The organism is Pseudomonadota bacterium, assembly GCA_026388255.1.
In the GTDB taxonomy this organism is placed as follows: Bacteria; Desulfobacterota; Syntrophorhabdia; order Syntrophorhabdales; family Syntrophorhabdaceae; genus JAPLKB01.
On sequence record JAPLKC010000036.1, the window covers coordinates 66,716 to 113,354 of the forward strand.

Annotated in this window: 48 protein-coding genes and 2 pseudogenes; 19 read left to right on the forward strand and 31 right to left on the reverse strand. The window is 43.1% G+C overall.

All coding sequences use genetic code 11. From position 1 onward, the window contains the following. From NT178_04200 to nth, 3 genes are all read right to left on the reverse strand, one after another. On the reverse strand, positions 1–1,227 hold a 1,227-nt coding region (locus NT178_04200; GenBank protein ID MCX5811731.1), incomplete at its 3' end, for an IMP cyclohydrolase. Between the two features lie 98 nt (positions 1,228–1,325). Then, positions 1,326–3,218 carry a transketolase gene (locus NT178_04205; GenBank protein MCX5811732.1) on the reverse strand — a complete coding sequence of 631 codons (1,893 nt, stop codon included), beginning with the start codon at positions 3,216–3,218 and terminating at the stop codon, positions 1,326–1,328. A 125-nt stretch (positions 3,219–3,343) separates the two neighbouring features. Further along, positions 3,344–3,964, reverse strand: coding sequence for an endonuclease III (nth, locus tag NT178_04210; protein ID MCX5811733.1), 621 nt, complete (start codon positions 3,962–3,964; stop codon positions 3,344–3,346). A 416-nt stretch (positions 3,965–4,380) separates the two neighbouring features. Between nth and NT178_04215 the strand changes: the two genes are divergently transcribed. The 5 genes from NT178_04215 to NT178_04235 all read left to right on the forward strand — a co-directional run bounded on the left by NT178_04215 (position 4,381) and on the right by NT178_04235 (position 9,976). Further along, on the forward strand, positions 4,381–4,977 hold the full coding sequence (locus tag NT178_04215; GenBank protein MCX5811734.1) for an HD domain-containing protein: 597 nt from the start codon (positions 4,381–4,383) through the stop codon (positions 4,975–4,977). An 80-nt stretch (positions 4,978–5,057) separates the two neighbouring features. Further along, positions 5,058–5,738, forward strand: a complete 681-nt coding sequence (locus NT178_04220; protein ID MCX5811735.1) for a response regulator transcription factor — start codon at positions 5,058–5,060, stop codon at positions 5,736–5,738. Next, positions 5,725–7,134, forward strand: a complete 1,410-nt coding sequence (locus NT178_04225; protein ID MCX5811736.1) for an ATP-binding protein — start codon at positions 5,725–5,727, stop codon at positions 7,132–7,134. The genes NT178_04220 and NT178_04225 overlap by 14 nt, the downstream gene beginning before the upstream one ends. 13 nt (positions 7,135–7,147) lie before the next feature. Further along, positions 7,148–8,611 carry a DegQ family serine endoprotease gene (locus NT178_04230; protein ID MCX5811737.1) on the forward strand — a complete coding sequence of 488 codons (1,464 nt, stop codon included), beginning with the start codon at positions 7,148–7,150 and terminating at the stop codon, positions 8,609–8,611. Positions 8,612–8,767: 156 nt separating this feature from the next. Next, positions 8,768–9,976 (forward strand): type II secretion system F family protein, encoded by a 1,209-nt coding sequence (locus NT178_04235; GenBank protein ID MCX5811738.1) that lies wholly within the window; start codon positions 8,768–8,770, stop codon positions 9,974–9,976. A 34-nt stretch (positions 9,977–10,010) separates the two neighbouring features. Here NT178_04235 and trmFO read toward each other — a convergent pair whose 3' ends face one another. From trmFO to thiL, 9 genes are all read right to left on the reverse strand, one after another. Continuing rightward, positions 10,011–11,402: a methylenetetrahydrofolate--tRNA-(uracil(54)-C(5))-methyltransferase (FADH(2)-oxidizing) TrmFO gene (gene trmFO, locus NT178_04240; GenBank protein MCX5811739.1), complete on the reverse strand. Its 1,392-nt coding sequence runs from the start codon at positions 11,400–11,402 to the stop codon at positions 10,011–10,013. Beyond that, a complete protein-coding gene (gene topA / locus NT178_04245) occupies positions 11,393–13,597 on the reverse strand; it encodes a type I DNA topoisomerase (GenBank protein MCX5811740.1) in 2,205 nt (734 codons plus the stop codon). Before topA ends, trmFO begins: the two co-directional genes overlap by 10 nt. A 114-nt stretch (positions 13,598–13,711) precedes the next feature. Continuing rightward, a complete protein-coding gene (gene dprA, locus NT178_04250) occupies positions 13,712–14,764 on the reverse strand; it encodes a DNA-processing protein DprA (GenBank protein ID MCX5811741.1) in 1,053 nt (350 codons plus the stop codon). Then, entirely contained in the window at positions 14,752–16,650 is a 1,899-nt protein-coding gene (locus NT178_04255) for an aldehyde ferredoxin oxidoreductase family protein (GenBank protein ID MCX5811742.1), read from the reverse strand. Before NT178_04255 ends, dprA begins: the two co-directional genes overlap by 13 nt. Continuing rightward, positions 16,631–16,876, reverse strand: coding sequence for a 4Fe-4S dicluster domain-containing protein (locus tag NT178_04260; GenBank protein ID MCX5811743.1), 246 nt, complete (start codon positions 16,874–16,876; stop codon positions 16,631–16,633). The genes NT178_04255 and NT178_04260 overlap by 20 nt, the downstream gene beginning before the upstream one ends. Next, positions 16,845–17,495 (reverse strand): hypothetical protein, encoded by a 651-nt coding sequence (locus tag NT178_04265; protein ID MCX5811744.1) that lies wholly within the window; start codon positions 17,493–17,495, stop codon positions 16,845–16,847. Before NT178_04265 ends, NT178_04260 begins: the two co-directional genes overlap by 32 nt. Positions 17,496–17,507: 12 nt before the next feature. Next, positions 17,508–18,251, reverse strand: a complete 744-nt coding sequence (locus NT178_04270; protein ID MCX5811745.1) for an RsmE family RNA methyltransferase — start codon at positions 18,249–18,251, stop codon at positions 17,508–17,510. A gap of 3 nt (positions 18,252–18,254) precedes the next feature. Next, positions 18,255–19,214, reverse strand: a complete 960-nt coding sequence (locus NT178_04275) for an HD domain-containing protein (protein MCX5811746.1) — start codon at positions 19,212–19,214, stop codon at positions 18,255–18,257. Next, positions 19,211–20,176 carry a thiamine-phosphate kinase gene (thiL, locus tag NT178_04280; GenBank protein ID MCX5811747.1) on the reverse strand — a complete coding sequence of 322 codons (966 nt, stop codon included), beginning with the start codon at positions 20,174–20,176 and terminating at the stop codon, positions 19,211–19,213. The genes NT178_04275 and thiL overlap by 4 nt, the downstream gene beginning before the upstream one ends. Positions 20,177–20,609: 433 nt before the next feature. On the opposite strand from thiL, the gene NT178_04285 reads away from it, so the two are divergent. The 6 genes from NT178_04285 (at position 20,610) to NT178_04310 (ending at position 24,811) form a co-directional block, all read left to right on the forward strand. Continuing rightward, a complete protein-coding gene (locus NT178_04285) occupies positions 20,610–21,287 on the forward strand; it encodes a DUF1847 domain-containing protein (protein MCX5811748.1) in 678 nt (225 codons plus the stop codon). A gap of 125 nt (positions 21,288–21,412) precedes the next feature. Then, positions 21,413–21,709, forward strand: a complete 297-nt coding sequence (locus NT178_04290; protein MCX5811749.1) for a DUF134 domain-containing protein — start codon at positions 21,413–21,415, stop codon at positions 21,707–21,709. A 2-nt stretch (positions 21,710–21,711) separates the two neighbouring features. Continuing rightward, a complete protein-coding gene (locus NT178_04295; protein MCX5811750.1) occupies positions 21,712–22,086 on the forward strand; it encodes a diguanylate cyclase in 375 nt (124 codons plus the stop codon). 12 nt (positions 22,087–22,098) lie between these two features. Further along, positions 22,099–22,329, forward strand: coding sequence for a zinc ribbon domain-containing protein (locus NT178_04300; GenBank protein MCX5811751.1), 231 nt, complete (start codon positions 22,099–22,101; stop codon positions 22,327–22,329). A 209-nt stretch (positions 22,330–22,538) separates the two neighbouring features. Then, a complete protein-coding gene (locus tag NT178_04305) occupies positions 22,539–24,206 on the forward strand; it encodes a hypothetical protein (protein ID MCX5811752.1) in 1,668 nt (555 codons plus the stop codon). Beyond that, positions 24,203–24,811: a cytochrome b/b6 domain-containing protein gene (locus tag NT178_04310; GenBank protein ID MCX5811753.1), complete on the forward strand. Its 609-nt coding sequence runs from the start codon at positions 24,203–24,205 to the stop codon at positions 24,809–24,811. Before NT178_04305 ends, NT178_04310 begins: the two co-directional genes overlap by 4 nt. 73 nt (positions 24,812–24,884) lie before the next feature. Here the strand turns inward: NT178_04310 and NT178_04315 are convergent, their stop codons facing one another. The 16 genes and pseudogenes from NT178_04315 to NT178_04390 form a co-directional block, all read right to left on the reverse strand. Beyond that, complete coding sequence (locus tag NT178_04315; protein ID MCX5811754.1) at positions 24,885–25,655, reverse strand: undecaprenyl-diphosphate phosphatase; 771 nt, start codon at positions 25,653–25,655, stop codon at positions 24,885–24,887. 264 nt (positions 25,656–25,919) lie between these two features. After that, entirely contained in the window at positions 25,920–27,371 is a 1,452-nt protein-coding gene (locus NT178_04320; GenBank protein ID MCX5811755.1) for a catalase, read from the reverse strand. A gap of 22 nt (positions 27,372–27,393) precedes the next feature. After that, positions 27,394–27,741, reverse strand: coding sequence for a Fur family transcriptional regulator (locus NT178_04325; GenBank protein MCX5811756.1), 348 nt, complete (start codon positions 27,739–27,741; stop codon positions 27,394–27,396). A 387-nt stretch (positions 27,742–28,128) separates the two neighbouring features. Then, positions 28,129–28,263, reverse strand: a pseudogene (locus tag NT178_04330) (peroxiredoxin). Positions 28,264–28,532: 269 nt separating this feature from the next. Continuing rightward, positions 28,533–29,024: pseudogene (locus NT178_04335) on the reverse strand (radical SAM protein). A 22-nt stretch (positions 29,025–29,046) separates the two neighbouring features. Beyond that, the gene (locus NT178_04340; GenBank protein ID MCX5811757.1) at positions 29,047–29,226 is read right to left on the reverse strand and encodes a hypothetical protein; all 180 of its coding nucleotides are present in this window, start codon (positions 29,224–29,226) and stop codon (positions 29,047–29,049) included. 178 nt (positions 29,227–29,404) lie between these two features. Next, a complete protein-coding gene (locus NT178_04345; GenBank protein ID MCX5811758.1) occupies positions 29,405–29,977 on the reverse strand; it encodes a DnaJ domain-containing protein in 573 nt (190 codons plus the stop codon). A gap of 131 nt (positions 29,978–30,108) precedes the next feature. Continuing rightward, complete coding sequence (locus NT178_04350; protein ID MCX5811759.1) at positions 30,109–30,393, reverse strand: hypothetical protein; 285 nt, start codon at positions 30,391–30,393, stop codon at positions 30,109–30,111. Positions 30,394–30,457: 64 nt separating this feature from the next. Then, positions 30,458–30,988, reverse strand: a complete 531-nt coding sequence (locus tag NT178_04355) for a gamma carbonic anhydrase family protein (GenBank protein ID MCX5811760.1) — start codon at positions 30,986–30,988, stop codon at positions 30,458–30,460. Position 30,989: 1 nt separating this feature from the next. Next, the gene (locus NT178_04360; protein ID MCX5811761.1) at positions 30,990–31,370 is read right to left on the reverse strand and encodes an iron-sulfur cluster assembly scaffold protein; all 381 of its coding nucleotides are present in this window, start codon (positions 31,368–31,370) and stop codon (positions 30,990–30,992) included. Then, positions 31,367–31,597: a hypothetical protein gene (locus tag NT178_04365; protein MCX5811762.1), complete on the reverse strand. Its 231-nt coding sequence runs from the start codon at positions 31,595–31,597 to the stop codon at positions 31,367–31,369. The genes NT178_04360 and NT178_04365 overlap by 4 nt, the downstream gene beginning before the upstream one ends. Positions 31,598–31,627: 30 nt before the next feature. Continuing rightward, positions 31,628–32,896, reverse strand: coding sequence for an iron-sulfur cluster carrier protein MrpORP (locus NT178_04370; GenBank protein ID MCX5811763.1), 1,269 nt, complete (start codon positions 32,894–32,896; stop codon positions 31,628–31,630). Then, positions 32,863–33,777, reverse strand: a complete 915-nt coding sequence (locus NT178_04375; GenBank protein MCX5811764.1) for an ATP-binding protein — start codon at positions 33,775–33,777, stop codon at positions 32,863–32,865. Before NT178_04375 ends, NT178_04370 begins: the two co-directional genes overlap by 34 nt. 4 nt (positions 33,778–33,781) lie before the next feature. After that, positions 33,782–34,645: an ATP-binding protein gene (locus NT178_04380; GenBank protein ID MCX5811765.1), complete on the reverse strand. Its 864-nt coding sequence runs from the start codon at positions 34,643–34,645 to the stop codon at positions 33,782–33,784. 18 nt (positions 34,646–34,663) lie between these two features. Continuing rightward, a complete protein-coding gene (locus NT178_04385) occupies positions 34,664–34,894 on the reverse strand; it encodes a hypothetical protein (GenBank protein ID MCX5811766.1) in 231 nt (76 codons plus the stop codon). 18 nt (positions 34,895–34,912) lie between these two features. Beyond that, complete coding sequence (locus NT178_04390) at positions 34,913–35,671, reverse strand: DUF134 domain-containing protein (GenBank protein MCX5811767.1); 759 nt, start codon at positions 35,669–35,671, stop codon at positions 34,913–34,915. A 70-nt stretch (positions 35,672–35,741) separates the two neighbouring features. Here NT178_04390 and NT178_04395 point away from each other — a divergent pair, with 70 nt between their 5' ends. The 8 genes from NT178_04395 to NT178_04430 all read left to right on the forward strand — a co-directional run bounded on the left by NT178_04395 (position 35,742) and on the right by NT178_04430 (position 42,378). Further along, on the forward strand, positions 35,742–35,933 hold the full coding sequence (locus NT178_04395; protein ID MCX5811768.1) for a hypothetical protein: 192 nt from the start codon (positions 35,742–35,744) through the stop codon (positions 35,931–35,933). Between the two features lie 113 nt (positions 35,934–36,046). Beyond that, positions 36,047–36,577 carry a YeeE/YedE thiosulfate transporter family protein gene (locus tag NT178_04400; protein MCX5811769.1) on the forward strand — a complete coding sequence of 177 codons (531 nt, stop codon included), beginning with the start codon at positions 36,047–36,049 and terminating at the stop codon, positions 36,575–36,577. Then, a complete protein-coding gene (locus NT178_04405) occupies positions 36,570–37,097 on the forward strand; it encodes a YeeE/YedE thiosulfate transporter family protein (protein ID MCX5811770.1) in 528 nt (175 codons plus the stop codon). Before NT178_04400 ends, NT178_04405 begins: the two co-directional genes overlap by 8 nt. Before the next feature lie 74 nt (positions 37,098–37,171). Further along, on the forward strand, positions 37,172–38,695 hold the full coding sequence (locus NT178_04410) for an Eco57I restriction-modification methylase domain-containing protein (GenBank protein ID MCX5811771.1): 1,524 nt from the start codon (positions 37,172–37,174) through the stop codon (positions 38,693–38,695). Continuing rightward, the gene (locus NT178_04415; GenBank protein MCX5811772.1) at positions 38,685–39,653 is read left to right on the forward strand and encodes a BsuBI/PstI family type II restriction endonuclease; all 969 of its coding nucleotides are present in this window, start codon (positions 38,685–38,687) and stop codon (positions 39,651–39,653) included. The genes NT178_04410 and NT178_04415 overlap by 11 nt, the downstream gene beginning before the upstream one ends. A gap of 117 nt (positions 39,654–39,770) precedes the next feature. Then, on the forward strand, positions 39,771–41,120 hold the full coding sequence (locus NT178_04420; protein MCX5811773.1) for an MATE family efflux transporter: 1,350 nt from the start codon (positions 39,771–39,773) through the stop codon (positions 41,118–41,120). Between the two features lie 9 nt (positions 41,121–41,129). Further along, positions 41,130–41,417: a hypothetical protein gene (locus NT178_04425; protein ID MCX5811774.1), complete on the forward strand. Its 288-nt coding sequence runs from the start codon at positions 41,130–41,132 to the stop codon at positions 41,415–41,417. Then, positions 41,386–42,378, forward strand: coding sequence for an endonuclease Q family protein (locus NT178_04430; GenBank protein MCX5811775.1), 993 nt, complete (start codon positions 41,386–41,388; stop codon positions 42,376–42,378). Before NT178_04425 ends, NT178_04430 begins: the two co-directional genes overlap by 32 nt. A 137-nt stretch (positions 42,379–42,515) precedes the next feature. On the opposite strand, the gene NT178_04435 is transcribed toward NT178_04430, so the two are convergent. The 3 genes from NT178_04435 to NT178_04445 all read right to left on the reverse strand — a co-directional run bounded on the left by NT178_04435 (position 42,516) and on the right by NT178_04445 (position 46,028). Further along, positions 42,516–44,378, reverse strand: coding sequence for a methyl-accepting chemotaxis protein (locus NT178_04435; protein ID MCX5811776.1), 1,863 nt, complete (start codon positions 44,376–44,378; stop codon positions 42,516–42,518). A 287-nt stretch (positions 44,379–44,665) separates the two neighbouring features. Continuing rightward, positions 44,666–45,316, reverse strand: a complete 651-nt coding sequence (locus tag NT178_04440) for a lactate utilization protein (protein MCX5811777.1) — start codon at positions 45,314–45,316, stop codon at positions 44,666–44,668. Positions 45,317–45,437: 121 nt separating this feature from the next. Further along, complete coding sequence (locus NT178_04445; GenBank protein MCX5811778.1) at positions 45,438–46,028, reverse strand: HD domain-containing protein; 591 nt, start codon at positions 46,026–46,028, stop codon at positions 45,438–45,440. Positions 46,029–46,639: the final 611 nt, after the last annotated feature.

Here is a 46,639-nt window from a genome sequence, read left to right on the forward strand (position 1 = left end):
CTCGATCACTTCAAAATCACGTTCAGACCCGCCCGGCTGGACAACCCCGGTAGAACCCTGATTTATTGCAGCATCAACACCGTCCCTGAAGGGGAAAAATCCATCGGATACAACAACGGAACCGATAAGCCCTGCCTTAGCTTCTCTCGTATGCTTCTCTATCTCTATCAGGTCTTCCATTCTCCTCAGACCCTTTTCAGCCTCAAGTTTAAAAACCGCATATGGAACCCCGTACTTCTTAAATACCTCCTTGTCCATAAACTTTGTGTATGCCTTGAAGACGGCAATTTCCACAACGCCTACCCTGTCCTGCTCTCCTGTGCCTATTGCTGCCGTTGCCTCATCTTTTACAAAAAGCGCAGAGTTCGAACTAACCCCCGATTCTACATACCAACCGAAAAGCATATCCTCATATTCCTTTTCAGTCGGCGCCCTTTTGATCTTATAGGTTTCGCCTTTATATACAGCCTCGGCCGGTTTAAGGTCGTTTTTGTCTTTGATTTTAAAAGGCTGTGATTCCTGGACGATAATCCCTCCATCCATCAATGACTTGATATCTATGTGCCTCTTGAACTTATATTCATGGAGTCTGTCAATATCCTTAATCTGGAGTATCCGCAGATTTTTCCACTTCTTTAATATATCAATGGCGCTCCCTTCAAAATCAGGTGCGCAAATCACTTCGAAATAGTAGGGCACCATTGCCTTCGCTGTCTCAATATCAATTGTCTTTGTAGTTACCACGGCGCCGCCGAAAGCAGCAATCCTGTCGCACCAGAATGCCTTCTCGAATGCCTCTGCCGCTGTTGATCCGTAGGCAGCCCCACAGGGGTTATTGTGCTTCATGATTGCGCAGGCGGGTTTTTTATCGAGGAATTTTAAAATATTCAAGCCGTTGTCAACATCGGTAAGGTTGATTTTCCCTGGATGTTTGCCGACCTGAAGCATATCCTGTTCCATGACCTTGCTCGTAAGTCCGCCCAGATAATCAAAGAACCTCACATCTCCGAGCATGATATTACCGTTTGCAAGTTCATACATGGCCGAGGGCTGGTCAGGGTTGTCGCCATATCTCAAACCACGTTCCACGTCGCATTTCTCATCAGCATCATAGATACTCCATATCTTTTTCTTATATGTAAGCACCTGGCCGCCCATATCAATCTTTATCGTATCAGGAAATGCATCCTTTACAACCTTTTTATACATCCCTTTAATGTCTTCCATGAAGCACCTCCCCTTTTTTAATTAAGCATAAAGCATAGAAAATGCAGAATTTTTAAATCATTAATGCTAAATGTTTCATTCTTCAGCAATAAAGTGCCTTATTGCATGATTTTTAACAGCGCCTTAGCCATAGACTCCACATCCAGCCCCTCTATGGCATATGCCTCTTCAGTATCGCCGGATGCCCCATAATGCCTGACCCCAAAGGATTCAAACTTCCCTTTGTATCCGTTCCTTAAAAGATATCCTGTAATTACCGGTGCAATGCCGGTGAATACATTATGGTCTTCATAGGTAAAGATATAGGGCTGTGCAAGTGTTTCTCTCATGGCATTGCTGTCTATCTCATGCACACAGGACATGTTGATCACTTTCAGAACAATACCCTTTTTGGCAAACTCTTCCCTGATCTTTATTGCTTTGACAACCATACCGCCATATGTAATGATTGCACCGTCATGGCCATCCCGTATCGTGTCCATGCTGCCGTAGTTAAAGGTATATTTGTCACCGAAACTTAACTTTCCGTCATCGCCGGAAATTACCGGCCACCTGTTTCTCCCTGTTGCAACAAGAAAGTTGCCCTTTGTTCCGGCAACATACCTGATTACCCTGTCCACCTGATTCGGATCACAGGGGACTATTGTTTTGAAATTGAAAAGGCTCCGTGAAAGGCCCACATAATCAACGCACTGATGCGTCTTGCCGTCTGGTCCCACATCAAGACCGACATGGGTCAGGATAAGCTTAAGGTTCGTATTATTTATATCGTTCAACCTCTCCTGGTTATATGTCTCGTCGATCCCGAAGACGCCGAAATCGGCAAAAAATGTGAGTATTCCTGTAGTCGATAATGCTCCGGCAATAGTTGCAGTATTATGCTCCTGTATACCCCCCTGGAAGAAATAATCGGGGTAGGCACTGTTAAAATCGCCTGTCTTTACCGAACCTGCAAGATCGCAGTCAAATGTGCATATCGTACACCCCTTGCCGATATTCCTGTCGCCGAGGTCTTTTAATGTCTTTCCGAAGGCGGTTCTGTTGTCGATCTTATCCTCTTCGTTGTAGGTAAAGGGACTACCTGTATCAACATCGGGTATCTGAACATCAACGTAAGGCTTCCAGGTCCATTGACCTTTTCTTTTTTCCCGGTAAAATTCGAAATTATCCTCCATTTGCAGTGCCTCAAGGGCGTCTTTATATTCTTTTTCATTCAGAGGATTCCCATGGTATTTTTCTTTATTTTCCATAAAGGGGATGCCGTTGCCCATCACTGTATGTGCCAGTATACATATAGGATTTTCAGAGCTTCTTGCCTTCTTGAGCGCCGTGTATATTTCGTCATAGTCATGTCCGTTTATCTCAACAATATCCCATCCGTCGGACAGATAATTCTCAATGATGTTCTGCGGCATAACATGGTCAATGCTCCCACTTATCTGAAGACGGTTATAATCTATCAGGGCCGTAATATTGGATAACCCGTATTTACTTGCAAATCTCCTTGCCTCACTCAATTGTCCCTTCTGCTGCTCTCCGTCACCCATAAAGACGTACACATGGGTATCTTCCTTTTTTATCTTTGAGGCAATGGCAAAGCCGCACCCGGCAGACAGACCCTGACCAAGATTACCCGTTGACCAGTCAATAAAGGGGATACCCCTCACCACATGTCCCTCAAAAGGGCTCCCGCCTTTCCTGAAAAATGCCGTTACTTCATCTGCAGGCATATGCCCGAGCCTTGCAAGTGCAGCATAAACCCCGGGGGATGTATGGCCGTGGCTTATTACCACCCTGTCTCTGGGTTCCTCGCTCAGTTTTGCATATGAAAAAAGCACAAGGTATGCATCAAGGGAAGAGATGGATCCGCCGGGGTGCCCTGTGCCTGAGAGTCTTGTCATGGTCAGGATATCACCTTTTGCAAGGCGTGATAATGCTTTCAGCTTGATCAATTCTTCATTCGTCAATTTTTCTCTTTCAAACGGCATCATTACTCCTTTATATTGTATTATAATTAAATATCAGTTTTAAGCGGCCAGTCTTAAATCCGCAATGCCTGCCTTTCCCTGTTTTACCTGCAGGCGGGAGGAAGACAGGTACAATCCGGAATCGAAAATTACAGATTATAGTGATCACATTCCTTTTGCAAGAGGCACCTGTCACATTCAGGTTTCTGTGCCCGGCACAGGTATCTCCCGTGTAGTATCAAAAGAAGGGAAAGGTCTATCCATAAGCATTCCGGAGTTGCCTTCTTCAGGTCTTTTTCTATCTTCTCGGGATCGCTGCTGCCTGTAATTCCGATCCGCCCCGATACCCTGACAACATGAGTGTCTACAATAACTGCCGGTGTCTTGTAGGCAAGGCCTACAATCATATTTGCAGATTTTCTGCCGATACCTTTTATTGTGGCAAAGGCATCAATATCCTCAGGTATGTGTCCCTTAAACCTCTCGGATATTTCACGGGCAATGTTTTTCAGGTTCTTTGCCTTGTTTTTATAAAAGCCTGTCGGTCTTATATCTTCTTCGAGTATCTCAAGGGGGGCGTCTATATAATCCTGGAGGGACCTGTATTTTTTAAAAAGGGATACGGTAACCCTGTTAACCCTTTCATCGGTGCATTGTGCGGAAAGCACCGTAGCAACAGCAAGCTCCAGGGCGTTTCCGTATGTCAGTTCACATCTGGGCTCGCCATGCATATCCCTCAACTTACTTAATATTAATTCGATATTTTTCATTGTAAAACTGCTGAATGTATCATTTATATACCACTTATACGATAGTGTATTCAACGGGAAAAAAGGGATAGGCAGGTATCCGGTTGCGTATTACATATCGATGTCATAATAAAAGCGATAAGGCAGGCAAGACAATATATGACTATATATCGAGCATTTCCCGTAATGTCTGAAGCAGTTTGCCTGGCGATAAAGGCTTGGAGATAAAGTGAAATTCTTTATCCCTGAGGCCTTTATTTAGAACAATATCTCTGAGCACGGTGATGATAATTATTTAACCTCATTATAGCCCACTCTCTTTGTTGATAAATCGGACATGTATCACCTAATCGAATTCTTTTAAAAAATTTCCATCATTTTCATGTAACAGATTCTACTTATTTTGTGAGAAAAATGATAGTATCTCGGGGATTGACATGATACGTAAAAATCCCGAAACACCTCGCCTGAACAGCACCGAATCATCTATCTTCCGGTTAGCCAAGCCCTATCTGCAGGCAAGAAACAACGAACTTCATGCGCGGAATGCGATAGAGTTCGCTTTCAGGTTGCTCACAATCTACAAAGCTGACAGGTATGTGATCATCCCGGCCATGATTCTGCACGATGTAGGGTGGAGTGTGGTACCCGAAGAGATTATTAAGAAGACATGCCGCCCTCATCCGGACAAAAACCTACTCAGGATTCATGAAGGAGAAAGTTTGAAGATTGCTCGTGATATCCTGAAGAAGGTTGGCTATGATACGGCCAGAACGGCTGAGATACTTGAGATTATAGATGGCCATGACTCAAGGCGTGGAGCCCTCTCAATCAATGATCAGATCGTGCAGGATTCGGACAAGCTGACCCGTTATGCAGGGAACTTCCTGTTTTTGGTCCGGCAGTTACCTATGACAACTGTGGAATTTGCCATATCGCTTGAACAGCTTATCGACCAATGGTTCTTCCTCCCGGATTCCAAAGAAATGGCGAGAGCAGAACTTGTCCAGCGTCGTATAGAAATAGATAGTTAGTATTGCTCAAAAAAACATTTTAAAACAATCCATTACCAAATTGTTTTAAAAAATGATTTTTTTACTATATAATAAATAGTATGAATATACTCTTGGTAGAGGACGAAGAAAAGGTAGCAAGCTTTATAAGCAAAGGCTTGGAGGAAGAGGGATACAACGTAGAAATTGCTTACAACGGCAGAACAGGACTGGAATTTTTAAGAGATTGCAGCTACGATATTGTTCTTCTTGACCTCATGATACCGGAAATAGACGGGCTTGAACTTCTAAGCAATATAAGGGCATGGGGTATCGATACCCCTGTACTGATAATTACAGCAAAAACCTCAAAAGAAGACGTTATAAAAGGGCTTGATGCTGGCAGCGATGATTATCTCACAAAACCCTTTTCCTTTGAAGAACTCCTTGCAAGGATAAGGGCGTTATTGAGAAGAAGCAAAAAGGCAGATGCCCATATCCTTGAGTATAAAGACCTGGTTTTAAACCCCTATAACAGAAAAATGAATATAGCATCGAAAGAGGCAGAGTTGACTGAAAAAGAGTATTTGATATTGGAATTTATGTTGAAAAACAAGGAAAAACCCTTAAACAGAAAAGAAATTGCAGAATACGCATGGCAAAATGCAAACGATTCAACTAATATCGTGGATGTTTATGTCAACTTTCTCAGAAAAAAAATGGAATCTTTATCTTCGAAGAAATATATTCACACCGTTAGAGGCACTGGTTATATACTGAAAGAAGAAAATGAAAAAGATTAATTTACCTATAAAATGGAGGCTCACATTATGGTATGGGTTGATCCTTACCTTGATCCTTTTAGTTTTTTCAAGCGGAGTATATATATATTTCAGAAACAGCCTCCAAAAAAGTATAGACGCAAAGATTAAATCTATCGGCGAAATATTGTCGTCCTCCATGACGGGAAGCCATAACACAAGCATATTCGGAAACTTTGAAAGATACCTTGAAAATGTCCTTGGTAAAAAGCCAAAAGGTAAATTTATTCAGATAATGGATACCTCAGGAAAAATCGGGGCAAAGATGAACGATATTGAAACCGAAATCCTGCCGTCGAACTTTAAAACACTTGAAAAGGTGCTCAACGGAGAAGTTGTCTATGAAACAATAGAACGGGTAAATCTGAGGTTGAGGATGGTTACAATCCCCATAATAGAGAATAAAGAAAACAAGAAGGTAACAAGTATCGTCCAGGTAGGCACATCCTTAGAAGATTTCGACGAAACCATGAAAAAACTTCTTATCATTATGATAATCAGTATCCCCACATCTATAGGCGTTAGCATAGTAGGCGGCTATTTTTTAGCAAAGAAGGCGTTTCGACCTGTCGATCAGATAAGAAAGGCTGCTGTGAAGATTACATTGAGTAACCTCGGCGAGAAAATTGATATTGGAGGCAGAAGGGATGAGCTTGGCAGGCTTGCACGTACCTTCAATGAAATGATCAGCAGGTTGCGGGACTCATTCCTGAGGATAAATCAGTTTAGTATTGATGTTTCGCACGAACTTAAAACCCCTCTAACAATATTAAAGGGACAGACGGAGGTTGCATTAAGAAAAGACAGGGACAATGATGATTATATAAGCATACTAAAGAGTAACCTTGAAGAGATTAACAGAATGGCAGAGATCATAGACGACCTGCTGCTGCTTTCTAAGGCTGACACAAAAGAGGTAAGGCTGAGCGTTGAAGATGTTTCGCTTAGAGACCTTATTGCCGATGTTTGTATGAATGTTAAAATTTTTGCGGACAACAAAGGAATAGGGTTAATGATTAAAGAGTTGGAAGATATTAAAATAAAGGGTGATGAGCTGAAACTCAGGAGGATGTTCCTGAATATTGTAGAAAATGGTATTAAATATACCCCACCGGGAGGAGAGGTGGAGATATCCTCCTTTATCAATAATGGCTATGTTCAGATTGATATAAAAGATAACGGCGTGGGCATAGCGGACGATGATATCAAGTTTGTCTTTGACAGATTCTACAGAGGAGACAAATCAAGAAAACGCGAGAGCGGCAGCGGTCTTGGGCTGTCAATAAGCAAATGGATTGCCGAAGTGCATAAAGGTACAATAGAAGTAAAGAGCCGGTTGTCAGAAGGCAGCTTGTTCTCGATAAAATTACCTGTATAAATGAGGAGTTTATATGAGAAACAGAAGATGGTATTCGGTTATTATTTTACTGGTCATAGTGTTGTCAGGATTGGTGTATGTAAGGAGTAAGGTCTTTACCAGGGAATCCTGGTTTGATGCAACAAATGTGAATGTAAAGAAGGTAAACTTTGATAAAGGTCTGCCGAGTTTAAGCGAGCTTGTAAAGAATGTAAAGCCTTCTGTGGTGAATATCAGCACAACAACCGTTTTCAAAGGACCTGATGTGCAGGAGCGGTTTTTCGGCCAGCAAAATCCGTTCAAGGATTTTTTTGGAAACGATTTTTTTGAGAAATTTTTTGGTGATGCACCAAGAAGGGAATTTAAGCACAGAAGCCTTGGTTCAGGCTTTATAATCGACAGAGATGGGTATATTCTGACCAACAACCATGTTGTGGAAAAGGCTGTAAGCATAAAAGTAAAACTTTCCGATGAGAAGGAGTATGATGCCAAAGTGATAGGGAAAGATGCCAAGACCGATATTGCTTTGATCAAGATAGATACAAAACACAATCTTCCTGTTGCTGCCTTCGGTGACTCCGAAAAGCTGGAGGTTGGCGATTGGGTTATTGCCATAGGCAACCCCTTTGGCCTTGAGCAGACCGTTACTGCAGGCATTGTCAGCGCAAAGGGCAGGGTTATCGGGGCCGGTCCATACGATGATTTTATCCAGACCGATGCATCAATTAATCCGGGTAACAGCGGCGGCCCTCTGTTTAATTTAAAAGGCGAGGTTGTTGGCATAAATACTGCGATTGTTTCGGGAGGACAGGGAATAGGCTTTGCAATCCCGATAAATGTTGCCAAAGAAATGCTTTCTCAATTGAAGTCAAAGGGAAAGGTGACAAGGGGGTGGCTTGGTGTAGTAATACAGAAGATAACCCCCGAGATCGCCAAGGGCTTTGGCTTGAAAGAATCTGAAGGAGCGCTTGTGTCGGATGTAATGGAGCAGAGTCCTGCTGAAAAGGCAGGGATTAAAAGAGGAGACATTATAATATCTTTTAACGGGAAAAAGATAAAGGACATGGACATGCTTCCAAGACTGGTGGGAGGGACAGAAATCGGTAAACAGGCCAAGGTCGGTATTATCAGGGATGGGAAGAATCTTGAAGTAAATGTTGTGATAGATGAATTGAAAGAGGAAAGCGCTCAGGCATCAAAGAAACCCGAAGTAGAAAAGGATTTTGGGCTTGTTGTGCAGAATATTACACCTGAGATTGCAAAGCATCTGAACATAAAAGATAAAAAAGGTGTGATCGTAACGGATGTTCAACCTGGTAGCCCTGCACAGAATGTAGATATACGCTCCGGAGATATCATAAAGGAGATTAACAGAAAGCCTGTACGGCATATCACTGATTTCAAGGATGCCATGAAGAGGGGCAATGTTAAGGAAGGCATAGTGTTGCTGGTAAAGAGAGAAAATATGACGTTCTATATTGTGTTAAGAGAGGAATAATTACGTTTCACAGTTCACTGTTTGTATGAATTGGGGATTAGGCTAATAAAAAGGTTTTAGCTTTTTTCATCTTATATTTCTAATCTGCGGACCGATAACAGTGAACTGTGAACAATTTTCTTTTCATAATATTTTATTTGAGGTAATATAGGGATCATGGCAGTTTACGAATGGCAGGGCAAAACATTAAAAGGGGAGAAAAAATCAGGGGTTACAAGGGCTGATTCCGAGGCTTCCCTCAGAGCTGTTCTGAGAAGAGACGGTATTATTGTCATAAAATCAACTGAAAAAAAAGATGTCGCAAAAAAGGAATCATTTAACCCGAAGAAAAAAATTGACCAGATAAGTGTTGTGATTTTTACAAGACAGCTTTCAACAATGATTTCATCGGGTCTTCCTCTTGTTCAATCCCTTGAAATACTATCCAGCCAGATTGAGGATAAGAACTTACGGGGCATTGTCCGGGAGATAAAAGAGAAGATAGAAGGTGGATCAAGGTTCGCTGATAGCCTTAAGGATTACCCCGGGTGCTTCGATCCTTTGTATGTAAACCTTGTTGTTGCAGGAGAAGAGGGCGGCCTGCTTGATACGGTACTGTCAAGGCTTTCGGTTTATATGGAAAAATCCATGAAACTGAAAAAGAAGGTAAAATCTGCAATGATTTACCCTATCAGCATTATCATTGTTGCAATTGCCGTGGTAATGGTGCTCTTGATCTTTGTAATACCCGTTTTTGAAACTATGTTCAAGGACATGGGGGCTTCCCTTCCGGCCCCAACCCAGATAGTCGTCAATCTGAGTAGATTTGTAAAATCGAGCATACATTTGATGATAGGCGCGCTTGTATTATTTATTTTCCTTTTCAAGAAATACTACAAAACCGAAGGTGGAAAGCGTAAGATAGACGGCCTCGTCCTGAAGCTCCCGATCTTCGGCATCCTTACAATTAAGGCATCGGTTGCGAGGGTAACAAGGACGCTTGCTACACTGTTATCAAGTGGCGTCGCCATCCTTGAAGCCCTTACGATTGTGGCAAAGGTCGCCGGCAATAAGGTTGTTGAAGAGGCGTTGGTTGTTGCACGGGCACGCATCAGTGAAGGCAGGAGTATGTCTGAGCCTCTTGAAGAGAGCGGGGTTTTTCCCCCAATGGTGGTTCAAATGATCCAGGTTGGCGAATCCACGGGCGCATTGGACAGCATGCTGAATAAGATTGCAGATTTTTATGAAGAAGATGTTGATAACCTTGTAACAAACCTGACGGCAATGATGGAGCCCATGATCATGATGTTCCTTGGTGTTATATTGGGCGGCCTGGTTGTTGCCATGTACCTGCCCATATTCAAACTCGGAGAGACGGTAGGATAGCGGTTTCACTTGTAGTTTTTTCTTTCCCCGAAGCTTACGCTAATATTTCATCTATGCTTTTTTTCCACCCGGAAATTGACGACAGTGCCCTCTCGATTATCTTTTCTTTTTCTTTTTTATTGTAACCCTTAACAAGCCCAAAATTAACGTTCATGGGCTGGAAGTATTTTGTGGGCGTAGTAATATAGTTTGCCAGGGCACCTGTACAGGTCTCTTCCGGTGGCAGAACGAATGCTTTGCTCTTAAGGAAAGCAAGCGCAGATATACCGGCAACAATACCCATGGCTGCCGATTCTACATATCCTTCCACCCCTGTTATCTGCCCTGCAAAGAAGACCTGTTCGTTATTTTTTAGGCTGAGATTTTTGTTAAGGACGGCCGGAGAGTTAATGTATGTGTTCCTGTGGATACTCCCATGTCTTAATAATACGGCATGTCTTAGCGCAGGAATAAGCCTGAAGACCCTTTCCTGCTCCGGATATGTGAGTTTAGTCTGAAAACCCACCATATTGTACATGGCACCTGATACGTTTTCCTTCCTCAACTGTATGACTGCGAAAGGTCTCTTATTTGTCCGTTTATCGATAATGCCAACGGGTTTTGCCGGACCATAGAGGAGAGTCTGTTTACCCCTTCCGGCCATCACCTCAACAGGCAGACATCCTTCAAAATAGGGGGTTTTTTCAAATTCACGCAAATCCACCTTCTCTGCCTTAAGGAGTTCCTCATAAAATATATTATATTCTTCCTCGGTAAGGGGGCAATTCAGATAATCTCCTGAATCCTCCATATAGCGTGAACCGAAAAACGCATTTTCCATATCTATTGTTTCTTTGTCTATGATAGGAGATATGGCATCGAAAAAGGACAGATTTTCAATCCCTGTGGTTTCACGGATTTTTTCTGCGAGGACGTTGCTGGTAAGGGGCCCTGTGGCAATAATTACCAGGCCGGGCGGTATGTCCCGTATTTCCTTGCGCACAACCTCTATGAGAGGATGAGTTTCAAGGCTATCTGTAATTATCTTTGAAAACCTTTCCCGGTCAACAACAAGGGCTTTCCCCCCGGGTATCGATGTTTCATCGGCAGCTTGAATAATGAGTGAGTCGAGGCGCCTCAGTTCTTCCTTCAAAAGCCCGTGAGCGTTTGTCAACTCCTTTGATTTTAAAGAATTGCTACATACAAGTTCTGAAAGATTTGCTGTTTTGTGTGCTGGTGTGAAGACGTGGGGCCTCATCTCGAAAAGTGTAACCTTCCGGCCCCTTCGGGCAATCTGGTAAGCTGCCTCCGCACCGGCAAGCCCGCCGCCGACTACTTTTATTGCCCCTCGGGCCTCATGCTCCGAAGCTTGCTTCGAAAAGTTAATCTGTTCAGAATTACTTGTTGATGATACCCCGAAGCTCGCCTCGGGGTGATTCACTTCCATCCGCAATACTTACGGAGGCAAAAAGGTTTTTTTCTATAACTGAATATAGTCGGTGCGGAACAGACCGGACATGTACCGTCTATCGGTTCTGCATTTGTGGCAAATGTGCATTCAGGGTAACGGGAGCAGCTAATGAATCTCTTTTTCATTTTGGAGACCTTCTCTACAAGCTTTCCTGTACACCCTTCCTGTGGGCATAAAAATCCAAGGGTGTATGCCTCTGTATATTTACATTCAGGGTAGTTACTGCATGCCAGAAATCTTCCGAATTTTCCTCGCTTTTCAATAAGATTCCCGACGCATTGCGGGCATTTCCCCTTTATTTCACTTTCAACAATCTTTATCGCACCTGTTTCATCAGCCTGTGCGTTTTTTTTGTTTTTACAAGCCGGCCTTCCGCTGCATACGAGGTATTCGCCGTTTTTACCCCACCGGAGGAGCATCTTTTCCCCGCATTTTTCACAGATAATCTCTGTAACGGTTTCTTCTTTTTTCAGGCTCTTCATGCCTTCCTTAGCTGTGGACAGTTCACCTTCAAAGGAACGGTAAAATATTTCAAGCGATTTAACCCAATTCTTTTTGCCGCCCTCTATAAGATCAAGCCGCTCTTCCATATTTGCTGTAAAGCCGATATCAACAATAGACGGAAAAAACTCCTTTAATAACTTATTTACAGTCCTGCCGAGGGAAGTAGGAAGGAGCCTCCCCTTATCCTTTTTAACGTAGCTTCTATCTTCTATGGTGCTTACAATAGTTGCGTATGTAGACGGTCTGCCAATACCCTTTGCTTCGAGCATCTTTATGAGAGATGCCTCGGAATATCTTGGAGGCGGGCTTGTAAATCGCTGATCCAAAAAGATTTCTATAAGGGATGCACGCTCCCCTTCTTTCATTGCAGGCAGTTTAGAGCCTTTCTCTTCTGCTTCATCCTGCTCCTCGTATATTTTTGTAAATCCGTCAAATAAAACCTCAGAACCCCTTGCAACAAAAACATATTCATCCGAGGAAACCTCTGCAATCTTTGCTTTAAACCTTTCCTGCGCCATCTGCGAGGCAATGAACCGTTTCCATATCAATTCGTACAACAGGAAGAGGTCTTTATCGAGATAGGGTTTTATCTTATCAGGTGTCAGGGAGGGATCGGCAGGCCTTATTGCCTCATGCGCATCCTGGGCAGTCTTTTTATTCTTGAAAAAGTTCGGTATTTTAGGGAGATAAGGCTTTCCATATGTCTCATCAATATATTGTCTTGCCGTAGCTATTGCCTCGGCGGATACCCTGACAGAGTCTGTTCTCATGTAGGTAATAAGCCCTGTAGCCTCTTCTTCTCCGATATCTACACCCTCATAAAGTTTCTGGGCAAGGAGCATCGTTCTTTTCGGCGAAAACCGGAACCTCCGTGATGCCTCCTGCTGAAGCCTGCTCGTGATAAATGCGGGCTGGGGCGATATATGCCTGTCTTTTACCTCTATCTTCGATATATTGAATGCCTTGCCCTTTACCCCGGATTTGATTTTTTGAGCCTCTTCCTTTGAGGTGACCTTAATCTTTTCCTTTCCTTTTCGTTCAAATGTTGCCTTAAATCTTTCTCCCGATGGAAGCTCAAAATCGGCGTCAACAATCCAGTATTCCTCTTTTATAAAGCCATCGATTTCTTCTTCCCTGTCACAGACAATCCTCAAAGCGACCGATTGAACCCTGCCTGCGGAAAGCCCGTAGCTTACCTTTTCCCATAATATCGGGCTGATTTTATACCCTACGAGTCTGTCAAGGATTCTTCTGGCCTTTTGTGCATTGTATTTTGATTCATCGAGTTTTACCGGGTTTTTCAATGCATCAAGCACGCCTTTTTTTGTAATTTCGTGGAATAATACCCTCTCGACCTCTTTTTTGCCGCCTATTACCTCGGCTACGTGAAAGGCGATGGCTTCTCCTTCTCTATCCGGGTCAGAGCCGATATATATCTTTTGGGCATCTTTCCCTGCCTTTCTCAGTTCCTCCACAACCTTAGCTTTACCTTTAAGTATCAGAAAGTGTGGTGCAAAACCCTTCTCAACATCAACACCTATTTTGCTTTTCGGGAGATCTTTAATATGACCGAAAGTTGCCTTTATGGTAAAATCCTTGCCGAGGAATTTTGAAAGCGTTTTCATCTTAGTCGGTGATTCAACTACCAAAAGCGATTTATTACCCATTGTAACTCCTTAAGTTCAAGCTTTCAGATTACTGACTGCAAGAAGACAAAAAAACATACTTCAATCCGACCCCTGTAATTTCCGGAAAAGAAAGAGCGATCTGAAAGCTGCCTTCTATTTTCTGATATAATACCCTCCGGGAAATCCCCGGACTATTTCTTTCATCTCAAGCCTTGTAAGTATCGCCATTACATACTTTGCCTGCATTCCGGTTTTATCTATCAGCCCATCTACGTGTATCCTCTCGTGGCCTATATATGAATACACATAATCTTCGTCTTTGTCCATTTCAATCTTCTGCTGCTTTTTCAAAGTGAGATGAGGAAAGGAGGTTGCAAGGATGTCTTCGATACCGTCAACAAGTTTTGCCCCCTGTTTAATGAGTGCGTTTGCCCCTTTGTGCTCGTCACCGAAGATGCTTCCCGGAATTGCCATGACATCCCGGGCATATTCAAGACCAAGGCGGGCGGTAATCAAAGAGCCGCTCTTTCCGGACGCCTCTATAACGAGTACGCCCTTTGACAGACCGGCTATGATACGATTTCTCTCGGGAAAGTGGTAATTAAGGGGCGGATCCCCGGGGCTGTATTCGGTGAGCAGCAAGCCTTCTTCTCCGATCTTTTCAAAGAGCCGGATGTTTTCCGCCGGATAACAGATATCGATACCGCACCCAAGGACTGCAACCGTTTTACCTGTTTCAGGTAAAGCCCCTTTATGGGCAGCGGCGTCAATACCCCTTGCAAGACCGCTTATAACAGTTATCCCCAGAGATGAGAGGGTATTTGCAATCTTTTCAGCAAGAGCGATGCCTTCGAATGTCGCCTTTCTTGAACCTACTATAGCAAGCGTATTGCTGCCGGTTTTCAAGGAACCTTTTTTATACAGCACAACAGGGGGGTCAGGGATATACCCCAAAAGCTCCGGATATTCTTTATCCCTGATAGTGATTATATCTGTACCTGATTTTGTCAGTTTTTCCGTTGCCTTCTCAATATCCTTCCAATCCTTGAAAGCGCTTATCTGCGCTTTTAGGGATTCATCGTATATCTTTATTTTTCCTTCAAATAAAGCAGCAAGGCTGTCGTTTGTTTCGACAATCTCTTTCTTTTTTATGCGGTCTATGCCCTTTAGTTTCGATAAAGCAATGATTGCTGTCAGTTCATCCATAGCGCAATACCGAGCCTGTTTATGGTCTCTTCCTTTACGTGCCCTGTCTCATCCCACCCCCGAAGCACAAAATATGTTTTCAGCATCTCTTCTATCTTGTTATGATCGAGAGGCAGGCGCTCTCCTTTAGCATAATCTTCCGATTCTTTATAAAATCTCGCCGGATAAAGATATTCCTGGAATGTAAGTCCCCTGTCAAGGTTGAAGAGGTGAGCCATGTTGATAATCCGTTCTGCAGCAAAAAGGAGCTCATTCTCATCCATTTCATATCCGTAGACTGCACGAAAGGCTTCGCTCATAAGGGATGGGCCTATTGTCCGTAAAACAGGTGGCCTTATGCACAAGCCGAAGGAATTAAGCAGTGTAATGTATTCTTCGGAGTATTTGGTCATCGCAGGGATAGCAACTTTTGAGGGGGGTATACCCAGAATACTGTCTTTCAATGCCTGTGGCATGTCAACAAGTTCAAGCTCAGCAGGCGTTAATGCAAGGGGCTCGTATTCGTAACTCCTCTCAAAGTCTTTCAGGTCATCAACAGGAGTTCTGATACGGAGATGATCCCCTCCACGCGTGTTAATAAGTACACCCAGCATCCATGTGTCAAACCTCCCCCTTGGGTCGCGTACCGGCATTTCAAGACCTTTAATCTCGCAGGCAAAGGATTCGGAGCCCTTAAAATGTTCCGCTGCGTACTTTATGCCCTGTCCGAACAGTCTCCCTATGCCTTCTCTTCTGCCTATCATGGAAATCAATTTATAAATGCTTTTGAAATCCCCGAATGCGGGGCTGAATCCTATATCAATCTCTTTCAGGAAACCCTTTTCAAAAAGTTCCGTGATATAGGCAATTGTTGCGCTTGTGGATATGACATCCATACCGAGCCTGTTGCAAAGTTCTACGCATTGGAATATCTCAGGGATATTTTCAAGATCGAGTTTCGCTCCGAATTCAAGAGTAAAGGTTACCTCGAGCCCGCATGTCTCATATCCGGCATGCTCTCCGTCTTTTACTTTTGACCAGTGCAAACAGCCTATCGGGCATGATACGCAGGCAAGCGTCCGTTCCTTATACTTTTCTTCAAAGAATCTTCGGCCCCGTGTTGCTTCCCAGTTGTCAAAAGAACCTTGTCTGAAGTTTCGTCCGGGCAGTATACCCAGCTTGTTGTATACATCGGAGACTACCATTGAGCCATACCGTCTTGTATAGCCGAAGGAGTCCGAGGATAAGATGCGCTCCCTGAATTTCTTTGATACTGCACGGAGGAGCTTTTTATCCCTGATCTGTATTTCCCCCTTGCCGATAAAACAGAGCGCTTTAAGCTTTTTACTGCCCATGATTGCACCAAGGCCTGTACGACCAAAAGAATGGTGGTAATCCCCCTGAATAGAGGCAAACTGTACACCTGCCTCGCCTGCCTGTCCGATGCTTAATACCTCTGCGTCCTTACCTTCCAATTTTTTTAATATATGTACCGTTTCAAAGGTATCGTGTCCCCATATGTTTGATGCATCCTTTAATGTTACGCCTTTTTCGTCAATCAAGGCATAAACAGGGCTTTCCGATTTGCCCTTTATCCAGATGGAGTCGATATTACAGAGTTTTATTGCAAGACCTGCCTTGCCTCCTGAGTTTGAGGTCCCGAAATATCCTGTAGGCGAGAGTGCAGTTGCCTCGCACCGTGATGTGGTAGGTATATTCGTACCTACCAAGGCGCCACTTGTAAAAAACAGGCTGTTTTTTGCATCAAAAGGCGCAATAGTTCTGTCAGTATGTTTGTACAGGAGGGCTGTGTTAAGCCCCACCCCTCCGATATATAAGGGTCTTAAACTCTCGTCTTCCAGATATGCATGTTCCCTTTTCTCAAGGTCAATTACGAGAATTCTCATCTTCCCACCTCAGCGCTTTATAGGCACACACTGTTATGCATTCCCCGCAGGACTTACAATCCTCGCCGACAGATATGGTAAAACTTTGCTTTTCATCATTTTTATCCAGTTTTATGAATGACTTTTCAGGGTTAATAACATTGAAATTAAACAACGAGCAGGCAAGCACACATGACATACAGCCCGAACATTGCTCATGGTTTTTCAATATCTTTTTTTTCGCCATATTTAAACCTCTCAAGGCAGTATGAAATCATATAGGAGAGTTCTTTCAAAAACATATCCCGTGACATCGGCTCTTTCCACCATTTATCTTTTTTAAAATATGACATATTCACAGGTTTAATAAGATATACTACCTGCGCACTGTCTTTTGACAAGCCGTAAAACAGGTGAAATCTCCTTGAGGCATATTCAGGTACAAGAATGATAACCTTTTTTGCCCCGATTTTCGAAAAGGCTTCCTGTATTTTTTTTACTTTTACGCTGCCTTCACCTTCAATTTCAAGCTTTTTTAGTACGCCCTCCTTGATGCCCCGTGTATGCGCTGTTTTGGCAACAATATCCAGGAGGCTTATACCCAGTATTTTATCATCTTCAATCCATATGGTTTTGCCGTTTCCGGCCCAGTATTCTCTGAAGGCCTCTGTATACAACTCTCCGTTTTTATCTTCGAAAAACCTGGGGACAAATATTGCATCCGAAGGAAAGACTTTATCTTCGTATCTAAGCTGACTGCCGATAGTTTTCAATGAGAAGGGATGGATAAGGATTCCCGTAATGATCATGCAAGCGACCAGGATAAATATGAGACAGCCACATCCCGCCTTTCCTTTGTTATTCATTGTTCCCCCTTATTATTTACATTTGTTAAAATATTCATAAAGGATGACTGATAGAATGACAAGAGGCGTTGTTTCAGTTCTGAATATATTTTCACCAAGCGTGCACGATGTGAAGCCGTTTTCCCTCAGCCATTCAATTTCCAGATCGTCTATACCGCCTTCAGGGCCTATAACCACGCATATCTCCCCTTCTTTACGGTTTGACATAACATCATTGAATGAGATCTCCCTTTCTTGCTCGTAAAAGGCCCACCGGTTCGGAATGTCTTCCGTATAGGGGAGTATCCCTCTAAGGGGAGTAGGTTCAACCACCTCAGGTATAGTAAACCTGCCTGACTGACGGGATGCTTCTATGGCAATCCGTTTCCAACGGTCATATTTCCCCTTTTCCTTGTCCTCAAATTTAATTAAAGTCCTCTTGAAAATTGTAGGCAGTATCCTCTCCACACGGAGTTCCGTTGCCTTCTCGACGAGCCAGTCCATTCGCGGCCCTTTTATCGGGCTTACACAAAGAGTTACCTTGGGCCTTTTTTCTTCAGGGTGATGCACGACATCCATTACCCGGAGATACAGCTCTTTACCTTTTATGCTGTTGATTGTACATCTGTAAAGGTAGCCCTTTCCGTCAATCAGGTCTATCCTGTCGCCGATTGTTTTTCTCAGAACATTGATAATGTATTTATACATAGGGCCTGTAAGTAGCGCCATCTCGTTCTTTATCTTCAGCTTGTCTACAAAAACTCTTCTTATTTCCATATATTACCTTTCGGGAAGCTTATAGAATCTTGATCCGTACAGCTTGTGGTATTCTGTCCACTTTTCGTCTGCCATATTTTCTTTCATGTGCTCCTTTACGCCCATAACCTTGGCGTCGAGATCATCGAGATAGTGTATGATGAGGGCTTCTATGGACATAGGTTTTTTAGGAGAACCCCACTCTTCAACACCATGGTGGCTTATAATGATGTGGGCAAGCATATCCGATGTATGCTCCGGAAATCCCTTTACCTCTTTTGCCAGCTCTTCAAACATTAAGGTGCCGAGTGCTATGTGCCCCATGAGCCTTCCTCTGTCCGAATAATTAAAACCGCCTTTCACGCAATACTCTTCAACTTTTCCAATATCGTGCAAAAGACTTCCTGCAATAATGATATCTTTATCCGCACCCGTTATATCGGCCACATACCTGCCCATATATGCCACCGTAAGGGAGTGCTCAAGGAGTCCACCCAGATAGACATGGTGTACCCCTATTGAAGCTGGAAATAAAAAGAATTTTTCCAGGATATCGTTCCTTTTAATAAGGGCAGAGAAGACAGAAGCTACATGGAGTTCCTCAATTTCGTTCAGGAGCTGAAAAAAATTCTTTTTTAAATTGTCAATCCCTGGTTCGGCTTCCGGGAAGAATGTTCTCATGTCTTCCAGACAGACCTCATCGTCGAACTTCCTTATGTCAGTTACAGTCAATTGTGGTTTTCCCTGGTAGAGCCGCATCTTTGCCTTAACAAAAACAAGATCGTTCTTTTCAAAGAACTTATTTATATTATCCACATTTTCCCAGACTTTGCCTTCAATGCTGCCGGTGTTGTCTTTCAGCTCTATACTCATATATTTTGCATTGTTTTTACCTGTAAAAATGTTCTTTTTCGAAACAATAAAGAGGTCGTTTACTTCAATGCCTTCCCTGTTAATATCCTTAATGAATATGCCTTTTCTCACAGGTGGGCTCCAAAGTGCTCGTAGCCCTTGATGATAGGCTTTACGATTTTTCCATCTTTTAAGATTTCTACGCCTTTTCCCTTAGCTACCTCGCCTATTATGGAGACAAGGAATCCCTTCTTTGTGATATCCCCGATTGCCTGAAGCTTCTCCGGGGAGAAGGTAAAGAGCAGTTGGTAGTCTTCACCGCCGCCTAATGCGAGGCGTTCAAGGCCTTTTCTTTTCAAAATAACCGGTACAGGCAGTTTCTCAAGATGTATTTTTGCAGACTTTCTGCTTTCCGTCATCATCCTTTCAAGGTCTATAAACAATCCGTCGCTTATATCCATCATCGCATTAGTTATATCACTTTTTATCAATTCCTTCCACAGGGCATATGGAGGTTTAGGATTTATGTGCCTTTCTATAAACCTGTTTGAGGCTTTTGCTTTTTTACCTTTTTGCAGGAGGCTCAAGCCGTATGCGCTTTCACCAAGCCAGCCGGTTACTCCTATCAGATCACCGTCTTTCGCATTATCTCTTCCAAGGTACCTGCTGGTTACCAATTTTCCTATCATAGAAACATCAATAAAAAAATCGCTCTTAGTCTCTATCGTATCGCCGCCGAGCAGGATTGTGTTGAATTCCTTTGCAGCCCTGCCCATACCAGTATACAGCCTGTTGATCTTTTTGTAAGTTATATGTTCCGGGATGCCGATTGTAACGAGAAAATAGAGGGGGTTAGCCCCCATGGAAAGGATATCGGAGACGTTTACATATATAGCCTTCTTGCCGACATAATAGCTGTCCATAAAGTCAAAATCAAAATGGATATGTTCTGCAAGTCCATCCTGGACAAAAACATAGGAACCCTGCGTCATTTCGACAACTGCCCCGTCATCGCCAATGCCCCTCAATACCTCCCGGGAAGATCTTCCGAACCTTTTAAGCCGCTTTATAAGTTCATTTTCTCTTATTTCCATATTGTTAGCAGAGATGATAACAGGTAATAGTTGTGTTTTGCAAGCATTGCTGTGCGGAAAGAATCATATTGATCCGGGGAGTAGGCCTCTACGCCCTCTTTCTTCTGAGGACTGCCAGAGGAAACCGGGCATTACAACAAAACTGATTTTATCAAGTTGAGTTTTTTGATTCCCGATAAAATATCGGAAAAATATTCGGTAAATTGAATTCACAATCCCCTTTGCTTTATGCCTGTGGACCGGAAGAGCTTTATTCAAATCTTAGCTTCAAGTATGGATTGGTGGCCATCCGTCCTTAAAATATCCCTGCATTTACACCTGCTGCAATACGCCGCAGGTATGCCCGGTGTTTTTATATTGACAGGAGTTTATTGTTATCATACACATAAAGTGTTTTTCGCACGGCATTGCCGCCAGCCAAAAGGAGGATTTTATGGACAAAGAACTTACATCGCAATGCTCAGCCTGTGAGCATCCGGTTCGTGAACGGGCTTGTATGAGCCCCAAGGGCAAGGGGGCAAAAGGGTGCCCGACAATGGGATCTCGCACTATATCGGAAAAAGCCCGTAAGGAATATGATAAAGAAGATATCCGCGAATTTGCCAGGCAAGCATCTATTCAGGAGGGCGAGTGCTACTCCGAAAAAGACAAAAAACCTTTTGTTATGCATCCTGTAAAACCGAGAATACTGGAAATCGTGGAATTTGCCGAAAAGATGGCATATAAAAAGCTCGGTCTTATTTTCTGTATGGGCCTTGCGAAAGAAGCCTCTCTTGTAAACGAGATACTGGAATATCACGGATTTGAGGTTGTGTCAATCGTTTGCAAGGCCGGATGTGTTCCCAAGGAGGAGATCGGCATCAAAGAGCATGAGAAAATCCAGGCCGGCAAGCACGAGACCATGTGCAACCCCATCCTCCAGGCTATGGTGGCAAATGAGGCAAAAACGGACTTCAACATCCTCCTCGGCCTTTGTGTGGGTCATGATTCACTTTTTTTCAAATATGCCGATGCCCCCACAACTGTTTTGGCGGTAAAAGACAGGGTTACCGGTCATAACCCCCTGGCAGCAATCTACACGATGGGCAATTTTTACTCCTGGGTCAAATAAAGCAAGCCATAGCTCAATTCCAGAAATGAGCTATAAAACTCTATTTTATTACATAAAAGCCCTGTAGAGTTTTAAAATAGCAAATAGTCCTTGACAAGTTATTGGCATATGCTTATAATAGTTAAATGTCAAGGCCAAAAAAGAACAGATGTATCAATTATTTTCCCAATTCTTCCTATTTCAAACCCAAGGGTATTCCTCTTTATCAACTTAAGGAGGTTTTGTTAAACCTGGATGAGTTTGAGGCGATCCGTCTTGCCGATTATGAAGGACTCTATCATGAGAAGGCAGCAGAGCAGATGAACATTTCGCGCCCTACATTTGGTCGGATCCTTGACAACGCACGTAATAAAGTTGCCGATATCATCATCAACGGCAAAGCGCTCCAAATAGAAACAGTCAATAAAAAAACGGAGGTTTAGTAATGAAAGTATGTTTCGCAGTTCAGGAAGATCAGGGTATTGAAAGCACGGTGTACAACCATTTTGGTTCTGCCCCGGCGTTTGTTGTTGTTGATACGGAAATTAAGCAGGCTGTTACAATTAACAACAAAGACTTAAACCATGTTCACGGGGCATGTAATCCTGTCATGGCTATCGGGGGACAGAATGTGGATGCAGTGGTTGTCGGCGGCATAGGCGCGGGCGCCATAAGAGGACTTAACGCGGCAGGGATAAAAGTTTATGGTTCTGTAAAAGAAACAGTCAAAGATAATCTCGATTTATTTTTAGAAAATAAGCTTCCGGAACTGAGCGCGTTAAATGCCTGCGGAGGACATCAGGGCGGCTGCGGCCATTAACAGGAGGCAAATATGCCGATATATGAATATAAATGCGGGGATTGTGGTTCAATCAGTGAGTTCATAATATTGGGGAAGGCTGAAGGTCTGCATTGCAAACACTGCAACAGCGAGCATCTTGAGAAACTCTTATCGGCGCATAATACTGCAAATTCAAGCCACAACTCCATGCCGGGCATTCCGGGAGGATGTTGCGGCGCACCTAATTCCTGCGGGAATCCGGGAAGTTGTTGCGGAGGATAAAAGAGTATCCGGCCTAATTGTTCATATTCTTTAGTGGGTTCCGGGGTTTTCGTAAAAAAGTTTCTGAGAAACCCCGGTTTTTCGGAGTAATGTGAATTTGTTTGCATACCTTGCGGCTTTGCTGTGGGGTAATTGACTCAAGTTGTTTATTTTCTAAAGAAGCACTTTCGAAAGCTTAATCGAAAGTGCTTTGAGGATCTGCAACATCGATGAACTTCCTGATATTTATATTCCTTGTCATTTTTCCTATATCCTTGCAAGGTTCAATTTCGACGTTTTACTGCTTCGGCTGCCATGAAAAGCATAAAGAATTCAAGCATGGAAAAACAACCTGTCTCCAATGCCACGACGATATAAGTTCGGCACTCCACGACGATAAGTTAAAAAAACCCTCATGCAGCACCTGCCACAGTCAGACAACCGAAGAATACTCAAAATCTGTTCACGGTAGAAAAAATCTCTCCTGCAAGGGTTGTCATAACGTTCATTTTTTAAAAGAAGGAAAGCGTAGCTGCCTTGAATGCCACAAGAATGTATCACACGCCTTGCTACCGTCAAAGGAAAAACACCTCAAGGCACTGGACTGTCTTGCCTGTCACGGTAAATCAACAAAAAATGAGGTGCTGGTAAACATAGACATCGGCAGGAAAGGTCTTATAAAGAAAGAATTCATAGACGCTGACTTAAACGGATTTTTAAACCACAGCGAATGGGACAACCTCCAGGCCATACTCCAGAAAGAATATAAAGGCAAACACCATATAAATAAACAGTATTTGATTATAGCGAACCCTCATACTGTCATGAAAAAACCGGTAGCCTGCAATGCCTGTCACGATGAGAAAGGACTTTTCCGGCAAGCAAGTGTGACAATAACAGGAAAAAGATCCTTTGTTTTTTTCGCTGATCCGAAAATATTTATCCCAGAATTGCCCTCTATAAAAGAATACGGGCTTACTGTTCACGGCAAAAAAGGGGTCGAATGTTACAACTGCCACACCTCGCAGGAACACATCAGTGACAGTGTTTGTATGGCCTGTCATGAAAATATATATGGGATTTATAAAGATGCCGCTCATTCTGAAAAGGGTGCTGCCAGATGTACCGATTGCCATAACCCCCATCATGTAAAAGCATATAAGGAGTTGAGTGCCCCTGAAAGGCTTGCCGTATGTTCCCGCTGTCATAAAAATTATATAGATAAGCACCGGTGGCTTCCTAATACTGTTTTGCATTTTAATTATCTCGAATGTTCCACATGTCATAGCCCCGATTCAACAAAAAGTATGGTCTTCAATTTTGCCTTCAGAGAGGGAAACACGGTCATCCCCTTAACATATGGCGATTTCGAAAAAATATACGGTAAGAATATTGAATTGCAAAAAATTATAGACCGCAACAAAGATGATACTGTTTTCTGTAAAGAACTGGCAGATTTTTTTATTGAATTAAAGAAGAGATCTCAAAGAGAAGTTACCATCAACAGCTCGATTGTTATAACAAAGGTCTACCATAACTATTCAGAAAAAAATGTGAAAAGTAAAGTGTGCGCCTCATGTCATTCTGAAAATGCCCCATTCTATGAGTCCATGTTCCTTTCCATCCCTGAGAAAGGAAAAACCGTCCATATCCCAGTCAAAGGGCCTGTGCTTTCAGCTTTCCCGACATCGGTGTTTATTGACATGTGCCTTCTGGGAGAAGGAAAGATACATGCCAACGATTTTTACAACGTCCTGAAATCAAACCGGAAAGACAGGGTTCAGATAATAAAGGAACTTGGCTTCAAACTAATTGATTTTATAGGAATAATTCTTTCTGTGATTATTTTGTCGGGAATTATCATTCATATAATATTAAGGAAAGTGAGAAAAAGATGAGCAAATTATACCTCCATACATTGTCTGTAAGGATATGGCACTGGGTAAACGCCTTTATAGTACTTATTCTTATTATAACAGGCATTCAACTGAGAGCACCTTCAATCCAAATTTTCCATGATTACAGAATTATTGTGCTACTCCATAAATATTTCGGCTTTGCCATGGCAGGGTCATTTCTTTTCTGGTTATTTTACAATCTTTTTACCGGTAATATTAAGAAGCATTACATCATGTCTTTTATGGACATGAAGAATATGCCCGGACAGGCGTTCTATTATCTATTTCATATCTTCAGAGGAAAGGCAAACCCCTTCGAACCATCACCCGAAAGCAAATTCAACCCTCTTCAAAAACTTGCCTATTCTTCGATAATGCTTGTTTTCGTACCGATTATCACTTTCACAGGGATTATGTTCAGCGATATACTTTTCTTTTTCTCCTGGATCAAGGCCATAGGAGGATTGCGTGTTCTCGATGCAATCCATGTTGCCGCTGCTTATGTTTTTGTCCTTTACCTTTTTGTACACATCTACATGTCAACTCTGGGGTCAAAGTTTAATTCTCACATAAAATGCATGGTAACGGGATATGAGGAAAAGTAATTAATCGCATAAAGATGCACAAACGTATAACGCCTCTTCTTTCCCCGATATTCGGGATACCGGAATAGATGATCTATAAAATGAAAAGCCAGAAAGATAATGCGAGGACGATCCGGTAGATACCGAAGCTGATAAAAGTATGATGTTTTATATAATTTAGGAGAAATTTCACGCTCAGCAGGGCAAATACAAAAGAAAGAATAAAACCCACAGACAAAAAGTTGATCTGAGCTATTGAAAACTGACTTGCGTTCTTCAGCAGGTCCAGGGCTGTTGCTGCCAGCATGGTCGGTATTGCCAGGAGAAACGAAAATTCAACGATTGTTTTTCTTCTCAGGTTCATTATCAATCCTCCCACAATTGTAGCAGCCGACCGGGAAACGCCCGGGATCATGGCAATAGACTGGAACAGGCCGATCATAAGAGCCGTACGATAAGGAATGTTACTAATGTCGTCCACAGCGTCATCTTTTTCTTTGTGGAGCATTTCAAAGACGATGAGGCATATCCCTCCGATAAACATTGACCAGAGGACTACCTGATTGCTTTTCATGAGAAACTGTTTGATGATCTTATAAAAGAGAAGGCCCAGCGCTGCCGTGGGAAGAAAAGCAAGTATTACCCTTTTGAGAGCCTCGAAGTTGAGAAGCAATGTCTTCCAGTAGATAACAACAACGGACAGAATGGCTCCAAACTGGATAACAATTTCAAAAGTCTTGAGAAATTCCGTCTGCGAAAGACCCAGCAACTGGGCCGTAAGCATGAGGTGACCTGTCGATGATATGGGCAGAAACTCTGTTATGCCTTCAACAATGCCGAATATAAGAGCTTGTAGTAGATTCACCGGATTATTGAACTATATATATCTTCTCTTGTCAAAGATATTCTAATAGCAATTCGCCTTTAGAGATATAGCTTCGTTAACTCGTCGTCGCTCTCCTCGACGTACTATAAAAGTACGCCTACGTCGGCTCCTCCTTGTTGCCTCGTTCTATCTCTAAATTCGAATTGCTATGAAACATCATTTGAAAAAACAGCAATAAAAAGGCGCCGGAATCATAAACCGGCGCCTTTTTATTGCTTTCATTTATAGGATAATCTATATGCCTTAGGGTACTTCGCTTAGCGGAATGCCGAGGGCGTCCGCAACCCCCTTGCCATAGGCAGGATCAGCTTTCAGGCAGTTCCCTATGTGGCGGGTTTTAACCTCCATCGGAGCATCCCCGATAGCACGGGCTGTGTTTTCAAATAGCACCTTTTGCTGATCGGCGCTCATGAGGCGGAAGAGTTTGCCCGGCTGAGAGTAATAGTCTTCATCTGTACGATGGTTCCAATGATCGGCAGCACCTTCGAGACTGAGGGGCGGTTCGGCAAAATCAGGTTGCTGCTGCCATTCGCCGTAACTGTTGGGCTCATAGCCGAGCGTGCTGCCGTAATTGCCGTCAACCCGCATGGCGCCGTCGCGGTGGTAGCTGTGGAAAGGACAGCGTGAGGCATTGACCGGTATCAGGTGGTGGTTTACACCAAGGCGGTAGCGCTGGGCATCTCCATAGGAGAAGAGCCTTCCCTGGAGCATTTTGTCAGGTGAGAAACCGATGCCGGGCACAACATTGGTAGGGTTGAAAGCTGCCTGTTCGACCTCGGCAAAATAGTTTTCCGGATTGCGGTTCAGTTCGAGGATGCCAACCTCGATAAGAGGATAATCCTTGTGGAACCAGACTTTTGTGAGGTCAAAAGGATTGTACGGGCAGGTTGCAGCTTCTTTCTCAGGCATTATCTGGACGAAGAATGTCCACTTCGGGGAATCGCCCTTTTCAATGCTCTCATAGAGATCACGCTGGTTACTTTCCCGGTCTTTGCCGACGATTGCTTCAGCCTCCTGGTCGGTGATGTTTTTAATACCCTGCTGGGTTTTAAGATGGAATTTAACCCAGTACCGTTCTTTGTTGGCATTAATGAAGCTGAAGGTATGACTGCCAAAGCCGTGCATATGGCGATAGGAGCATGGGATGCCGCGGTCGCTCATGACAATAGTAACCTGGTGCAATGCTTCGGGCAGCGATGTCCAGAAATCCCAGTTGTTCTTGGCACTGCGCATATTGGTGCGGGGGTCCCGTTTGACGGCATGGTTGAGATCGGGGAACTTGAGAGGGTCGCGCAGAAAAAATACCGGCGTGTTGTTCCCCACCAGATCCCAGTTTCCTTCCTCAGTATAGAACTTCATCGCAAAACCACGGATGTCGCGCTCTGCGTCAGCAGCACCGCGCTCCCCGGCTACAGTTGAAAAACGGAGGAAGCACTCGGTCTTTTTTCCTATTTCCGAAAATATTTTTGCTTTAGTATATTTTGTAATATCATGGGTGACGGTAAATGTGCCGTAAGCCCCGGAACCCTTGGCATGCATACGCCGCTCAGGTATGACCTCCCGGTCAAAGCTTGCAAGTTTCTCCAGGAACCAGACATCCTGAAGTAATGCAGGGCCGCGTGGTCCGGCAGTCATAATGTTCTGGTTGTCGGCCACAGGAGCGCCGGCGTTATTGGTCAGTTTCTTCTTCTCCATATTTACCTCCTTTTTTTTTGGATTATTTACCAGTTTTTCTGCTGCACTCTTTACAAAGTCCATAGTACTCGAAACGCATCTTATGCGCTTTAAAGCCCGTTGAAGTCTCTATCGATGACGGAGACATTAATATATCCCCGTCAAAGTTTTCAATTTTTCCACACTCTATACAGATGAGATCGACATGGTCGGTCATGTTGCTTTCGTATCTGTTTTCCTGCTCGTAAAACTCAAGCTCTTTGATCAGCCCTTCCTCTTTGAGCAACTTCAGCGTGTAATAGACTGTTGACATGCTGATATCAGGTATATTTTCTCTGGCTTTCAGAAAAACTGTACGCGCCCCCGGATGACTCCGGTCACCGGAGAGAATATCAATTATTGCAAGACGTTGAGGAGTCAGTTTAACCCCTTTTTTTCTGAGGGCACTCAGGATTCTTGTTTTTATATCCTCTGAATTAATTAAAAACTCCCTTCTCTAATCAGGAATGATTCCTAACTAAGTATACTACAGATAAAATATTTGTCAAGTCTGAAATCAAACTTTAACCATTAAAATAGTAGCCACCTTATATGATTATAAATTTTCTTTACGATAACTTTTTAATCAACATTATCAATGAGGTATCATTAAATTAATTTTTTCAGGGATTAATTCCAATTTGTACATCAAATGTTTCCACGAACTATTTTTTATCCGATCCCCGGAAAGAGGGAACTCAATATTTCCGGAAATTACTTCCCTTTAAAAGGCTATGAACGTTTCCCGGACATGCTGAAAAGCCTTTACCTGTCTTATAAGCTCCGCAATATTTATGCCGACAGGCGGCGTAAGAACCTCCATAGCCTGGATGATACCATCAGGATTATAATGAAACCCCTTTATATTTTACCCCTCCTTCTTAACGTATCGTCATCGCTGATAGGCTGGACAATTTTCTTCCGGCTTTCATAAACGGAAATAGCATTGAGACCGTCAAAAAGGTCTTTTATTTTAGACAACTCCTCCCTCTTGAGCGGTTCAACGCCACATGGCCTCAATGGGGTATTGATTTGTATCTCATCGGGATGAATCTCTTTTGCTATTTTTGCGATACCCTCGGCATATTGAACACTATTCTCCATGAACATAATCTGGAGAGCCAGTTTTCCACGGAATTGTTTTTTAAATTCCTTTATTCCCCCTATAATGGCTTCAAAACGAATCCCCTGAAAAGGCTGATTAACCTTAATAAAGGACTCCTGAGAACAGGCATCAAGCTTGGCAAGGACGAGATCGGCATATAGTAGTTCATTCTGAATATCCTGCCGGTTCATCAGGGATGAGTTAGTGATTACCGCCACAGGCTCCTTGCGTACAGACTTTACGGCGCTGATCACGTTTCCTAAATTATTGGCAAGTGTAGGTTCGCCCCTGCCTGAGATTGTAATATAATCTATGGGTGTCTCGGGAAGTACATCCAGTTCTTTTATTATCTCATCCTCCTGAACATATATTTTTCGATCAGTAGTAAAAATTCCGGTTCTCCCCAATTGACAATAAATACAGTCGTAACTGCATATCTTTTCTTGTTGTGAAAGCAGGTCTACCCCCAGGGAACTTCCAACTCTCCATGAGGGGACAGGGCCATAGATATATTTAAATTTAGGGAGCATTGTAAATCCGTCCTTTGAGATTCTACTGAAAAAGTCCCAACTCGCAACTGGTAACTTTTATCTTCAGTTCGTTCAGCATTTCACCCAGTTCCTTTGTGGGGATATTCTCGTCTTCGGCAATCTTGCGGGCTTGCTTGCAGGCAATCTTGCCGTTTTTCGTATGCGCTTTAATCTTCTCTATAATTGTTTCTTTATTCATCATCCACTCCTTTTATTATGTATTTTTTGTCTTCCTTTTTTATAAGGTTATTGTTTTGGAACTATCTGTTTTACTGCAAAGCAAAGATTCCGGTTCTTCCCAAAATTGTAATAACAATACATTACATCAAGATAAACTGTAACGAAATGATACCTGTCCTTCGAAGCATAGGGCAAATCTCTCACATGCAGTTACTCTGTGCTGATTCTGATATTGTTATCCTGACAAAGATATAACTGTTTTCATCTCCTCCGAGTACTGCCTTGATTTGTGTTCCATGACTTACCCCTCCTGGAATTCGAACTAGGTATCCCTGCCGTTTTCTGCCAACGGTAACCAGAACCCGCCTTTCAGTTCCATACCGGGCTTCCTGAGGAGTAAGAATGAACTCGTAGATCTGTCCAGGATTTACTTTCAAGATCGCACTTCGTGTAAAAAGATTCGATCTTTTACAGCCTCCGTTCCATTTCATGGTATGTTGATATCTGCTGCTCATGTTCTGATCAAAGTGCTCATAAACGTCTGATGTTGTGGAGTAAGGGTTATGCATAAGATCATATTCTTTCCGCTTCTGCTCGTCTCCCAGGACAGAATAGGCTTCACTTATCTTTTTGAATTTTTCTTCGGCATCAGGATCTTCCTGGTGATGATCAGGATGAAATTCAAGTGCTAATTTCCTGTAAGCATTTTTTATTTCAGAGGCTGAAGCATTCCTTGTTAACTTAAGTATGTGGTAATAGTCTTTCCGGATCATTGGATAAAATCCCTTCTAATCGTGATAATATACTCACACGAATAAGCCCGTTATTTTATCACGATTTCTATATATTATTTAACAAACACAGTATATTTATTTGTGATCAACTGATCACAATCGTATCAACCTCACCCGACCCCCATAATATAAATCGTGTCGCTTTCGTTCAGGGATGCGCTCATCCTTTCACCATACGATAGAAAACCTATTTGATTTACAGATACCCGGATTTCCATATCAATTTCTTCTTTATCATCTAAAATGGCTTTTTTTACACCATTTCCGAATTTTTTTATCAACTCGTTTACAAGATCCTGCAAGGTGTTTCCTGGAAATGTAATATCAATATCATTTTTCTTACCCAAAAGCTTATACAGCGGCGCCACCCCTTTTACCGAAAGATGAATTTTCATGTCTCTACCTCTGCAATATATTATTTTATCAGCCATTTTTTCCAATTTGAAAATCCCGCGCATTTTACATGAGATCAATTCTTTCCATACCTATTTTACAGTACTTATGTGCCAGATCCACATAAAGACCTCTTGACCAAGTCCAGAAATCCTTTTCTTTCTGTGACATATCGCGGATTTTCTTTGCCGGGTTGCCTGCTACTATTACCCCTGCGGGGATCTTTTGCTCCCGTTTCACTATAGTGCCTTCTGCTACCGTGGAGCCGTCGGATACTTCGGAACGGATACTTAAAATAGCGCCCATGCCTATCCCGCAATAATCACCGATTCGCTTTGCGTGTATAATCGCCCCGTGCCCGAGAATCACACCCCTGCCTATAGAGCAGACATCATCAGGCGGCGCATGGACGACAACGCCTTCCTCGACCGCTGTCTCGTCGCCTATCTCAATAGTGCCGTAGTCTCCTCTCAGGATAACACCATGCCCTATATAACAATCATTCCCGATTCTGACATCTCCTATAATCAGGGCGGTTTCACTTATATACGTACCGTTCCCGAAAACCGGCTGTTTTCCATCAAATCTGTAGAACATTTTACCTCCTTACATATTTATTAAAATAGTCCATTATCGCCCTTCTAAGCCCTGAAGCACCCAATGCCGAGCAATGAATCTTATGTTCCGGCAATCCGTCCAGGGCATTTACTATGTCGTCTTCGCTTATCATCATTGCATCGTCGAGGTTTTTGCTTGTAGCAATCTCAGTCATCGCACTTGCACAAGCTATTGCAGCAGGGCAACCCCTTATCTGATATTTTACGTCAGTCAACTCATCGTTTGTTACTTTAATAAAAACCCTCAAAAAATCGCCGCACGAAGGGTCTCCGATTTCGCCGACACCGCTTGCATCCTCAATAATACCGACATTTCTTGGATTATGGAAGTGTTCAAGCACCTTTTCGCTGTATTCACTCATATTCCTGCAACCTCCGTAAATACATGGGCGCGTGCTCCCTGAAAATCAGCTTCAATAACCATTTCTTTTCCCATGGCTATCGGGAAATCCCTTCTTCCCGTGTTTCCGATTGCTTCTTCAGAAGATAATATTTTTACAAAAACAGGAACATCTGCCTCAAGCAGGCTATTTTCTTGCACTATTTTGTCAAACCTTTCTCTTGATTGAGACAGCATTGAACCGCCCATCGTATTTTTTATGTCTGCTCCGTCAACCTTCTAATGGTCGCAGGTATTTGCCCCGGTCTGCAACACGCCCTTGAGATATTGCTCCACCGCTTCCCTTGGGTCTTCAGCCTGTGCACCGGTAACCACCTTAACGCCTTGCTGGGCAAAAAGCTGCTGAGCATGGCCTCCCATTCCTCCGGCTATGATACAATTGACGCCCTGCTGCGAAAGCCATGGGGGCAACAGTCCCGGTTCATGAGGGGGCGGGGTAATATAGGTTTCGTTTACGATCTTGCCGTCTCCATCGGTATCGATAATGGCAAAGGCTTCACAGTGGCCGAAATGGGCGCACAGCTTGCCTTGATTTGTAGGAACTGCAAATTTCATAAAAGTCTCCTTATTCTCTTGGGCAATTGCTTCTCCGTTTCCCTTGTTGTCAGAGCAAGTGGAGCAACAAGACTGATTATTTTCAACTTTTTTAGAGAGAAGAATCTTTTCATTATTGCCGAAGGTAACTATCCGCTCAACAATCTCATCGAATTTTTGAGCCGTCTTTGTGTTGGCGTAAAAATGCATATAAGGCTTTTCCTCATCGCCGCTCTTTACGATCTCGGGGTCCAGGGGTATCTTTCCAAGGAAGGGGACTTTGAACCTTTCAGAAAGTCTTTCTCCTCCGCCGGAAGAAAATATGTCCACTTCTTTTTCACAGTGGGGACAGACAAAGCCGCTCATGTTCTCGATAATCCCTGCTATGGGAAGGTTAAGTTGTCTGCAAAAAACAATGCACTTTTCCACGTCAACCGTGGCAACCTGCTGAGGCGTGGTAACAATAATGGCGCTACTTTTTCCTGCCAGCAACTGGGCAATGGACAGAGGCTCGTCGCCGGTACCGGGAGGACAGTCCACAACAAGGCAATCCAGGTCTCCCCAGATCACATGCTGTAGAAATTCCCGTATCATTTTGGCTTTCATAGGTCCTCTCCAGATTACCGGTGTCTCGGTCCCGTCAACCAAAAGCCCCATAGAAACAACCTTCAGTTGATTGTAGGTCTCAATGGGAACAATCTCTTCATTTTTTATGCCCACGCGTTGTCCTGACAAGCCAAGCATTTTCGGTACGCTCGGTCCGTGGATATCCACATCAATTATGCCTGTCCTCAATCCCCTTAAAGATAGGCTTAAGGCAAGATTTACCGCTACAGTACTTTTCCCGACGCCGCCCTTCCCGGAAAGAACCACAAATATCTGTTTAATTCTTTCGAGTTTTTCTTCCAATGCCTTGTCATCTAATTGTTCTTCTGTTCCATGTCCGCAATCCATGTTTCCTCCAAAATAGATTTTAGTTTTGTATATATTTTTCTTATTGACTTGCTTGCCTCACATTCCGGGGCAAAATCAAGTATTGTTTTTGCTTCTTTTTGCGCTTCCGTAATCTTTGTCTCATATGGAATTTCGCCAAGATATATAAGATTATTTTCTTTACAATACAATTCCATTTTTTCCACATATTTGGCGTTAATATCGCCCTTATTTATCACAACGGCTGTTTTAATCTGAAAATGCCTTGTTAATTCAACAATCCGCTTCAGATCATGAATACCCGTTGGGGTAGGTTCTGTCACCACAATTGCCAGATGGGTTCCTGTGATGGAAGAGATAACGGGGCAGCCTATACCCGGCGGTCCGTCAATAAGGATAAGTTCTCTACCAGTCTTTTCCGCCTCTGCATGGGCTTCATTTCTTACCATAGCTACGAGCTTTCCTGAATTATCCTCTCCGGGGAGCAGTTCGGCGAAGATAAATCTGCCGTCATTTGCAGTGCTGCAAATATAACAATATCCCGCAAGCCCTGTAGAAAAATCCACTGCATTAGCCGGACAAAGAAAATAACATGCCCCGCATCCTTCACAGGAAAAGTGTTTTATGATAAAATCATCGGATATTGCATCATAACGACAAACCTCTTTGCATATTCCGCACTTTGTACAAAGGTCGGGGTTAATAGAACCCTTTTTCCCGCCTGTAAAATCCTTTGTCTGCAATACCTCTTCAGGATTGAGGATCATGTGAAGGTTTGCGGCATCCACATCGCAATCTGCCATTACCTTGTTATGGAATATAGACGCAATCGCTCCTGTAAAAGAGGTTTTGCCTGTTCCTCCTTTTCCGCTTACAACCACCACTTCTTTTATATTTGCCATGTTATCACCTGTGCCCATTTTTTCCCAATAGCCTTCCTATATTAACGGCAAGCTCCGTAAATTGATCAATATAAACAGGCAATGTCTTTACGATGAGATAGCTAAGGGAATAATGTCTTGCAATGTCCCTGTCTTCCGGTAAACTCATCAGTACAGGCAATTTATTTCTTGTCAGATAATTGTCTAGAGGGGCGAATTCACCTTTTTCCCTATTTATCACAACTCCTATCGGTTTGCCAAGGTTTTGAGCCATAGATACGGCAACCTTCAGATCATGAAGACCGAAGGGCGTGGGTTCTGTTACCATCACCACGGCATCCGCGTCTGAGATTGTTTTTACTACCGGGCATGAAGTCCCCGGCGGTGCGTCAATGATCTGGACACAGTCCTTTTTGTACTTATGTTTTACTGCCTGTATCAGAGGAACTGCCATAGGTTCGCCTACGTTCAGAACCCCGTGGATGAACTCGATATTATGTTCGGATTTTCCTGTTTCAGTGTATCCTATTTCACGATTACCTTCCGTTATTGCACTTTCAGGGCATATTTTTACACACAAGCCACAGCCATGACATAATTCAGGAAAAACCAGGATGTTGTTCGGAAGCGTTACAAGGGCATTGAACTGGCATTTACTGCTGCATTCACCACAGGATGTGCATTTACTCTGATCAATTACGGGCACCATTACTTTTGTCGGCACTTTTTCCTGGATGTCCGGTTTTAGAAAAATATGTCCGTTTGGTTCTTCCACATCACAATCAAGATATTGTACCTTCTGTAGGGAACGGGCAAGAAAGTAAGCCAGATTTACCGCTATTGTGGTTTTGCCTGTACCCCCTTTCCCGCTTGCGAATGCTATTCTCATTAGATTTCCTTCCAAATTCTACCCTCTCACCATTGCGGTTCCACACTTCGGGCATTTCTGATCGGAACAGGGTATACCCTGTTCATGGGGCGTCCTCTCTCCGCACTGAGGGCAAAGACATTCTCCAGCCGCTCCCAAAGCTCTGCCACCCATTCTGCCCTGGCCTGCCGCACCTGTTCCTCTGCCTATGCCTTTGCAGCCGGGCATAGGCCCTGTCCCTGTCGGTCCTGTTCCATCACCTCTTGGCATAATACATACCTCCTTATCTTACCAGTGCCCTTGTACATCAGGCCCGGTTAGTTTAGTAAGACTGTTTTCCTCGAATCCCTTAATCGCCTGTGCAACGGTCTTTTTTGATACCGTATATACCGGGATGCCTGCTGCCCCAAGTACCTTGAACGCATTAGGGCCCAAATGGCCGCTGATTACTATCCTTGCACCGCCATTTATGGCGTTTTGAGCACTCTGAATGCCTGCTCCCTGAGCTGCATTGAGGTTCTGCGTATTATCAATTACGTCAAAGCCTTTGCTTTCAGGGTCATACATGATCAGCTTTCTGCTTCTGCCGAAGCGCTCATCAACCATGCCTTCCATAGTTCCATCAACACTTGTTATTGCTATTTTCATTTTTCCTCCTTTTTCAACTGACAATACATTTTCTTTCTGGGAAAAAACCTTTCCTTTTCTCCCGCGTCCGCATATTTGACGCCAGCCACATGGCGGGATAAACTTTTCGTCAACCGAGACATTTCCTCCTTCTATCCTCAATGCCTTGCCATTAATAACAGCATGGGCCATCTTTTCATGGGCCGACAAGAGAAGGCGGTGAAATGTGGGCTGTGATACATTCATTTGCGCAGCCGCTTCTTCCTGCGGTATGCCAAGGAGATCTTTCAACCTCATAGCCTCCAGTTCATCATGATGGAGAACAACCTCCTCGATATCTCCCATCCTTACACCGGCAGGTTTGAAATATGTTATCTGGGGAAGAAAACCGATGTTACTTGTGCACCGTGGGCGGGGCATATGTTTATCTCCTTTTCTGATATGTTGTAATATCAATGTTGTAAATCATTTGTAATGAATATATATTCAATTGAATAGATTGTCAATAGAAAATATTAAAACCTTCGGCCAGCCGCAGGGGGACTTTTACCCCACTCTGGCGGCGCTCTCAGCAAATGTTGCTGAGAAATTGCAAATCAAGAACAGGCTTGGGTTTACGAAGAATTTTAAAGTGGTGGAAAATGTTTCCACCGGGATTGCAGAAAGTTCATCTTTAAACTAAGCCGCCACATTTTTTACAAAGAGTTGACAGTTTTTATTTTGCTTGCTATAGAATAAATTGTATTAAAGTCGGGCATTTTGGATATTCAAATATTAGGCAAAAGGAGGTAACACATGGAAGGAAGCCAGGAGCCGAAGGGGTGGAACCCTTACATTGCAGGTATTTTAACCGGATTGCTGCTCGTATTCTCTGTTTGGTTTACCGGAAAATATGTGGGCGCTTCAACAACCTTTGTACGTTCGGCAGGATTTATTGAAAAGGCGTTCAATGCAGAACGTGTATCAAAGATGGAATATTTCATAAAGGAGATGCCGAAGATTGACTGGCAGTGGATGTTTGTGGTGGGGATATTCTTTGGCTCCCTCGTTGCCTCAACAACTTCAAAGAGCTTCAAGTGGCAGGCTATACCGGCCACATGGGAGGGCAGGTTCGGACCTGGCAGGACAAAAAGGGCGATTACCGCGTTTATCGGCGGCGGTATCGCCATGTTCGGTGCGCGCCTTGCAGACGGGTGACCGAGCGGTCATGGACTGAGCGGTTCGCTCCAGTTAGCTATAAGCGGGTACATTTCGTTAATATGTTTCTTTGTAGGTGGTGTTATTGTGGCCGGAATATTATACGGGGGAGGTGGCAAACATGAATGAACTCGTATATGGTCTTATAACAGGTATTATCTTCGGTTTTCTCCTGCAGAAAGCACGGGTAATCAGATATGACAAACAACTTGGCGCCTTGCGTCTTATTGATATGACGATTGTAAAATTTATGCTTTCCACGGTTCTTGTAGCAATGGTAGGCGTCTATCTCCTGAAAGACCTCGGCTTGGCAAAGCTCTCCGTAAAGCCGACAATTCTTGGGGGAAACATTGTCGGCGGACTTATCTTCGGTATCGGTTGGGGGTTGTTTGGTTATTGTCCGGCTACGTCGCTCGGGGCGCTCGGCGAAGGCAGATGGGATGCAATATGGGGTATACTTGGCATGATTGCCGGCGCAGCGTTGTTTGCCGAATTCTTCCCTGTGCTTAAAAATACTGTTCTGAAATGGGGCGTCTACGGGAAGATTACCATACCGGAAGCGCTGGGCATAAACCACTGGATTGTCATTGTAATATTTGTCATAGGCGGCATGGCGCTTTTCCGGTTGTTTGAGAAGAAGAAGCTATAACAGAACTGTCGGGTCACGAAATTTAATTGCATATTATACTTAAGCATAAGAAAATGATATGATAATTAATTGATATGGCAATTGAACCCTTGCATGCACTTGACCACGTTCGTAAATCATTCAACAATACAATAAGCAGAACTGACCGCTCTCAAATCGGTCAGTTCCTTACCCCGACCTCGATAGCCCGGTTTATGTCGTCTATGTTTGAAACAGCAGTACAGGAAGTGAAGATTTTGGACCCTGGTGCGGGGGCCGGGGTGCTTTTTGCGGCCTGCGTGGAAACTTTGATTTCGAGAAAGAATCGACCTTTTTCCATCGATGTAGTCGCCTACGAAGCAGATAGTACGATCCTGCCTTATCTGGAAGAGACCATGGAGTTGTGCAAATCGCTATGCGCATCGGATGGTATCAAGTTTCGAGGAATTATAAAGAATGAGGATTTTATCCCGGCTGCCATTGGAGAAATTAGAGAGCCTCTTTTTGGTTTTCCTGATAAGAGATTTACTCATGTCATTCTCAATCCGCCCTATAAGAAAATTAATAGTCAGACTGCTATAAGCAGAGCTCTCTATTCTTCTGATATAGAGGTGGCAAACCTTTATGCTGTTTTCGTTTGGCTGTCAATGCATTTACTGGAACCTGGCGGGCAAATGGTGGCAATAACGCCTCGGAGTTTTTGCAATGGCCCATATTTCAAGAAATTTCGTGTTGCGTTTTTACATATGATGAATCTCAAGCAAATTCACATCTTCGAATCACGCAAGAAAGCGTTTGGCGATGACAATGTGCTGCAAGAAAATATTATCTACCATGCTGCCCGGGGGCTTCAGAAACCTAAGTCTGTTATAATCTCTTCGTCTGAGGGTCTTGATTTTGACAAAACGCGTATTTTGTCAATCCCTTATGACCAGATTGTTCATCCTGGTGATCGGGACATGTTTATTCATTTTGGCGTTGATGATGTCAATGCTGGACTGATAGAGCAAATAAAACGTTTTACTTCGTCGCTTAACAAGCTGGGTTTGAGCGTTTCAACCGGACGTGTCGTCGATTTCAGAGCAAGAGATTACCTAAGACAGTTCCCTCAGCAAGAGACAACTCCACTTATCTATCCCTGCCATTTCCTGAACGGTTTTGTCAACTGGCCCGTTGAATCAGGAAAAAAACCTAATGCCATCGTGTCATCGTCCGAGACGTCCGATCTTTTTGTCGAAGCTGGATTTTATGTTCTCACAAAAAGGTTTTCGTCCAAGGAACAGCCAAGACGAGTCATGGCGGCAATATATGATCCATCAAGAATCAATGCAGGGTTTGTGGGTTTCGAAAACCATTTGAACTACTTCCATAGACAAGGCAAAGGGTTACTACCTGACCTGGCGAAAGGGCTTGCTCTGTACCTGAATTCCACAATTGCTGACCAGTATTTCCGCCGATTCAGCGGACACACCCAGGTTAACGCTGCCGATCTCCGAAAGATGCCTTATCCCACTCATGAAAAGCTTCTGCAACTTGGCGGTTATGTAAAGGAAACAATGCCCGATCAGGAAGCCATTGATACCATCATAGAAAAGGAGTGTTTGAATTGTGAACAATAAAGCAATTGGAGAAAAAGCAGAAGAAAAGATCAAGGAAGCCCTCGCAATCTTGAACGATTTGGGTTTACCAAGACAGCAACAGAACGAAAGATCTGCCCTGACCCTTCTATCATTGCTGTACCTCAAGCCCGGCGACAACTGGGTAAATGCAACCAATCCGCTGATGGGTATTACTCCAATGATGGATTTCTTTCAAGAATATTACGGGAAAAAATACGCACCTAATACCCGCGAAACGGTACGGCGCCAAACAGTTCACCAGTTTATGCAAGCAACATTGATTGTCGCTAATCCTGATAAACCCTCAAGGCCGACCAACAGCCCGAAAGCGGTCTATCAGATAGAACCATCCGTGCTAAAACTGCTCCGGGGTTTTGGGAAGTCTGGATGGAAAGGGCATTTACAAAAATATCTCAGGACAGTAAATACACTGAAAAAGCTGTATGCACGCGAAAGAGATATGAGACGACTACCCGTTAAACTGGCGAATGGGCAGGAAATCAGGCTTTCACCTGGCGGCCAGAATATTCTGGTTAAGAAGATCATGGATGATTTTTGCCCTTTGTTCACACCGGGAAGTTACATTATTTATATTGGGGATACTCAGGCAAAATGGGCCTATTTCGATTCAGATGTTTTGACGTCACTGGGTGTTAAGATAGAAGAACACGGGAAGATGCCCGATGTTGTAGTGCATCATGTAGAAAAGAACTGGCTCGTTCTGATTGAAGCTGTAACCAGTCACGGGCCGGTAGACCCAAAGCGCAGGCAGGAACTTAAAGAATTGTTTGCCGGATCATCTGCCGGATTGGTTTTTGTAACTGCATTTCTTGATCGAAGGGCTATGCTCAAATATTTAAATGATATTTCATGGGAAACGGAAGTTTGGATTGCCGATTCCCCAACACATCTAATTCATTTTAACGGTGAACGTTTTCTTGGACCTTATGAAGAGTAATTGGGAAGCCGATAATAGATTATTCTGGGGACATCAGTAAGTCTTTTGTGTTAATTAATAGGCAAAATTTGTATTGTTAAAAAAAATATCAGCTTGTAACAATAGCCCGGATAAACCATGATTGATATAAAATCGTTACTCAATCGTCAAGATATACGCAAGTTCATCTCCGAAAGCTGGTCGGTTGGCTGGCCTATGATGATTATCATGCTTTTTGAGTTTTTAACCGGTCTCACAGATATCTATGTGGCCGGTAAAATCAGTAAGGAAATTCAGGCGGCATACGGTTTTGTAATCCAGCTTTACTTTGTGTTCATTATTGTCGGCAATGCAATGAGTATAGGCGCTGTTGCCGTGATTTCACGGATATTTACATCCAAAAACAGTGATCGATTGGCTGAATCTGTATACTCTACGGTTATAGCTACCATTGCCTTAGGTGCTACATTGGGCATATCCGGTATATTTTTAACGCCTGTGATTATCGGTCTATTGCATATCCCTACTGAATTGAAACCTATCGTGATACCGCTCGGGAGGATTTATGCTGCAGGCGTATTGTTTCATTGTCTGCTTATCAACACGAATGCTATACTGCGGGCATGTAAGGAGGTAAGGGCATCACTCAGGACAATGGCAATGGTCTGTTTCTCCAATATTGTACTGATTTTCTTTACTGTATTTCACACTGGTATGGGCTTTAAGGGGATTGCCCTTTCAACGGCAATCAGTGTTTGTCTGGGGAGTATACTCAATATGCGGTATATCTGGCCGTTAATGACAGGTACGAAAAGGTTCTCTGTGAGAATTATAAGAACCATTATCAACATAAGCTGGCCTTCGGGGCTCCTGCAGGGGCTCTGGCAAATAAACTCCATGGTGATTTTCCTGATAATAAGTAAACTGCCCGAACACAGCGTTGAAACCCTTGCAGCACTTTCAGCAGGTGTACGCATTGAGTCAGCAATTTTTCTTCCAGCAATGGCATTCAACATGGCCAACGCGGTAGTTGTGGGCAATCTGCTCGGCGAGGACAGAAAAGACGATGCCTTTAGGGGCGGACTTGTTACAACTTTGATAAGCGTTGTTGTCGTGTCTTTTATAACAGTTCTTGTTCTTTTTAATGCGAAGTGGATAGCGCCTCATTTATCGAATAACAGCATCGTTATTGCCGAATGTATTACTTATATTTATATCAGCATGATAAGCGAGCCCTTTATGGCCATTTGGGTGACGCTCGGCGGCGCATTGAACGGCGCCGGCGATACGAAGGGCATGATGTTTATTGTAGGGCTTGTCGTCTGGCTTGTACGGGTACCTTTGACATATATTTTGGTAATATTGCTCGGTTTTGGCGCTGCCTCAGTCTGGTGGACGATGAACCTCTCGCAGTTCCTGATGGCATTGTTCATCTTCAGGCGATACTGGCAAAAAAAATGGTTAGTACATCAATATGGGTATAAATAAAGGATAAACATGCGAATTATTGCCGACCTACATATTCACTCAAAATATTCACGGGCAACCAGCAGGGATATGTGCCCTGAGGCGCTCTGGAAATGGGCGCAAATAAAAGGCATTACAGTCATAGGCACCGGCGACTTCACCCACCCGGCATGGCTTGCCGAACTTAAGGAGAAGATTGAACCCACAGGCAATGGGTTGTTCACGCTTAAAAAGGAATTTCAAGTCAAAAGACGTTCCGGATTCATGCAGGGGGGATGTTTTTTTCATGCTCTCCTCCGAGATCAGCTCTATTTATAAAAAAAACGGCCGGACGCGAAAAGTCCACTCCATTTTATATGTGCCTGATTTTATTGATGCAGAAAAAATTCGCATAGCATTGTCAAGAATAGGGAATCTCAATTCAGACGGAAGACCCATATTGGGACTCGATGCAAAGGAACTTCTGAAAATTGTTATGGATATATGTCCTGATAGCCTGTTTGTACCTGCCCACGCCTGGACACCACACTTTTCAGTATTCGGGGCAGTTTCGGGATTCGATTCGCTTGAAGAATGCTTTGATGAACTCACCCCGCATATCTATGCCATTGAAACAGGACTTTCTTCTGACCCGTCCATGAACTGGCGGCTTTCGGCATTAGACAGGATCACACTGATTTCCAACTCTGATGCCCATTCACCTGCCAAAATAGGGAGGGAGGCAAACATCCTTGATACAGAGTGTTCTTATGGTGCTGTAACTGACGCTATAAGAACAAAAAAAGGTTTTCTTGGAACAATAGAATTCTTCCCCGAAGAAGGCAAATACCATAATGACGGACACAGGGAGTGTAACATTAACATCTCGCCAAGAGAGACTGTTGCGCATAATTACCTCTGTCCTGTGTGCAAAAGGAAGGTAACCATAGGAGTCCTGCACAGGGTCAATAAGCTTGCCGACAGGGATAATGGGTTCAAACCAGAGAGCGCATTGCCTTTTTATTCGATAATCCCTCTGCCGGAGGTCCTTGCAGAAACATTTGAAGTGGGCGCAGCCAGCAAGAAAGTAAATACCATATATCAAAAGCTTATACAGGAACTCGGAAATGAATTCAAAATTCTTCTGGATTCTCCGCTCGATGATATTGGAAAGGCAGGTTCGCCCCTTATCAGAGAAGCAATATCCCGTATGCGTGCAGGAAATGTCCGAATCACCCCCGGTTTTGACGGCGCATTCGGAAAAATTAAAATCTTTGACAGCACAGAACGGAAGGGGTAATTCACGGATTTCCTTACCCCTGGGAAACAGGGAGATTTCCTGCCTGAATTTCAGGGGAACCTGTTTTTTACTATTTCGTCACTCTTTTGATGCCCCGTGGCTTGCCGAGTGGCAGTTCATTCCCGGCAGATTTATAATTAAAAAAGCTCTATATTTGTTCCGAGATCGCTTCCTGTCTCTGCGCTGCCGTCTGAAGTCAGTATGTTTTTTGGTATGTTTTCCAATTTGTGTTTATCCAATGCCATATATGCTTTATGGTTGTTTCGCTCGCTGTGCATTGTGTAATTATTCTCCAGGTTTTTTAGCATCTCAATTTTCTCATGATTATCTATTTCAGGTAGTAGTTCCTGCGTCTGTGAGATTATGAGGTCAAATACGGTCATGGCCTGCTCGATTTTTTTTGAGAATGCCTCCTGGACGGTTATACCTGAAGCTACTTTTTCAATATCCCGGGCAAGCGCCTTTCCCTCTTTTTGTATTCTGCCAAGATATGATTTGACCATATCGTTTGTGCGCCCGAGCCTCTCAAGCAGTCCGTTCAGGTTTTTTAAGAGGATATCTGTTTCAGTTTCCTGTTCCTTTTTGTTTAAGCTGATATTTTGATGCAAGGTTTCCACCGTTGCTACAATCCTTTTCAATATATCTGCCACTTCAATCTTCTGGATGCCGGAATCTCCGGAAAGATTTTGTATAGCCTCTGCAATAACGCCTAAAGGGGCGCCTTCCTCTCCTGTATGCGCTGCCTTTATACGAGCATTCACGGCGATAAGCTGAATCTCCGAGCCTATTTCTTCAATATCATTAATAAACTTCGACATATTGTCAACTGTTTCAGTCAGACTTTCCATTGTTATTGATAATTCGAGGACAGTGTTTTTGATCTCTCTGATAGATGATATGGCCGACAATACGCCACCCTCGATCTTTGTAAAGAACGAAGATGACGATTCGTCTTCACTCCCTGCTATATTTTGTACATCCTCATGTATTCCGATAATGTTTCTTGCTGTACCCTCAAGGTTGTTAATAATACGATGTACGGCATTTATAAAATTTTCCTCTGAGTCAAGAAGCTGTATTTTTTGAAGTTCACAGACTGTATTTGTATCCCGAATAGCTTTTTTTAAATTATTGTTTTCTGATATCTCAAGCGAGTTCGTATCATTAGTGCCGGCATCAAGTCTTGAGCATAAGACATCAAGGGCTTCCTTTATATGTTCCAGTTGTTGGCGTGTAATATCATGAAACTGCATGGAAGATACAACTTCTCCTATATTGCCCGTGATTGTCTCCAGTCCTCCTGAAATATGAGCGGCTGTCATGACCGAAGATGTATTTTTCTCGGCAAGCGAGGCGATGGTTGCATGCGTATTATCAAGGACAGACTGCGCCTTGCCCTTTTGTTGTGTTTCAAGACTAACAACCCTGGAAAGTGTCTGTTTTACAGTATTTTCTAATAAACCTGCACTGGCAAATATCTCAGTAAACCTTGAATTAATAAGTATTGACAGTTTTTCAACATCTTCTGCTATGGTAACAAAACCATTGTTATCCTGACGAAGCTGTGAGCTTTCAATCTTGGTAGAAATACCGAGTATTTTCAAAGTTTTCACAATTTTTTTAAAACCGCTAATAGGCTTATAAATATTGTCAACGATATTGATAATATCCTGTAATGCTGTTATGCCCTGACTGAATTCTGCTTCAGCCTGAACAATATAACCCTGCATGTTGTTAAGAAGTTCACGTAAACCATTAATGATGTTTACTATTTCGTTGCCGGACATGGAGCTTGCCAGAGAAGAGGACAATTCCGAAATCGCTGTTGCGCGATTGTAGAAATCCTGTAAGTTGTTTCCTACAGATAAAAACTCTTTTTCCGTTGAAGCGGCTAACGTATAAAGATCATCCCCAACCATCTTCAAATGGTTTTTCCAGTCAAAAAGCTGCCCTGAATTTTTGTCAAGAGGCTGATCAATTAATGGGTTAACTTTTGACATAGCCTAATCTTGGAATTTACCTGAAGTTTTTTTAGTATTATTATAAAACTTAAGATTGAACCCGGGCATCATACAATGATTGTCGCCGTTTATTTGATTTAGTTTAGTTTTATTGTGATAAATTTTAACATCATGAAATTACTATGGATAATTTAATACGTTATTATTTGAAAAAGTGGACACACAACCCCATTAAAATATCCTACTATCTTTTATCGCAGAATGTGAAATATCCATCCTTTTCAAATCAAGGTGCATAAAAATGAAAGGACTAAAAAAATCCTTAATTAAAACCCCAACGGTTCACCAACAAGAATAATTGTTACATTTGTTCGTACCGGTTTCTTGGCAAGGATTGTATAGATGTTGCATATTCTTTGCGGGGACGAACAGTCAGCACATTCACCTGTTTCTGCGCAGGGTGTTTTCAAGCCGAGCCTCTTTGCATTTATCGGTGCAACAATCTCCTGAACCCTTACTTTCGCTTCATTGATATCCCTTACAATCTTGTTGACCCCGCAGACAAGAATTACATTCTTTGGTCCGAACATCATTCCTGCCACTCGATTTCCAATAGAGTCAATATTGTAGATCTCCCCATTTTCCGTGACGGCATTACTGCTGCTGAGAAAAAAGTCGGCAAGCAATGCCTCCCGCCTTATCTTTACTATCTCTTCAGGCGACATGCCCTGTATAACAGGATTTAAAAACCTGACAGGACGATTTTTTACCTCGTCAAAGAAGCCGATCTGTCCCAGGGTTTGAGACCCACCAACCCCAACAGTTGCACCCTCGGGGATCATTTTAAAAATTTCTTCCAATGCATCTGAAGCCTTTGGTACAAATTTAGCAGCAAAATTGTTCTTTTTCAGCGCATTGAGTGTTCTTTGTACCTGCAGATCCTCATACCACTTTTCAAATTCCGTCATTTCTTTCATTATTGAATCTCCCTTACTTAAAAATTATTTTGAAGCAGGTCAGTGTTGTTGAATTCCATGATCTTTATCGAGGATTACCCCTATTATGCATGCATATGCTTTGCCAAAATAAATGAAAAATTCACCAACATTGATTTTCTATAATCTGCAACGCCCTTGTCTCATTCAAGGCTTCACGTGCCATATCTGCGGCCACAGACGTCATAAACCACTGTTCTATAATGCTGCCAAGATATGCCAGGTAGCTGTCACGGTCAATGCCGAAGCGAGCATGATCTATATCAACCCCAATCCGGGTGAATCGCCATAATTTATCAGCATCTTTTACTAACGAATCGTTAAGCGAGAGGGCCTCCTTCCTGGAGTCGTGGCCATCAATAATTGCCGTGATTTCATCTATCTTTATTTCATTATAATCAAGTGAACGTAGAATCTCCCCTGCAATCCTTGCCCCTTCGATCTCATGAATACGCCGGGTTTCCGTATCTTTGGTGTTAGGACCGAAGGCGCCAGATTGCTTGTCCTCCGGTACAATTTTCCAACCCACATCATGCAGAATTACAGCCGGCAAGACGATGTCTTCATCGGCCTCAGGGTAATGCTCCAACAATTGGCGGGCAAACATTAAAGATAAAAAGATGTGGATGTCGTTTTTGCGAGTATCCAAGAAAGGTTTTGCCATATCATAAATTTTGTCGTGGATAGTATCCATACCCTTCCTTGTTGAAGCATGTTTTTATACAGAAAGACTATTTTTACCATTAGGCAAGGGACTAAATCAATTTAATTTATGACTGAAATTGCCTGACTTTTTCGGTTCTTAACTACAGTGAATAGTCGTTAGTGAATTGTGAATAGTCAAACGTATCTTATTAAACCAGTATTATTGGTTTCGTTAATGTTGGCATGGATATCCATGCCAACAGCTTTATTCAGAGGGGTAAATCCTTGGAATTCTTTATCTTATCTTCCGTAACCATTTACTATTGATGAACTCGTAAAAAGTCGTATTTCTGTCGTTTTGTTATTCCCACGAATACCCTGAAGGGCACAAGCACGGGAATCCAGTGATTTCAATGTGTTCTGGACTCCAGTTTTCACGGGAGTGACGGTTTTTTGACTTTTTACGAGTGCATTATTATTCACTGTCTTTCTTACACTTGTGGCGGTCTTTTCTTACCATATGGAATTTTGGGCATCTGTTGCTGGACATAATCACAGAAAACCTGAAGTTCATAAAGGAATTTTTCAACGTCTTCCCGTATATACGTTCCAAGACCCTTTTCAAAACCTGTTTTTATGGATATCAGGCCTTTAACATGT

Coding starts and splice junctions, on each gene's coding strand:
- NT178_04205 (MCX5811732.1), bottom strand. CDS start 3,218: ATGATGCCGTTTGAAAGAGAAAAATTGACGAATGAAGAATTGATCAAG.
- nth (MCX5811733.1), bottom strand. CDS start 3,964: ATGAAAAATATCGAATTAATATTAAGTAAGTTGAGGGATATGCATGGC.
- NT178_04215 (MCX5811734.1), top strand. CDS start 4,381: ATGATACGTAAAAATCCCGAAACACCTCGCCTGAACAGCACCGAATCA.
- NT178_04220 (MCX5811735.1), top strand. CDS start 5,058: ATGAATATACTCTTGGTAGAGGACGAAGAAAAGGTAGCAAGCTTTATA.
- NT178_04225 (MCX5811736.1), top strand. CDS start 5,725: ATGAAAAAGATTAATTTACCTATAAAATGGAGGCTCACATTATGGTAT.
- NT178_04230 (MCX5811737.1), top strand. CDS start 7,148: ATGAGAAACAGAAGATGGTATTCGGTTATTATTTTACTGGTCATAGTG.
- NT178_04235 (MCX5811738.1), top strand. CDS start 8,768: ATGGCAGTTTACGAATGGCAGGGCAAAACATTAAAAGGGGAGAAAAAA.
- trmFO (MCX5811739.1), bottom strand. CDS start 11,402: ATGGAAGTGAATCACCCCGAGGCGAGCTTCGGGGTATCATCAACAAGT.
- topA (MCX5811740.1), bottom strand. CDS start 13,597: ATGGGTAATAAATCGCTTTTGGTAGTTGAATCACCGACTAAGATGAAA.
- dprA (MCX5811741.1), bottom strand. CDS start 14,764: ATGGATGAACTGACAGCAATCATTGCTTTATCGAAACTAAAGGGCATA.
- NT178_04255 (MCX5811742.1), bottom strand. CDS start 16,650: ATGAGAATTCTCGTAATTGACCTTGAGAAAAGGGAACATGCATATCTG.
- NT178_04260 (MCX5811743.1), bottom strand. CDS start 16,876: ATGGCGAAAAAAAAGATATTGAAAAACCATGAGCAATGTTCGGGCTGT.
- NT178_04265 (MCX5811744.1), bottom strand. CDS start 17,495: ATGAATAACAAAGGAAAGGCGGGATGTGGCTGTCTCATATTTATCCTG.
- NT178_04270 (MCX5811745.1), bottom strand. CDS start 18,251: ATGGAAATAAGAAGAGTTTTTGTAGACAAGCTGAAGATAAAGAACGAG.
- thiL (MCX5811747.1), bottom strand. CDS start 20,176: ATGGAAATAAGAGAAAATGAACTTATAAAGCGGCTTAAAAGGTTCGGA.
- NT178_04285 (MCX5811748.1), top strand. CDS start 20,610: ATGGACAAAGAACTTACATCGCAATGCTCAGCCTGTGAGCATCCGGTT.
- NT178_04290 (MCX5811749.1), top strand. CDS start 21,413: ATGTCAAGGCCAAAAAAGAACAGATGTATCAATTATTTTCCCAATTCT.
- NT178_04295 (MCX5811750.1), top strand. CDS start 21,712: ATGAAAGTATGTTTCGCAGTTCAGGAAGATCAGGGTATTGAAAGCACG.
- NT178_04300 (MCX5811751.1), top strand. CDS start 22,099: ATGCCGATATATGAATATAAATGCGGGGATTGTGGTTCAATCAGTGAG.
- NT178_04305 (MCX5811752.1), top strand. CDS start 22,539: ATGAACTTCCTGATATTTATATTCCTTGTCATTTTTCCTATATCCTTG.
- NT178_04310 (MCX5811753.1), top strand. CDS start 24,203: ATGAGCAAATTATACCTCCATACATTGTCTGTAAGGATATGGCACTGG.
- NT178_04320 (MCX5811755.1), bottom strand. CDS start 27,371: ATGGAGAAGAAGAAACTGACCAATAACGCCGGCGCTCCTGTGGCCGAC.
- NT178_04340 (MCX5811757.1), bottom strand. CDS start 29,226: ATGATGAATAAAGAAACAATTATAGAGAAGATTAAAGCGCATACGAAA.
- NT178_04345 (MCX5811758.1), bottom strand. CDS start 29,977: ATGATCCGGAAAGACTATTACCACATACTTAAGTTAACAAGGAATGCT.
- NT178_04350 (MCX5811759.1), bottom strand. CDS start 30,393: ATGAAAATTCATCTTTCGGTAAAAGGGGTGGCGCCGCTGTATAAGCTT.
- NT178_04355 (MCX5811760.1), bottom strand. CDS start 30,988: ATGTTCTACAGATTTGATGGAAAACAGCCGGTTTTCGGGAACGGTACG.
- NT178_04360 (MCX5811761.1), bottom strand. CDS start 31,370: ATGAGTGAATACAGCGAAAAGGTGCTTGAACACTTCCATAATCCAAGA.
- NT178_04365 (MCX5811762.1), bottom strand. CDS start 31,597: ATGGGCGGTTCAATGCTGTCTCAATCAAGAGAAAGGTTTGACAAAATA.
- NT178_04370 (MCX5811763.1), bottom strand. CDS start 32,896: ATGGATTGCGGACATGGAACAGAAGAACAATTAGATGACAAGGCATTG.
- NT178_04375 (MCX5811764.1), bottom strand. CDS start 33,777: ATGGCAAATATAAAAGAAGTGGTGGTTGTAAGCGGAAAAGGAGGAACA.
- NT178_04380 (MCX5811765.1), bottom strand. CDS start 34,645: ATGAGAATAGCATTCGCAAGCGGGAAAGGGGGTACAGGCAAAACCACA.
- NT178_04385 (MCX5811766.1), bottom strand. CDS start 34,894: ATGCCAAGAGGTGATGGAACAGGACCGACAGGGACAGGGCCTATGCCC.
- NT178_04390 (MCX5811767.1), bottom strand. CDS start 35,671: ATGCCCCGCCCACGGTGCACAAGTAACATCGGTTTTCTTCCCCAGATA.
- NT178_04405 (MCX5811770.1), top strand. CDS start 36,570: ATGAATGAACTCGTATATGGTCTTATAACAGGTATTATCTTCGGTTTT.
- NT178_04410 (MCX5811771.1), top strand. CDS start 37,172: ATGGCAATTGAACCCTTGCATGCACTTGACCACGTTCGTAAATCATTC.
- NT178_04420 (MCX5811773.1), top strand. CDS start 39,771: ATGATTGATATAAAATCGTTACTCAATCGTCAAGATATACGCAAGTTC.
- NT178_04425 (MCX5811774.1), top strand. CDS start 41,130: ATGCGAATTATTGCCGACCTACATATTCACTCAAAATATTCACGGGCA.
- NT178_04430 (MCX5811775.1), top strand. CDS start 41,386: ATGCTCTCCTCCGAGATCAGCTCTATTTATAAAAAAAACGGCCGGACG.
- NT178_04435 (MCX5811776.1), bottom strand. CDS start 44,378: ATGTCAAAAGTTAACCCATTAATTGATCAGCCTCTTGACAAAAATTCA.
- NT178_04440 (MCX5811777.1), bottom strand. CDS start 45,316: ATGAAAGAAATGACGGAATTTGAAAAGTGGTATGAGGATCTGCAGGTA.
- NT178_04445 (MCX5811778.1), bottom strand. CDS start 46,028: ATGGATACTATCCACGACAAAATTTATGATATGGCAAAACCTTTCTTG.